The organism is Stenotrophomonas sp. TWI169, assembly GCF_039674705.1.
In the GTDB taxonomy this organism is placed as follows: Bacteria; Pseudomonadota; Gammaproteobacteria; order Xanthomonadales; family Xanthomonadaceae; genus Stenotrophomonas; species Stenotrophomonas maltophilia_P.
In genome coordinates this window covers 115,343-160,696 of sequence record NZ_JBDJOB010000008.1, presented here as the reverse complement: position 1 = coordinate 160,696, position 45,354 = coordinate 115,343, and the positions used below count along the sequence as shown (strand labels likewise).

General features: G+C 68.8%; 34 protein-coding genes (1 of these 34 running past the window's edge). 23 read left to right on the top strand and 11 right to left on the bottom strand.

Features of this window, described 5'->3' with window-relative positions:
* Positions 1–255 precede the first annotated feature (255 nt).
* From ABE543_RS08780 to ABE543_RS08740, 9 genes are read left to right on the top strand one after another with little or no spacing between them, the layout of a single operon-like run.
* On the top strand, positions 256–1,887 hold the full coding sequence (locus tag ABE543_RS08780) for a TldD/PmbA family protein (RefSeq protein WP_277381262.1): 1,632 nt from the start codon (positions 256–258) through the stop codon (positions 1,885–1,887).
* 28 nt (positions 1,888–1,915) lie between these two features.
* Entirely contained in the window at positions 1,916–3,550 is a 1,635-nt protein-coding gene (locus tag ABE543_RS08775) for a TldD/PmbA family protein (RefSeq protein WP_074902370.1), read from the top strand.
* Positions 3,551–3,571: 21 nt separating this feature from the next.
* Positions 3,572–4,906, top strand: coding sequence for a TldD/PmbA family protein (locus tag ABE543_RS08770; RefSeq protein ID WP_346475594.1), 1,335 nt, complete (start codon positions 3,572–3,574; stop codon positions 4,904–4,906).
* A complete protein-coding gene (locus ABE543_RS08765; RefSeq protein WP_065174125.1) occupies positions 4,906–5,613 on the top strand; it encodes a DUF4159 domain-containing protein in 708 nt (235 codons plus the stop codon). Before ABE543_RS08770 ends, ABE543_RS08765 begins: the two co-directional genes overlap by 1 nt.
* A 12-nt stretch (positions 5,614–5,625) precedes the next feature.
* Positions 5,626–6,609 carry a MoxR family ATPase gene (locus ABE543_RS08760; RefSeq protein ID WP_053515950.1) on the top strand — a complete coding sequence of 328 codons (984 nt, stop codon included), beginning with the start codon at positions 5,626–5,628 and terminating at the stop codon, positions 6,607–6,609.
* A gap of 7 nt (positions 6,610–6,616) precedes the next feature.
* The gene (locus ABE543_RS08755) at positions 6,617–7,510 is read left to right on the top strand and encodes a DUF58 domain-containing protein (RefSeq protein WP_065174124.1); all 894 of its coding nucleotides are present in this window, start codon (positions 6,617–6,619) and stop codon (positions 7,508–7,510) included.
* Positions 7,507–8,634, top strand: a complete 1,128-nt coding sequence (locus tag ABE543_RS08750) for a BatA domain-containing protein (RefSeq protein WP_111187055.1) — start codon at positions 7,507–7,509, stop codon at positions 8,632–8,634. The genes ABE543_RS08755 and ABE543_RS08750 overlap by 4 nt, the downstream gene beginning before the upstream one ends.
* Positions 8,631–10,811, top strand: a complete 2,181-nt coding sequence (locus ABE543_RS08745; RefSeq protein ID WP_346475593.1) for a hypothetical protein — start codon at positions 8,631–8,633, stop codon at positions 10,809–10,811. The genes ABE543_RS08750 and ABE543_RS08745 overlap by 4 nt, the downstream gene beginning before the upstream one ends.
* Positions 10,808–12,637 carry a hypothetical protein gene (locus ABE543_RS08740; protein ID WP_346475592.1) on the top strand — a complete coding sequence of 610 codons (1,830 nt, stop codon included), beginning with the start codon at positions 10,808–10,810 and terminating at the stop codon, positions 12,635–12,637. The genes ABE543_RS08745 and ABE543_RS08740 overlap by 4 nt, the downstream gene beginning before the upstream one ends.
* An 18-nt stretch (positions 12,638–12,655) precedes the next feature.
* Here the strand turns inward: ABE543_RS08740 and ABE543_RS08735 are convergent, their stop codons facing one another.
* Positions 12,656–13,198, bottom strand: coding sequence for a hypothetical protein (locus ABE543_RS08735; RefSeq protein ID WP_263176719.1), 543 nt, complete (start codon positions 13,196–13,198; stop codon positions 12,656–12,658).
* A 280-nt stretch (positions 13,199–13,478) separates the two neighbouring features.
* Here ABE543_RS08735 and ABE543_RS08730 point away from each other — a divergent pair, with 280 nt between their 5' ends.
* The 4 genes from ABE543_RS08730 to ABE543_RS08715 all read left to right on the top strand — a co-directional run bounded on the left by ABE543_RS08730 (position 13,479) and on the right by ABE543_RS08715 (position 19,620).
* A complete protein-coding gene (locus tag ABE543_RS08730) occupies positions 13,479–15,968 on the top strand; it encodes a DEAD/DEAH box helicase (RefSeq protein ID WP_065174119.1) in 2,490 nt (829 codons plus the stop codon).
* Positions 15,965–17,005 (top strand): ribonuclease H-like domain-containing protein, encoded by a 1,041-nt coding sequence (locus ABE543_RS08725; RefSeq protein ID WP_065174118.1) that lies wholly within the window; start codon positions 15,965–15,967, stop codon positions 17,003–17,005. The genes ABE543_RS08730 and ABE543_RS08725 overlap by 4 nt, the downstream gene beginning before the upstream one ends.
* Before the next feature lie 132 nt (positions 17,006–17,137).
* A complete protein-coding gene (locus ABE543_RS08720) occupies positions 17,138–19,267 on the top strand; it encodes a DUF4132 domain-containing protein (RefSeq protein WP_346475591.1) in 2,130 nt (709 codons plus the stop codon).
* A 17-nt stretch (positions 19,268–19,284) separates the two neighbouring features.
* Positions 19,285–19,620, top strand: a complete 336-nt coding sequence (locus ABE543_RS08715) for an I78 family peptidase inhibitor (RefSeq protein WP_312555394.1) — start codon at positions 19,285–19,287, stop codon at positions 19,618–19,620.
* A gap of 86 nt (positions 19,621–19,706) precedes the next feature.
* Here ABE543_RS08715 and ABE543_RS08710 read toward each other — a convergent pair whose 3' ends face one another.
* Together ABE543_RS08710 and ABE543_RS08705 are read right to left on the bottom strand one after the other, a co-directional pair.
* Positions 19,707–21,680 carry a M56 family metallopeptidase gene (locus tag ABE543_RS08710; protein WP_346475590.1) on the bottom strand — a complete coding sequence of 658 codons (1,974 nt, stop codon included), beginning with the start codon at positions 21,678–21,680 and terminating at the stop codon, positions 19,707–19,709.
* 3 nt (positions 21,681–21,683) lie between these two features.
* A complete protein-coding gene (locus ABE543_RS08705) occupies positions 21,684–22,070 on the bottom strand; it encodes a BlaI/MecI/CopY family transcriptional regulator (RefSeq protein WP_053515971.1) in 387 nt (128 codons plus the stop codon).
* Positions 22,071–22,312: 242 nt separating this feature from the next.
* Between ABE543_RS08705 and ABE543_RS08700 the strand changes: the two genes are divergently transcribed.
* Positions 22,313–22,744: a Rap1a/Tai family immunity protein gene (locus ABE543_RS08700; protein ID WP_181452147.1), complete on the top strand. Its 432-nt coding sequence runs from the start codon at positions 22,313–22,315 to the stop codon at positions 22,742–22,744.
* Between the two features lie 14 nt (positions 22,745–22,758).
* Positions 22,759–23,199, top strand: a complete 441-nt coding sequence (locus ABE543_RS08695) for a hypothetical protein (protein WP_346475589.1) — start codon at positions 22,759–22,761, stop codon at positions 23,197–23,199.
* 9 nt (positions 23,200–23,208) lie between these two features.
* On the opposite strand, the gene ABE543_RS08690 is transcribed toward ABE543_RS08695, so the two are convergent.
* Positions 23,209–23,835, bottom strand: coding sequence for a hypothetical protein (locus ABE543_RS08690; RefSeq protein ID WP_346475588.1), 627 nt, complete (start codon positions 23,833–23,835; stop codon positions 23,209–23,211).
* 256 nt (positions 23,836–24,091) lie between these two features.
* Between ABE543_RS08690 and ABE543_RS08685 the strand changes: the two genes are divergently transcribed.
* Entirely contained in the window at positions 24,092–25,189 is a 1,098-nt protein-coding gene (locus ABE543_RS08685; RefSeq protein WP_346475595.1) for a serine hydrolase domain-containing protein, read from the top strand.
* On the opposite strand, the gene ABE543_RS08680 is transcribed toward ABE543_RS08685, so the two are convergent.
* On the bottom strand, positions 25,146–26,261 hold the full coding sequence (locus ABE543_RS08680) for an SDR family oxidoreductase (RefSeq protein ID WP_065174111.1): 1,116 nt from the start codon (positions 26,259–26,261) through the stop codon (positions 25,146–25,148). The genes ABE543_RS08685 and ABE543_RS08680 overlap by 44 nt on opposite strands.
* A gap of 34 nt (positions 26,262–26,295) precedes the next feature.
* Positions 26,296–26,529 carry a hypothetical protein gene (locus ABE543_RS08675; protein ID WP_053516095.1) on the bottom strand — a complete coding sequence of 78 codons (234 nt, stop codon included), beginning with the start codon at positions 26,527–26,529 and terminating at the stop codon, positions 26,296–26,298.
* Between the two features lie 151 nt (positions 26,530–26,680).
* Here ABE543_RS08675 and ABE543_RS08670 point away from each other — a divergent pair, with 151 nt between their 5' ends.
* Positions 26,681–26,989 carry a hypothetical protein gene (locus tag ABE543_RS08670; protein WP_128987665.1) on the top strand — a complete coding sequence of 103 codons (309 nt, stop codon included), beginning with the start codon at positions 26,681–26,683 and terminating at the stop codon, positions 26,987–26,989.
* On the opposite strand, the gene ABE543_RS08665 is transcribed toward ABE543_RS08670, so the two are convergent.
* Complete coding sequence (locus ABE543_RS08665; protein WP_128987664.1) at positions 26,967–28,022, bottom strand: DNA topoisomerase IB; 1,056 nt, start codon at positions 28,020–28,022, stop codon at positions 26,967–26,969. The genes ABE543_RS08670 and ABE543_RS08665 overlap by 23 nt on opposite strands.
* A 111-nt stretch (positions 28,023–28,133) precedes the next feature.
* On the opposite strand from ABE543_RS08665, the gene ABE543_RS08660 reads away from it, so the two are divergent.
* From ABE543_RS08660 to ABE543_RS08650, 3 genes are all read left to right on the top strand, one after another.
* Positions 28,134–28,523: an I78 family peptidase inhibitor gene (locus ABE543_RS08660; RefSeq protein WP_053515984.1), complete on the top strand. Its 390-nt coding sequence runs from the start codon at positions 28,134–28,136 to the stop codon at positions 28,521–28,523.
* Positions 28,524–28,697: 174 nt separating this feature from the next.
* Positions 28,698–33,152 (top strand): glutamate synthase large subunit, encoded by a 4,455-nt coding sequence (gltB, locus tag ABE543_RS08655; RefSeq protein ID WP_346475587.1) that lies wholly within the window; start codon positions 28,698–28,700, stop codon positions 33,150–33,152.
* A gap of 95 nt (positions 33,153–33,247) precedes the next feature.
* Positions 33,248–34,693: an FAD-dependent oxidoreductase gene (locus tag ABE543_RS08650; protein WP_065182099.1), complete on the top strand. Its 1,446-nt coding sequence runs from the start codon at positions 33,248–33,250 to the stop codon at positions 34,691–34,693.
* Here the strand turns inward: ABE543_RS08650 and ABE543_RS08645 are convergent.
* Entirely contained in the window at positions 34,679–37,012 is a 2,334-nt protein-coding gene (locus tag ABE543_RS08645; protein ID WP_346475586.1) for an ATP-binding protein, read from the bottom strand. The genes ABE543_RS08650 and ABE543_RS08645 overlap by 15 nt on opposite strands.
* 287 nt (positions 37,013–37,299) lie before the next feature.
* Here ABE543_RS08645 and ABE543_RS08640 point away from each other — a divergent pair, with 287 nt between their 5' ends.
* Positions 37,300–38,175: a methylglyoxal synthase gene (locus ABE543_RS08640; RefSeq protein WP_065182100.1), complete on the top strand. Its 876-nt coding sequence runs from the start codon at positions 37,300–37,302 to the stop codon at positions 38,173–38,175.
* A 92-nt stretch (positions 38,176–38,267) separates the two neighbouring features.
* Here the strand turns inward: ABE543_RS08640 and adhP are convergent, their stop codons facing one another.
* The 3 genes from adhP to ABE543_RS08625 form a co-directional block, all read right to left on the bottom strand.
* The gene (gene adhP, locus ABE543_RS08635; protein WP_053515992.1) at positions 38,268–39,296 is read right to left on the bottom strand and encodes an alcohol dehydrogenase AdhP; all 1,029 of its coding nucleotides are present in this window, start codon (positions 39,294–39,296) and stop codon (positions 38,268–38,270) included.
* A gap of 94 nt (positions 39,297–39,390) precedes the next feature.
* Positions 39,391–40,029: a bifunctional 4-hydroxy-2-oxoglutarate aldolase/2-dehydro-3-deoxy-phosphogluconate aldolase gene (eda, locus tag ABE543_RS08630; RefSeq protein WP_065174105.1), complete on the bottom strand. Its 639-nt coding sequence runs from the start codon at positions 40,027–40,029 to the stop codon at positions 39,391–39,393.
* The gene (locus tag ABE543_RS08625; RefSeq protein WP_231108641.1) at positions 40,016–41,041 is read right to left on the bottom strand and encodes a sugar kinase; all 1,026 of its coding nucleotides are present in this window, start codon (positions 41,039–41,041) and stop codon (positions 40,016–40,018) included. The genes eda and ABE543_RS08625 overlap by 14 nt, the downstream gene beginning before the upstream one ends.
* Before the next feature lie 279 nt (positions 41,042–41,320).
* Between ABE543_RS08625 and ABE543_RS08620 the strand changes: the two genes are divergently transcribed.
* A complete protein-coding gene (locus ABE543_RS08620) occupies positions 41,321–44,086 on the top strand; it encodes a TonB-dependent receptor (RefSeq protein ID WP_065182101.1) in 2,766 nt (921 codons plus the stop codon).
* A 137-nt stretch (positions 44,087–44,223) separates the two neighbouring features.
* Positions 44,224–45,354 carry the beginning of a LamG-like jellyroll fold domain-containing protein gene (locus ABE543_RS08615; protein WP_346475585.1) on the top strand. The gene runs 2,670 nt beyond the window's last position, so the window shows 1,131 of its 3,801 coding nt (coding positions 1–1,131); the start codon lies at positions 44,224–44,226; its stop codon lies beyond the right edge, outside the window.

Sequence of the window (45,354 nt, the reverse complement as noted above, 5' to 3'; positions counted from 1 at the left end):
GCGCCATGGATGGCGCGACCGAGGCTACAGGGACGTATTCACGCCGTCCCCCGCAACCGGACCCACCCCGCCATCCCACGGAATGCCCGCGTTTGACGTTGACGGTGATTCCAGCAGGTGCAGGGCGGCAAGCCCTGCCGCGCCCCACCCATGACTGCAGTCACTTGTGCTGATTGCCCTCCGCTGGCGAAAGTCGAGCAGTTGACGTGATCGGCTTGGCCCGTTGCCGGCCGCACGCGAGTGAGAGAGAGCGCTGTGCAACGACGTGAGTTCCTGGCTTTATCCGGTCTGGGCATGGCCGGCCTGCTGCTGCCGCACGCGCGGCTGATCGCCGCCGAGCAGCTGCTCGAACCGGGCGACGTGGCCCGCAGGAAGGTGCTGGCCGAGGCCGCGCTGGCCGCTGCCAAGCGGGCCGGGGCGACCTACTGTGACGTGCGCATCGGCCGCTACCTCAACCAGGCCGTGATCACCCGCGAGGCGCGGGTGCAGAACGTCACCAACAGCGAGTCGTCCGGCATCGGCATCCGGGTCATCGTCAACGGTGCATGGGGCTTCGCCGCCACCCGCGAGCAGACCCCCGCCGCGGTCCTGGCCGCCGTCGGGCAGGCCGCCGCCATCGCACGCGCCAACGCCCCCCTGCAGAGCCGGCCGGTGCAGCTGGCACCGGTCACCGGCGTCGGCGATGTGAGCTGGAAGACCCCGATCCGCAAGAACGCGATGGCGGTGCCGATCCAGGACAAGGTCGACCTGCTGCTGAGCCTGAATGCGGCGGCGATGAACGCCGGTGCCGACTACATCAATTCCACCCTGTTCCTGGTCAACGAACAGAAGTACTTCGCCTCCAGCGACGGCTCGTTCATCGATCAGGACATCCATCGCATCTGGCTGCCCTTCACGGCCACCGCCATCGACAAGGCCACCGGCAAGTTCCGTACCCGCGCCGGTCTGTCCTCGCCGATGGGCATGGGCTACGAGTTCCTCGATGGCGACGCGCGCGGCAAGGTGCAGCTGCCCGGCGGCATCACCGCCTACCGCGACTCCTACGATCCGGTTGAAGATGCGATCGCAGCGGCGCGGCATGCGCGCGAGAAGCTGAAGGCGCCGTCGGTGAAGCCCGGCAAGTACGATCTGGTACTGGATCCCTCCAACCTGTTCCTGACCATCCACGAGAACGTCGGCCATCCGTTGGAGCTGGACCGCGTGCTGGGCTACGAGGCCAACTACGCCGGCACCAGCTTCGCCACCCTGGACAAGCGCGATGCTGGCTTCCGCTGGGGCAGCGACATCGTCAACTTCTTTGCCGACAAGACCCAACCGGGCAGCCTCGGTGCCGTCGGCTATGACGACGAGGGCGTCAAGACGCTGCGCTGGGACCTGGTCCGCGACGGCATCCTGGTCGATTACCAGGCCACGCGCGATGAGGCACACATCCTCGGCCGCGATGCGTCGCATGGCTGCAGCTACGCCGATTCCTGGTCCAGCGTGCAGTTCCAGCGCATGGCCAATGTCTCACTGGCGCCAGGCAAGCAGTCACTGAGCGTGGAGGACATGATCAAGGACGTGGAGAACGGCATCTACATCCACGGCCGTGGTTCCTATTCCATCGACCAGCAGCGCTACAACGCGCAGTTCGGCGGCCAGCTGTACTACCAGATCAAGGACGGAAAGATCGCCGGCATGGTCGAGGACGCGGCCTACCAGATCCGCACGCCGGAGTTCTGGAACGCCTGTACGGCCATCTGCGACGAACGCGACTTCCGCCTTGGCGGCTCGTTCTTCGACGGCAAGGGCCAGCCGGGCCAGGTCTCGGCGGTGTCGCACGGTTCGTCCACCACCCGCTTCAACGGCATCAACATCATCAACACCGCGCGCAGTCTCGGCGCTTGAGCCACCCCATCGTTCATGGAGAGCAGCCTTGCACAGACGTGACTTCCTGGCCCTGACCGGGCTTACCGCGGGCGGCCTGATCGTGCCGTCCTTCTTCGGCAAAGTGATCGCCGCCGAGCAGCTGCAGTCCAGCCTTGACCCCGCGCTGAAGAAGCGCCTGGCCGATGCTGCCCTGCAGGCCGCCCGCAGTGCCGGCGCCACCTACTGCGACGTGCGCATCGGCCGCTATCTGCGGCAGTTCGTGATCACCCGCGAAGACAAGGTGCAGAACGTGGTGAACACCGAGTCCACCGGTGTGGGCATCCGCGTGATCGTCAACGGTGCCTGGGGCTTCGCCGCCACCAACGCATTGGGTACTGCCGACGTGGCCAGGGCCGCCCAGCAGGCTGCGGCCATCGCCAAGGCCAACGCAGGCGTGCAGAGCGCGCCGGTGCAGCTGGCCAGCACGCCCGGCGTGGGCGAGGTCAGCTGGCGCACGCCGATCCGCAAGAATGCGATGGAGGTGCCGATCAAGGAGAAGGTCGACCTGCTGCTGGACGTCAATGCCGCAGCGATCGGCGCCGGTGCCAGCTTCGTCAATTCGATGCTGTTCCTGGTCAATGAACAGAAGTACTTCGCATCCACCGATGGCTCCTACATCGACCAGGACGTGCACCGCATCTGGGCACCGATGACCGTCACCGCCATCGACAAGACCAGTGGCAAGTTCCGCACCCGCGAAGGCCTGTCTGCGCCGATGGGCCTGGGTTACGAGTATCTGGACGGCGCCGCCGCCGGCAAGGTCGTCAGCCCCAACGGCGTGGTCAACTACAGCTCCTCCTACGACATGAAGGAGGACGCCATCGCGGCCGCCAAGCAGGCGCAGGAGAAACTGAAGGCGCCGTCGGTGAAGCCGGGCAAGTACGACCTGGTACTGGACCCGTCGCACACCTGGCTGACCATCCACGAGTCGATCGGCCATCCGCTGGAGCTGGACCGCGTGCTCGGCTACGAGGCCAACTACGCCGGCACCAGCTTCGCCACCCTGGACAAGCGCGAGCAGCGCTTCCAGTACGGCAGCGAGCTGGTGAACGTGTTCGCCGACAAGACCCAGCCGGGCAGCCTCGGCGCGGTCGCGTACGACGATGAAGGCGTGAAGTGCAAGCGCTGGGACCTGATCAGCAACGGCAAGCTGGTCGACTACCAGACCATCCGCGACCAGGCCCACATCCTCGGCAAGACCGAGTCCGATGGCTGCTGCTATGCCGACTCGTGGTCCAGCGTGCAGTTCCAGCGCATGGCCAACGTGTCGATGGCACCGGGAAAGACGCCGCTGAGCGTGCCGGACCTGATCAAGGACGTGGAGAACGGCATCTACATCATCGGCGACGGCTCGTTCTCGATCGACCAGCAGCGCTACAACGCCCAGTTCGGCGGCCAGCTGTTCTACGAGATCAAGAACGGCCAGATCACCCGCATGCTGGAGGACGTGGCCTACCAGATCCGCACGCCGGAGTTCTGGAACGCCTGCACCGCCGTGGCCGACGAACGCGATTACCGCCTGGGCGGCTCGTTCTTCGACGGCAAGGGCCAGCCGGGCCAGGTCTCGGCGGTTTCGCACGGCTCGTCGACCGCACGCTTCAACGGCATCAATGTCATCAACACCGCACGCAGCCTCGGCTGACCGGTCAGGAGCCCTTACACCATGAGTATCTTCACCGAAGCCCAGGCCAAGGCCATCCTCGACAAGGTCATCGCCCTGTCCAAGGCCGATGAATGCACCGCCGTGCTGGCGGGATCGATCGCCGGCAACATCCGTTTCGCCCTGAACAACGTTTCCACCAGCGGCATCGTGGACAACACCGAGCTTGCCGTTACCGTGGCCTTCGGCAAGCGAGTGGGCACCGCCTCGATCAACGAGTTCGACGACGCCGCACTGGAACGCGTGGTGCGCCGCGCCGAGGATCTGGCCCGCCTGGCACCGGAGAACCCGGAGTTCATGCCCGCCATCGGCAAGCAGACCTACCGGCCGAGCCCGACCTTCAGCGAGTCCACCGCCGCCATCGATCCGGCATTCCGCGCCAAGGTGGCCGCCGATTCGATCGCGCCCTGCCGTGGCAACGGACTGATTGCCGCAGGCTTCCTTGAAGATGGCCAGGGCTTCTACGCCACTGCCAACAGCAACGGCAACTTCGGTTACCAGCGCACCACCAACTTCGACTACACCTGCACCGTGCGTACCGAGGACGGCCGCGGATCGGGCTGGGTCGGCCGCAACCTGAAGGACGCGGCGGACTTCAAGGCCGACCAGGATGTCCGCATCGCCATGCGCAAGGCCACCGAATCGGCCGAAGCCAAGGCGCTGGAGCCGGGCAAGTACACAGTCATCCTGGAGCCGGCCGCGGCCGCAGGCCTGATCAGCTTCATGATGAATTTCTTCAGTGCGCGCTCGGCCGACGAAGGCCGCAGCTTCCTGTCGAAGAAGGGCGGCGGCAACAAGCTCGGTGAGCAGGTCTACGACCCACGCGTGAACATGTATGCCGATCCGTGGCACCCGGAAGCGCCGGTGCTGCCGTGGGACAACGAGGGCATGCCGCGCGAGCGCCTGGCCATCATCCAGAACGGCAAGGTGGCCAGCCTGGACTACTCGCGCTTCTGGGCGCAGAAGCAGGGCAAGACCGCCAAGGCCACGCCGGGCAACCTGCTGATGAGCGGCGGCGAGAAGAGCACCGCCGAGCTGGTGCGTGGCACCCAGAAGGGCATCCTGGTCACCCGCACCTGGTACATCCGCATGGTCGATCCGCAGACCGTGCTGCTGACCGGCCTGACCCGTGACGGCACCTTCTACATCGAGAACGGCCAGATCAAGCACCCGGTGAAGAACTTCCGCTTCAACGAATCGCCGGTGATCATGCTCAACAACATCGAAGAGCTGGGCAAGCCGGTGCGCGTGGCCGGCGACGAGTCGAGCTTCGTGATGATGATCCCGCCGATGAAGCTGCGCGATTTCACCTTCACCTCGTTGTCCGACGCCGTCTGATGGATCGCCGGGCCTGCCTGCGCTGGTTGGCTGCTGCCGCTTCGGCGGCCGCGCTTCCGGCCTGGGCACAGGCAGGCCCGCGCAGTTCGCGCTACGACTTCTGGTTCACCCGCCTGCAGTACGACTCGGGCGACTGGGACGTGGACGCGCGCATGCCGTCCAACCTGATCACTTCGCTGATCGACTACACCTCGCTGCGCGTGGACCCGCAGGAACACGTGGTGGCACTGGCCGACCCACGCATGCTGGAAGCCCCCTTCTGCTACCTGGCCGGGCACACGCTGGTGGAATTCAACGCCGCCGAGCGGCAGAACTTCGTGCGCTACGTGCGCAACGGGGGCTTCGTCTTCGTCGATGACTGCAACCATGACATCGATGGCCTGTTCGCAACCTCCTTCGAGGCGCAGATGGGCCGCCTGTTCGGGCCCAGGGCGCTGCAGAAGCTGCCCAACAGCCACGCGCTGTACCGCAGCTTCTTCCGCTTCCCCGATGGACCACCGGCCACCAGCTTCGAGCTGAACGGCTGGGGCGACGATCTGGTGCACGACTATCTGAAGGGCATCGAGGTCGATGGCCGCCTGGGCGTGCTGTACAGCAACAAGGATTATGGCTGCGAGTGGGATTACGACTGGCGCAACAAGCGCTTCCTGGCCGAGGACAACACGCGCTTCGGCGTCAACATCGTGATGTACGCATTGAACAATTGAGTGAGAGCCCCCATGACCCGCCCTGATCTCGATTCCCTGCTGCCGCGCCTGCACGATCTGCGCGCCGCCCTGGCCCGTGCCGTGGTCGGCCAGCACACGGTGGTCGAGCAGCTGCTGATCGGACTGCTGGCCGGCGGCCACTGCCTGCTGGAAGGCGCGCCCGGCCTGGGCAAGACCCTGCTGGTGCGTTCGCTGGGGCAGGCGCTGGAGCTGCAGTTCCGACGCGTGCAGTTCACGCCGGACCTGATGCCCAGCGACATTCTGGGTACCGAGCTGCTGGAGGAAGACCACGGCACCGGCCATCGTCACTTCCGCTTCCAGCAGGGGCCGGTCTTCACCAATCTGCTGCTGGCGGATGAGCTCAACCGCACGCCGCCCAAGACCCAGGCCGCGCTGCTGGAAGCCATGCAGGAACGCACCGTCAGCTATGCCGGCACCACCTATGCGCTGCCCGCGCCGTTCTTCGTGCTGGCCACGCAGAATCCGATCGAACAGGCCGGTACCTATCCGCTGCCGGAGGCCCAGCTGGACCGCTTCCTGCTGCACGTCCTGGTCGATTACCCCAGCGAGGCCGAGGAGCGCCAGATCCTGGAACAGACCACCGGCGGTGCCGGCGAGGCGGTGCCGAAGGTGATGGACGCCGCTGCGGTCATCGCCCTGCAGGCGGCAGTGCGCCAGGTGCACGTCAGCCCCGATGTGCTGGCCTGGATCACGCGGCTGGTGCGTGCCAGCCGACCCGGGCCGGAAGCGCCCGCGGCGATCAACCAGTGGGTTAAGTGGGGTGCGGGACCACGCGCCGGGCAATCGCTGGTGCTCGCGGCCAAGGCGCGCGCGTTGCTGCAGGGCCGCTTCGCCGCCACCCGCGAGGACGTGCAGGCCCTGGCTGCACCGGTGATGCGCCACCGCCTGCTGCTGTCGTTCGCCGCCGAAGCCGAACAGAAGCGCGCCGACGACGTGGTCGCCGCTCTGCTGCACGCCGTGCCGTTCCCCGGGTGATCCACGCGTGAGTGCTGGCACGCTGGTCCTGCCTCCCGAACTGCGAGCGCGCCTGCGCGCGCTGCGGTTGCGGCCACGTCTGGCCAGCGGCGCGAGCGGCATCGGCCAGCACGCGAGCCGCAGTCGTGGCGCCGGCCTGGAATTCGCCCAGTACCGCGCCTACGAACCTGGCGATGAACTGCGCCAGATCGACTGGAAACTGTACGCGCGCTCGGACCGCTTCTTCGTGCGCGAGTCGGAGCGCGAAAGCCCGATCACGGTGTGGCTGCTGCTCGATGCGACCGCATCGGCCGGCCAGTCCGACCGTGGCGCGCCGGCACGCAGCCGCCTGGATCACATGCGCATGCTGGCCGCCTGTGTCTGCGAGCTGGCACTGCAGCAGGGCGATCATTTCGGCCTGCTGACCGTCACCGGCGACGGCCTGCAGCTGGTACCCGCAGCGCAGGGCGCACGCCAGCGCGACCGCGTGCACCTGCAACTGCATGCCCTGCAGCCACGAGGCGGCTGGCCCGCCCGTGACACGCTGCGCCCGCTGTGGGAGCGCGTTCGCCCGGGCGACCTGCTGCTGGCCATCGGCGATGGTTTTGATGACGCCGGCATCGTGCTGCTGGAGCAGCTGGCCAGTGCACGCCGCGAGGTACTGCTGCTGCAGGTGCTGACCGCCGACGAGCGCGACTTCCCATTCGATGCCGGCCATCGGTTCCGCGACCCTGAAACCGGCGAGGAACTGCTCGGCGATGGCGCGGCGATCCGCGCCGACTACCTGCAGCGTTTCACCGCTGCACACACGGCACTGCACCTGCGGCTGCAGGCCAGTGGCATCGCCAGTGCCACCGGCTGGCTCGATCAACCGGTGGACCAGCCGCTGCAGGCGCTGTTCGGCCGCGGGGGCGGCGCGTGAGCCTGCTGTTTCCGCTCGGGCTGGCCGCACTGGCGGCGTGGCTGCTGCCGCTGCTGATCCATCTCGCGCGTCGCCATCCCTACACGCCGTTGGACTTCGCCGCGCTGCGCTGGCTGCGTGCACGGATCCGCCCGCGCCAGCGCGTCCGCTTCGATGACTGGCCGCTGCTGCTGGTGCGGTTGCTGCTGCTTGCCGCGCTGGCCGTGCTGCTGGCGCGGCCGGCATTGACCGGACCGGCGCCGGCTACCGGCGCATGGACGGTCGTCGCACCCGGTCTGGATGCGACCGCGCTGCATGCCGGCGCTCCTGCCGACGACGACAACTGGCGCTGGCTTGCGCCCGGATTCCCCACCATCGACCAGCCACCACCGGCCACGGATGTGGCCCTGCCCAGCCTGCTGCGCGAACTGGATGCGCAGCTGCCGACCGGCACCGCGCTGACCGTGCACGTGCCCGATCCGCTGCCCGGCCTCGACGGCATGCGCCTGCAGCTCTCGCGGGCGGTGCAATGGCAGACACATCCCCGTGCGACCGCCGCAACGGCCGCGCCCACCCCGCTGCCGCAACTGCGCATGCACGCTGATGCCCCGGCCGCGGCACAGCGCTGGCTGGCTGCGCTGCAGCGCGCATGGGGCACCCGATCACCCGCGCCCGCCTTGCCTGCGGATGCGCTGCCCGCTTCGGGTGAAGTCGGTGTCTGGAGCCGCGCCGATGCGCTGCCCGCTCACTGGCAGGCATGGCTGCAGGACGGTGGCAGCGTGCTGACCGCCGCCCGGCCGGCAGCGGATGCACGCCCGCTGCTGCGCGACGCCGAAGGCGCCACGCTGCTGTGGCAGCAGCGCGTTGGCCACGGCCGCCTGCTGTTCCTGCCCGGCGAATGGAACGCCGCAGGCAATGCCGCGTTGCGCGATGCCCGCCTGCCGCACACCCTGCTGCAGGCGTTGCAACCCGCGCCACCGCCGCGCTCAGGCGATGCGCAGGATCACGCACCGCGCCAGGTCGCCCTGCCGGCTGCCACGCCTGCCGTGCGTGAGCCCACCGCCTGGCTGCTGCTGGCCATCGTGCTGTTGTTTGCACTGGAGCGCTGGATGGCCAGCAACGCGCGGCGGAGGCTACCGGCATGACGATGCTGCAACGCGCCTGGCAGCGCGCACGGCGCCGCAGCGGCGCCATCACTCTGCTGCTGGGACTGCCGTGGGCGCTGGCCGCGACCACGCTTGCACTGCGCCTGGGCGGTTTCGATATCGCCTGCATCGTTGCGACGGCCACTCTGCTCGCCTGCACGGTGCTGGCCACGGTCCGTGCCCGCCGCTTGGATCGCCGCTGGGTGCAGCGCCGGCTTGACGGCAGCGGGGCCAGCGAAGACAGCGCCGACCTGCTGTTCGCCGATCCTGCCGCACTCAATCCGCTGCAGCAGCGCCAGCGCGCACACGTGCAGGCCGCGCTCGAACGCGCCATGCCGGAACTGCGTCCGCGCTGGCCGCGCGGCGCGTTGCTGCTGTGCTGGGTCGGAGGGATCGCCGTCGCACTGCTTGCGTTGGGCTGGCCACGGTCCGGTCCGTCCATGCCGGGCGTGTCCTCGTCGCGCCCCGCTGCCCCGGCAGTTGCGGGCCCGTTGCAGCTGCAGTCCACCCGCCTGCGCATCGAGGCTCCGGCCTATACGGGTCAACCACCCCGTAACCAGAACGCACTCGATGCCAAGGTCGCCGCCGACAGCCGCTTGTCCTGGTCGCTGCGCTTTGATCGTGCGCCTCGCAGCGCATGGCTGCAGTTCCACGATGGCCGGCGCGTGCCGCTGAGCGAGCGCGACGGCCACTGGCAGGCGCAGGATGTGGCCCGTGCACCGGTGCTGTACCGCCTGGTCAGCGAACCGGCACTGGCCACGACACGCCTGTACCGCCTGGACGTGGTGGCGGACCGTGCCCCGACCGTACGCGTGCTGGAGCCCGCTGCCAGCCTGGTACTGGGCACGCCCGGGCAGCGCCAGTGGGCACTGCGCTTCGAGGCCAGCGACGATCACGGCGTGGCCACGCAGGCCCGCCTGTCGATCACCCTCACCCAGGGCAGCGGCGAGAACATCACCTTCGTCCAGCGCAGCGTGACGCTCACCGGCAGTGGCGAAGCAACGGCGCGACGGTTCGCTCACACGCTGGATCTGGGCGCACTGGGAGCGCAGCCCGGCAACGATGTGATCGCCCAGCTGGAAGTGCGCGACAACCATGCCCCGACACCCCAGACCGGCCGCAGCAGCAGCGTGATCCTGCGCCTGCCCAGCAGCGAGGCGGTGCTGGGCGCCGAGCTGGAAGGCCGCATCAAGAAGACCCTGCCGGCCTACTTCCGCAGCCAACGGCAGATCATCCTCGATGCGGAGGCGTTGATCCGCCAGCGGCGCAGCCTGGCCGCCGATGACTTCGTCAAGCGCAGCGACGCCATCGGCGTCGACCAGCGCATCCTGCGCCTGCGCTACGGCCAGTTCCTTGGCGAAGAGAGCGAAGGCGCACCGAAGCCGCCGCCAACCAGCGACCTGCCGACCAGTGACACCCCTCCCGCAGACGATCATGACGACGATCACGACCATGATCACGACCACGCGGCGCAGCCGCAGGCCGGCGACCACGACGCGCATGGCCACGACCACGGCGGCAACGCAGGCAACGCCGAGACGCCACCGGTGTTCGGCAGCGCCACGGACGTGCTGACCGAGTATGGCCACACGCACGACCACGCCGAGGCGGCGACCCTGCTCGATCCGCAGACCCGCGCGACGTTGAAAGCGGCACTCGACCAGATGTGGGCCTCCGAAGGCGAGCTGCGCCAGGGACGCCCGGAGCAGGCGCTGCCGTACGCCTACAAGGCACTGGGATTCATCAAGCAGGTCCAGCAGGCCGAACGCATCTACCTGGCCCGCGTCGGCCCGGAACTGCCGCCCATCGATGAGGGCCGGCGCCTGGGCGGTGACCGCGCCGGGCTGGCCAGCCGACAGCTACCACTGACGGCACGCACGGCACCGGACCCGGCCATCGTCGAGGCCTGGCAGCGACTGGGCGACGGCGACGGCACGCCGGATCTGGACGCGCTGGCGGGCTGGCAGCAGCGCAATGCGATCTACCTGCCCGACGCGCTCGACCTGGCGGCCGCCATCGAACAGTTGCGCATCGAGCCAGGCTGTGCCGACTGCCGGCAGCGCCTGCGGTCACAGCTGTGGAGGGCGCTGCAGCGCCCCGTGCCGCAGGCCACACGCCGCAGCGCGGCCGATGCGATGGGGCAGCGATACCTGGATGCACTGGAGGCGCAGCCATGAATCTGTCGGCACCGGCTCTGTGGGTCGCGCTCGTCCTGGTGCTGATCGTACTCGTCGCCAGCGCGCGCCAGCTGCGCGCACCGGTGCGACCGCGTGGCCCGCTGTTAGCCGTGCTCGGCCTGCAGGTCATCGCCGCTGCACTGCTGTACGCATGCCTGCTGCCGCCCGCACGGCAGCAGCCCGCTGCGGGCCTGGTGGTGCTGGGTGCCGATGCCGGAAGGGCCAGCGCGCAGCCGGCAAGCGAGGGACCGCTCCTCCTGTTGCCCGAAGCCGCCCAGGTGCCGGGTGCGAAGCGTGTGCCGGACCTGGCGACGGCGCTGCGCCAGCATCCCTCGACGCGGCTGACCCTGGTCGGCGCCGGCCTGGAGGCACGCGACCGCGACGCCACGCTGCCCGCGCAGGTCCATTGGCAGGCACCGCCCGTCCCTCGCGGCTGGACCGCGCTGCAGCTGCCCGCGGATGTCGCCCCTGGCGCGCGCTTCGACGTGCAGGCGCAGGCCCGCGGCGTCCCCCGTGCGCAGGCTGAGCTGCTGGACCCGGCTGACACGGTGATCGATCGTGCCCCGCTGGGCGAGGACGGACGGGTGCGACTGAGTGGCGTGGCCCGTGCCGAAGGCCGCAGCGTGTTCCGCCTGCGCCTGCTGGATGGCGAAGGCCATGTCGTCGATACCGTTCCGGTACCCCAGCAGACCCTGCCGGCCACACGGGTCCGCCTGCAGATCCGCGCCGGCACGCCGGGACCCGAACTGAAATACCTGCGACGCTGGGCCACCGATGCCGGCATCGACGTGCAGATGCAGGCCGACACCGGCGCCGGCCTCAGCATCAGCGCAGGTCAGGTCGGTCTGGACGCGGCATCGTTGGCGCGCACCGACCTGCTGCTGCTGGACGAGCGCAGCCTGGCCACGCTGGGGAGTGGCCAGCTCGCAGCGGTGCGCCAGGCCATGCACGAGGGCCTGGGTGTGCTGGTCCGCAGTGCTGGCGTGCCATCGGCCGGAGCGCGGCAACGCCTGCGCGAGCTCGGCCTGCCCATGCAGGGCGATGGCGCCAGCCGCAGCGTCACGCTGCCCGGCGATGGTGACAGCGCGATGCTGGCAGCCCGACGCGGTCCGCTGGCGTCCGGCACGCTGCCTACTCGCGATGGCGAAGAGGCTGATCGTGATTCGCATGCCGCCGCGCTGCCCACCTTGGAACAGCTTGCGCTGCAGGTGCCTGCCACCACCGCACTGCTGCACGACCGCAGCGGCGCTGCCATCGGAGGCTGGCGCGATGCCGGCAAGGGTCGCATCGGCCTGCTGCCGCTGACCGACACGTGGCGCTGGGTGCTGGCCGGCCGCGACGATCGCCATGGCGAGCTGTGGAGCGACGTGGTCGGCACCCTGGCGCGCGCGCAGGGCGGCAGCACGGCGCCGTGGTCGCCGCAGCCGATTGCGTGGGCCGGGGAACGACAGGCCCTGTGCGATGTGCAGGCGCCGTTGCAGGTGTTCGATGCACGGGGCGCGTCGGTGGCGCTGATCGTGGACGGCGGCACCGGCAGCGCACGCTGCGCCGGCTGGTGGCCACGCGAGGCCGGTTGGCACCGGCTGCAGCAGGGCGAACGCTCCTACTGGCGCTATGTGTTCGACAGGACGGATGCAGCGGCGCTGCACCGGCAGGGAATGATCGATGCGACGGCGCAGGCCCTGGCCACCTCCGCACCGGTCAAGGCACAGGCGACACAGCCCGTGCCGGGATCACGCTGGCCATGGTGGCTGGCCTTCGTGCTGTGTGCGTCGCTGCTGTGGTGGCTGGAACGGCGGCCGCCTGGCGTTGCCCGTACGGCATAGCTTCCCCCCATCCTTCGCTCACTTCAGCGGCGGTGCACCACCGCAACCCTCCTGCTGCGCACAGAACTGCAGCGCGCGACGCTGCTGTTCCGCGCTCAGTTCCGGCGGTGGCCGTGCGATGGCGGACTGGATCTGATCCGGCCCCCCGGTGATCTTGTTCAAGCCCTTGCCCGCCGCCAGCAAGCCCTTGACCACGCCCATCATCACGTAGCCGCCGGCCATGCTTACCTGCTCGGGCGTCGGCGGTTCACTCCAGTTGCGGCTGAAGCGGTTGTTCTCGATCTTCACCGGGTTCCTGAAGCGGTACAGATCCAGTGGCTGATCGTCTTCAGGCTTCAGCGCGCGCACTTCGCCGAGGGTGGTGACGTTGCCCTGCGCGGGCGTGCCTTCGGGGGTCACGACAGACTCCGGCGGTGCGGCGACGGTCTGCCCGGGTTCGGGCACCACCGATACGGGTGATGGCGCCTGCTGCGCCTGCGCGGTACCGGCCAGCACCAGGCCGGCCAGAAGTGCTCCCTGCGTTGCTCGTCGTGCCACCCCTACCGCCCCTGTTGGTTGCATCCTTCGCCTGAGGATACGGATGGCGGCTTCAGATTTCGTTGGAACGGCGCGCGCTGTTCAGCCCGCGCTGAAGTGGATTGCACGTTCGCGCCCGCGAGGTGCACCTGTCATTTGTTCGAGGCGGGCCAGCCCGTTGTTCCGGCGCACGCGGCAGGCGTTTCACTGGATTCGACGTCCGGCTGCCGCCCGCGCACTGAACGGTTCACTCCGTCCCGCTGCGGGGTCTCACATCCTGAGACCCATCTGTGGTGCCATGTGCCCCCCTGGAATCCGTGCACCCATGGCCTACGAACTCGCCAAGCGCACCGCCGACGCGGAGCAGCAACTCGCGACCCGCGACGGTCTGCCCGCCCGCGACGGTGCCCTGCTCAGCGCGCGCCTGCAGCGCCGCTACCACGACCGCATCACCGGCAGCTTTGCCATCCCCGGCCGCGAGGGCCGATATGCGCCCATTCCGGAATCGGTACCGCCGGCCCTTGCCGCCGCATTGAAGGCACGTGGCATCGAACAGCTGTACAGCCACCAGGCCGAGGCCTGGGAGGCCAGCCAGCGCGGCGAGCATGTGGCCATCGTCACCCCGACCGCCAGCGGCAAGTCGCTGTGCTACACCCTGCCGGTGGTCAGTGCGGCCATGCAGGACAACGCCAAGGCGCTGTACCTGTTCCCCACCAAGGCGCTGGCGCAGGACCAGGTGGCCGAACTGCTGGAGCTCAACCGCGCCGGCGATCTCGGGGTGAAGGCGTTCACCTTCGATGGCGACACGCCCGGGGACGCACGGCAGGCGATCCGCCTGCATGGCGACATCGTGGTATCCAATCCCGACATGCTGCACCAGGCGATCCTGCCGCATCACACCAAGTGGGCGCAGTTCTTCGAGAACCTGCGCTACATCGTCATCGACGAAGTGCATACCTACCGCGGCGTGTTCGGCAGCCATGTCACCAACGTACTGCGCCGGCTCAAGCGCATCTGTGCGTTCTATGGCGTGCAACCCCAGTTCATCCTGTGCTCGGCCACCATCGGCAATCCGCAGGCACATGCCGAGGCCCTGATCGAAGCTCCGGTCACCGCCATCACCGAATCCGGTGCGCCCAGCGGACCGAAGCAGGTGCTGCTGTGGAACCCGCCGGTCGTCAACCCGGACCTGGGCCTGCGTGCATCGGCGCGTTCGCAGAGCAACCGCATCGCCCGCATCGCGATCAAGTCCGGCCTCAAGACCCTGGTGTTCGCGCAGACGCGGCTGATGGTCGAAGTGCTCACCAAGTACCTGAAGGACATCTTCGACCACGATCCGCGCAAGCCACCGCGCATCCGCGCCTATCGCGGCGGTTACCTGCCCACCGAGCGTCGCGAGACCGAACGCGCCATGCGCGCGGGCAGCATCGATGGCATCGTCAGCACCTCGGCGCTGGAGCTGGGCGTGGATATCGGCAGCCTGGACGTGGTGATCCTCAACGGCTATCCGGGCAGCGTGGCCGCCACCTGGCAGCGTTTCGGCCGCGCTGGACGCCGCCAGCAGCCCGCGCTGGGCGTGATGGTGGCCAGTTCGCAGCCACTGGACCAGTACGTGGTACGCCATCCGGACTTCTTCGCCGAAGCCTCGCCCGAACATGCGCGCATCGCCCCGGACCAGCCACTGATCCTGTTCGACCACATCCGCTGCGCGGCCTTCGAGCTGCCGTTCCGGGTCGGCGATGGCTTCGGCCCGATCGATCCGGAAGTGTTCCTGGAAGCCCTGGCCGAGACCGACGTGGTCCATCGCGAAGGCGAGCGCTGGGAGTGGATCGCCGACAGCTATCCGGCCAACGCGGTGAGCCTGCGCGCGGTGGCCGACGGCAACTTCGTGGTGGTCGACCGCAGCGACGGCCGCCAGCAGATCATCGCCGAGGTCGATTACTCCGCCGCCGCGCTGACCCTGTACGAGGGCGCCATCCACATGGTGCAGTCCACGCCGTACCAGGTGGAGACGCTGGACTGGGAGGGGCGCAAGGCCTACGTCACCCGCACCCACGTGGACTACTACACCGACAGCATCGACTTCACCAAGCTCAAGGTGCTGGATCGTTTCGACGGCGGCGTGGCCGGGCGCGGCGATTCGCACCACGGCGAGGTGCACGTGGTGCGCCGCGTGGCCGGCTACAAGAAGATCCGGTACTACACCCACGAGAACATCGGCTACGGCCCGGTCAACCTGCCCGACCAGGAACTGCACACCACCGCAGTGTGGTGGCAGCTCCCGCAGGCGCTGCTGCTGCGTGCGTTCGCCAGCCGGCAGGACGCGCTGGATGGCTTCCTGGGTGCCGCCTACGCGCTGCACATCGTCGCTACGGTGGCGGTGATGGCCGACGCACGCGATCTGCAGAAGTCGGTCGGCAATGGCGACGGTGCATGGTTCGCGGTCGCCGACCAGAGCGGCCGCGGCCAGCTGCGCGGCAGCGATGGCGATCCGGGCGCGGTCGAGCTGCTGCAGGTGTTCGTGCCGACCGTGTACCTGTACGACAACTTCCCGGGCGGCGTCGGCCTGAGCGAACCCCTGTGGCAGCGCCAGGCGGAGCTGGTGCAGCGCGCGCGCGAACTCGTGCAGCGCTGCGACTGCACGGCGGGCTGTCCGGCCTGCGTCGGCCCGGTACTGGCGGCGCAGGAGGAGGACGAGACCTCGCCGCGCGCACTGGCATTGCGCGTGCTGGACCTGTTCGATGCCGACGCCTGCCAGCACGTGCCCGATGCGGTGCCCGCCACCCGTGGCGCCGTGGAGCTGCTGGCACCGTGAGCCTGAGCCTGGACAAGCTGCGTCTGCTGCGGAAGCAGGCGGGCGACCCGAAGGCCGGGCCGCCGGCTGTCACGGCGGCGGCGCCCGCAGCGGTCGTCCCGGCAGCGGCCAATGATGCACGGCAGCCACCGGCCGAACGCTCGGTATTCGCCTGGGTTGAACAGGAGATCCGCCACAAGCCGACCGGCCCGGCCGTCATGACACCCGCCCCCACCACGCCACCGTTGCGGCAGCCCCACGTCGGCAGCCTGCATCGCCTGCTGGGATTGCGCACACGCGGCAGCGCAGCGCCCCTGCACGCGACCGCACAGGACCGGCGGCTGCCCGGCGAGGAGATCGCGCCAGGCCTGTTCCTGATCGAATCCCTGCAGCCGCAGCCGGTTCCGAAGGTTCCCCTGTCGCTGGCGTTCGCCCGGCGCGAGAACGAGCACGTGGCCGCGCACGACCTGCTGTTCTTCGATACCGAGACCACCGGGCTGGCCGGCGGCACCGGTACCCGCGCCTTCATGATCGGTGCTGCCGACTGGTACACCTGCCCGCAGCGCGGCGAAGGCCTGCGCATCCGCCAGCTGCTGATATCGACGATGGCTGCCGAAGAGGCGATGCTGGCCACCTTCGCCGGCTGGCTGCAGCCCTCCACGGTGTTCTGCAGCTACAACGGCCGCAGCTACGATGCGCCCCTGCTGAAGGCGCGCTACCGGCTGGCGCGCCAGCGCGACCCGATCAGTGCCCTGGACCATGTCGACCTGCTGTATCCGACCCGCCGCCGCTATCGTGGCACCTGGGAGAACTGCAGGCTGTCCACCATCGAGCGCCAGCTGCTGCGCGTGATCCGCGAAGACGATCTGCCGGGATCGGAGGCACCGGGCGCGTGGCTGCGGTTCCTGCGCGGCGGTGACGCGGTGAACCTGCGCCGGGTGGCCGATCACAATCACCAGGACGTGGTGACCCTGGCCCTGCTGCTGCAGCGGCTGGTCCGCGAGGAAGCACAGGAGCGCGAACTGCTCGCCCTGCAGGCGCCGCCCGGCATGGCCTGAGCCGGGTCCTGCGCGTTCGCGGGCGGTGTCACTTTATGACTGAATGCGATGGGGTTGGCAGAATGATGCCCTGCCGCTGGACCCCCAGGCGGCCCCGCCGGAGACTGGCGCGGCTCACGACACGGAGGTTCCATGAGCACCCAGGTCCCGGGCCCCCAGCTGCGCTCCCTTGCTGCCCTGCTGGCCGGCACGGAGGCGTCCAGCACGCTGGCCGGATTCCATGGCGAGGACCAGGCGGCGCTGCTGGCCCGGCTGGATGACGGGCAACTGGCCAGCCTGCTGCCGATGGCCCTGGGGTGCGACGGGCTGCCGCTCACGGATAGCGCGCGCCAGTGGGCGCACCGCATTCTCGACGCCGACGCGCAGCGGCAGCCCCGTCTTACCGTTGCGATCTGCGCCGCTGCACTGCTGCGCTTGTCCCGGCGCAGCACCGGTACACGGTCGGGCGCGCTTCGTCCGGTCGATGGCGTGGCCCTGCTTGCGCGCTGCACCGAGCCCGGCCACGAGCGGCTGCAGGCGCCCGCGCTGGCATTGCTGCAGCACTGCGGGCTGCACGCCGGGGCAAGCGTCGAAGCCGGCAGCGATGCACTGGCGCTGCTGGCATTGGCGCGCTGTGCCGGTGCCGATGGCAGCGGAACGCTGGCCTCGCTGCTGGACGGCTGCAGCGCGCACCCGCTGCTGCGTGATGAACTGCGCCTGGTGGCGCACTGGCCGTTGCAGGACCTGTTGCGCCATGCCCGCATCGCCGAGCTGTACCCCACCGAGGCCGACATCGATCCGGCACCCGCCGATCTGCAGCCACTGAGCGAACACGACACCTACCTGCAGTTCGCCGAGCACGCATTGCAGCAGGCAGCGCAGCGCCTGCAGGCGATCCACAGTGGCCAGGCGCCCTACATCGCTGACCGTGCCTTCAGCATCGCCGAAGCCGGTGTGCTCTGGCGTGCCACGCGCGCGGCACTGGAATGCGATGCGCCCTGGCTGCGGCCCTTGCTGGCGCAGGTGCTGCCACCGGTGTGCGTTGCCCCGACCGCCGCCCGGACCCTGCCCTCGCAATCGGTGGCTGTGGCGCTGGCCAAGGCGGTCAATGCGATGCCCACCCCCGAGGCCATCGCCGCGCTGGCGCTGGCGCGGTCGCAGGTGCGCCATGCCGGTATCGCGCGGAAGCTGGACCGCCATCTGGCCGCCGCCGAACGCCGCCTCGCACAGCGCCCGCAACTGCTGCTGCGCCTGCCGGTCATTGCCGCCGGCAGGCGCTCACTGGCCAGCCTGGCCCGTGCCCTGGAGGCCACGTTCGTGCTGGGCGGCGAGTGGGCACTGCAGGACTGGCGCGACGCGTGCCGGCAACCGGCATTGGCCACCCTGCTGCAGGGCCTGGTCTGGCAGCTCGCCGATGCGCGCGGGCACTGGATCGATGCGATGCCGGTGGACGGCGCAGAGACGTTCGCCGATGCGCATGGCATCGTGGTCGCGTTGCAGGGCCGCAACCGTCTGCGCCTGTGGCATCCCGCCCGCAGCCAACCCCATCTGCGCGCCGCCTGGCGCGCGCGGCTGATCGAGCAGCGCTGCCGGCAACCGCTTCGCCAGGTGTTCCGCGAACACTATCTGGACGCCCGCGGCGAACCCGCCGATACCGCTGCATTCAATGGGCTGACGCTGTCGGTGGCGACCTTGGCCGGGCTGGCCCGTCGGCAAGGCTGGCACGGCGATGACAGCGGCCAGCTGATGTTGGCCAAAGGCCCGTGGCGGATCGGCTGGCAGCTGTCAGCACCGCTGTCGCATGGCCTTGCCGGCGAGATCCGCAGCGGCCGCGTCCAGTTCCAGCGGCAGCATCGCGACGCGTGGCAACCGGTACAGGCGCGCGAGCTGCCCGCAGTGGTGGCGTCCGAACTGCTGCGCGAACTCGACCTGCTGGCCAGTACCTGCGCATGCGGTGGCGAGGGCATGCCACTGCCGCCGGCCCGCATGGTCCGCTTGCGCGGGCGCACCCTGGAGCATCTGCTGGCCGCTCATCCGCAGCGTGACCTGATGACCTTCCAGCGCCGCCATGTGCAGGTCGGCCACTACAGGCTGCACCTGGCCACCGCCCGCGCCAGCCTTGCCGGGCAGACGCTGGCCCTGCCGGACCTGCCGGCGCGGCCACGCCGCTGGCTGCCCTACGACGATGCCGTGCTGGCGCAGCTGCTGGGCCGCATCGAACAGCTCGCCGAACGGGTATTGACGCCCCCTGAAGCCCCGATCGATGAGACTGTCGGCTCCTGATGCGTGGAGGATCCGCGATGCGTTCCAGTCTCTGGTTGATGCTCGGTTGTACCCTGCCGCTGGCCGCCTGCAGCCATGCGGGCGGCAGTGCAGGCAGTGGCAGCAGCAGCGATTCTGCCGCCCCGCCTCCGCATGTCGCAGGAAGCCCGCAGCGATGCAACCCGGAAAAGCTGGAGGGGCTGGCAGGCAGGACCGCCGACGAGGCCACGGTGAAGCAGGTGGTTGAAGCCAGTGGTGCACGCACGGCGCGGGTGGTGAAGCCCGGCATGGCGGTGACCATGGATTTCCGCGAGGACCGGGTCACCATCGAGGTCGACGCGCAGAACCGGATCGTGCGCGCCAACTGCGGTTGAGCCGCTAACACCGGGCATGGCCCGGCGGTTTCCATCCGCATGCACGGCGCTGGGCACGCCGGGCATGGCCCGGCGCTACCGCCGCTTCACAGCTGCTGGGCCTTGCCATTGGCCAGCGCACGGGCGATCACCTGCTGCGCCTGTCGCGAGGCCTGCTCGTGCAGGCGTGCCTGGCGTTCGCCGAGCGCGGCCTGCTGGCTGCCCAGCGCCGCCTGGCGGCTGGCCAGCGCGGCCTGCTCTCCGGCCAGCCGACCCATCTCGCTGCTCCGCCCCGACTGGCGTTCGTCATCACGAGCAGCCTGAAGGGCGCGCCGCGCTTCAGCGGCGGCCTGCCGCGCGAGCGCTGCATCGTCGACCGAGTCACGCGCGGCCCTGGCCGCTTCGGCCGCCGCTTCACGATTGATGTCATGGGCAGCCATCGCACTGCGCGCAGTGCGCATCGCATCCTGCGCGATCTGGCGTGCATGTTCGCTCTGCAACCGGCCCAGTTCGCCCTGCCGGCGGCCGAACTCGCCCTGCTGGCGACCCAGCACGCTCTGCTGGCGTCCCAGTTCGCCCTGCTGACGGCCCAGTTCCGCCGCGCCGGCATAGGCACGTTGCAGTGACTGCACCAGCATCGGATCACGCACCACGTAGCGCTTGTCACCCTGGCGGAACCACAGTGCCGGTCCCTTGCCGAGCTGCCTGCGGGCCTGCGCCACGTCATCGATGCCGCCATTGGCGAAGGTCGAATCCCCATCCACCAGCACATAGGCCTGGCGCGGCGACTCGCCCAGATCCAACGTCCCGTAGGTGGTGATGGAGGTGCCGGTAGAGGTCATGCCGTCATGGTCCTCGTCCACGTCGGTCGCATCGTCGAAGGCCCCCACATCGGCATCATCGGGTCCGGTCACATCGTCCGGCCCGGTCACGTCAGCCGGCGGCGCGGGGGGAACCGGCACGGCCGGCAGGCGCGCCGACGCTGCCGGCGCCGGCGGTGCCTTCGGAGCCGGCGGCGGCGACAGGGGCTTCGGCGCCGCCGGCGGTGCGGGAGGCGCCGGCGGCACCGGCGCTGCGACCAGTCGCATGGGTGCCACACCCACCACCAGCACCACGGCCGTCAGGGCAACCGCGAGCACGCGCGGGCAGGCCTTGCGCGGCTGCAGCGAAAGCAGCCGGCGCTTGAGGCTGGTCGTGTCCGGCGCGGCACTGGCCACGCCCAGGTGCGGCTGCGGTGCAACGCCCAGCTGCAGCAGCAGACGCCCGTACGCGTGGCGACTGGCCCCATGCTGGCCCACCACCGCCTCATCCACCGCTTCTTCCCGGGCCTGGGCGTACTCACGCACCGACAGCCGCAGCAGCGGGTGGAAGAAGAACAGGTGCTGCGCCAGTGCCGGCAACAATCCCCACTGCAGGTCACGGCGCTGCAGGTGCTGCAGTTCATGGGTCAATGCCAGGTCCAGCGCGTCGCCCTGCAGTGCAGTGGCGCCGGCCGGCAGCAGCAGCACCGGGCGCAGCGGCCCGACCAGCTGCGGCGCATCGATCTGTGCGCTCATCCACAGGCGCGGCGGGCGGCGAAGTCCATGCGCGTCGGCGGCCAGGTGCAGCGCCTGCACCAGCGCCGCGTCCTCGCAGGGATACGCGGCGGCCAGCAGCGCGCGGCAACGCCGCCACTCCGCCAGGGTGCGCCAGGCCATCAGCAGCACACCGGAGGCCCACAGCGCGGCCAGTGCAAGCGCCCACCACGCTGTTGCGGGCGTCGCCACGACCTCCACCGGCATCGTGGCCAGCAGCTGCGCGGAGCCTTCCGCAGACAGCGGATAGACCACATCGGCGGCGATATCGGTAGCGGTCATCGCCACCGACGGCGACGCGGGCAACCAGGGCAGCTGCACCGGCTGGCTCCACACCAGGCCGAGCACGGCCTGCAACGAAACCAGCCACCACAACCGACAACGCGTGGCGGCCGACAGCGACGGCATCAGCCGGCACACGGCATACACCAGCGCCACCAGCAGCACGGTCTGCAGGCTGGTCCAGCCCAGCCGTTCCAGCATCGGGATCAGCATCGTGGTGTCCATGACTCAGCCCTCGTGGCGACGCGATTGGAGTTGGGCGACCAGCGCTTCCAGCTCGGCCAGCTCGTTGTCGCTGACCTGCTGGCGCTGCGAAAGATAGGCCACGAACGGCGACACCGAGCCCTGCAGCGTGTTGTCGACGAACTGGGCCACCGCACCCTGCAGCACGCTGTCAGGGCCACGGGTGGCCTGGTAGCGGTACAGGCCTTCGTGCTGCCGTCGCTGCAGGTACCCCTTGGTGCGCAGCCGCTCCATCATCGTCAGCACGGTGGAACGGGCCAGCCCGCGCGCCTCGCCATAGCCGCTGGCGACCTCGCCGACACTGGCCGGCGCATGTTCATCGATGTACTGCAGCAGGGCCAGCTCCTGGTCTCCGATGGTTTTGCCGCGCATGACAGGCTCCCTTGACTACACGTGTCGTCACTGTCGGCGTGACGACACCTGTAGTCAACCCCCCGGAAGTCATGGGCCGACGAACGGTAGGGGGCAAGCGCAGCATCCCCGTCTCCTCTCCGTGCACGGCGTTTCCTGGCGCCCCCTTCCGCCGGGCGCGTGCATCCCGGTCGGGCAGGCCGATCCGATAGAGTTGGCCCTGGCGACGAGCCTTCTCTTCTCCATCTTCAGGAATCGCATGCATGCGTACTCCGGTTGGCCGCTGGCTGCGGCGGCCTTCAACAGCCTCCTTCCTTGCGGCGTGCCTGTCCGCCGCTCTGCCCGCGCATGCTGCAGACGCAGGCAATGCACTTTCCAGTGGCCGCGCACTGCTGGAGCGAATCACAGGCAACGAGGAGGGGCGTGAGTGCAGCGACGCACTGTGCCGCGCTCGCGCGGTGTCCTGGGCCCAGGGTTACATCGCGGCAGTCGCCGACGGCAGCGCCGGGCAATGGTGTGGACGAGCCACGGTCCTGCCCCATGAGCTTGTGGATCGCGTGTACAGCCACCTGAAGGCGCTTCCGCGCGCCCGCCTCGAGGAAGACGCATCGACGCTGACACGGGAAGCGCTGGTTCACTCTTTCCCGTGTTCCCATGCGGCTCCATCGAGCAACAGCAGACCTGCCCAGGAGTGATGATGCCCCGATCCTTGATCAGTGCGTTCGCATTGCTTGTGCTGCACATTCCCGCCTCACATGCGTGGGAGTGCGAGACGGACCCTGCGAAGTTCAGGTTCACATCGGACTCGCCTTCCACGTTCAACCTGGGTGAGCGGGAGGAAGTGGACAGGGCCTACGCCGCCCTGGCCAAGCACCTGCAACCGCTGCAGGGCTATCGGGCACCGCGGATCTTCTATTCAAAGGGCTTCAGCGCGATCCGGGAACATGACTGCAAGGCCGGAAAGTGCACCGCCATGGAGCTGCTGGAAGGCCTCCAGGAATGCGGCGCAGGCGGAATGAGCAGGCAGGATGCCTGTTACCCGTTGGCAGTCGTGCATGAAGGCAGGCTCTATTGCCTTCTGTACCCTGGCCAGAAGGACTTCGATCCTTCCAGGCCGTTTACACCCTATGTGCCCTTCAACAATAGCTGATGCGCGGGATCAGTCCCGCAGATCCTGCAGCTGATCGCGCGGGAAGAAGTCCGGATCGTCCTGTCCATCCAGCATCGCCTCGACCCGTTCGTCGAACTCGCGGGCGGCGGCAGCGGAGGCGTCGGGCCCCAGGAATGCGGAGTATCCGTTTCCAGCGAGGCCAAGCGCGGCGACCGTTCTCCGTCCGCCGTCCTCGCCCCACAGATAGTCGTGGACAACGACCAGGCCGGCGTCGTCCGTGGTCAGGAACTCGGCTGCACTGCGCCCCATAGCCAGAAAGAACAGGATGTCGTAGAGACTCTCCGAATAGGTCAACGACCCGGCAACGAAGTCTCTTCCGTTGCGGTCATAGGCCGCAATCCTGATGTTCTCCGCCTCTGCCGATCCCAGCACGAACTCCAGTGCCGCGCGGTTGTCCCGATGGCGCGCCAACATCGCGTTGCAGTCTGAAATGAGCGTCTGCAGACCCGGCGCATCCGGGTCGGAAAGATCCCCGCCTCCGGGAAGACTCCACTGCCCGCCGATGGAGCGCCAGTCCGACCAGCGGGACACGTCCGGCGGTGCTGCCGCAAGCCACCGCGCAAGATCTGCGCGTGACATGCTCAATCTGAGAAAAGCCGAGTACGGTTCGGACATCGCCGCCCTTCCTCCTGGGCATGGGTCTGCGTTGCGTGCAGCGGACAGACTGTAGCAAGTCCGGCAGCAGGCATCCTCCGTTCGCTGTCAGTATCGGCATCAACGCAGTCAGGGTGGACTGCCGGCTCCGCTGGAATGTCCTCCCTCCCGGAAAGTCGCAACGGCAGCATCTAAACCCTCCTGCTGCCTGCTGCATCCCATCCGCACATCCCGCCGGGAATAACCCATGTTCCGCCCATCGCTCCGCCTTCTGCTCCTGCTGCTTGCTGCTCTGCCCCTCTCGCCGGCGTCAGCCAGCCCGGAGCCGGCGAACGAACAGGCTCGCCGCCTGATCCGCCAGACATTGCAGGACGAGCGCATTCCAGGCCTGCAGATCGCAGTGGTCAAGGACGGCCAGGTCGTGCTGTCCGAAGCGTTCGGCCTGGCCAACGTGGAAAACGGCGCGCCCGCCACACGCAGCACGCGATTCCCGTTGAACTCCGCCACCAAGGCCTTTACCGGCGTCGCCGCCGCACAGCTGGCACAGCAGGGCCGGCTGGATCTGGATGCACCGCTGTCGCGCTATCTGGATGCACTTCCGGCCGCCTGGCAGACCGTGCGCGTACGTCAGCTGCTGGCCCACACCTCCGGCCTGCCGGACATCCTTGACGCGCGCGGGCTGCTGGGCGGAGGCACCGAGGCACAGGCCTGGCAGGCCGTGACCGCACAGCCGATGGATGCAGCACCTGGCCAACGTTTCGCCTACAACCAGACCAACTATCTGCTCCTGGCGCGGATCATCGCGCGGCAGTCGGGCATGCCCTACGACCGCTTCCTGGCCAGCCGGCAGTTCGGCGCCGCTGGCATGGAACGCACCACCTTCGGCGACAGTTACGACCTGATCCCCGACGCCGCCACGATGTACAGCCTGGCCCCGCGCGCGACCGAAGCCGCCGATACGCCGCCCCGGCTGTCGCACTGGTTCTACGACGTGCCGCCCAGCCTGTGGTCCGGCGGCGGCATCCTTACCACCGCCGATGACACCGCGCGCTGGCTGGTCGCACTGCTGGACGGGCGACTGCTGCACGAGGACGGGCGCACACGGATGTGGGCCGCCGAGCCGCTGGCCGATGGCAGGGCGGGCCCGTGGTCTGCCGGCTGGCCGGTACTGCAGGGCGCGCCGGACCGGCAGGTGGCCGGCATCGGTGGCGCGCGCTCGGCCTTCGTCGTCTACCCTGACCGCGGCATCGCCGTGGTGGTGCTCACCAACCTGGTCGGCGCCAACCCGCAGCGCTTCATTCCGCGCATCGCCGATCTGTATGCGCCCCCGGTCAGCCCCGCGGGCCGCCCATCACCGGCAGGATCACCCCGCTGATGTAGCTGGCGCAGGCCGGTGACGCCAGGAACACATAGGCCGGAGACAGCTCCTCCGGCTGTGCCGGGCGCCCCATGTCACTGTCCTTGCCGAACTCGGCCACGTCGGGGGCCTGCTTGTCCGCAGGATTGAGCGGCGTCCACACCGGGCCGGGGGCCACGCAGTTGACCCGGATGCCACGCGGCAGCAGCTGGCTGGCCAAGGCTTTGGTGAAAGCGTGGATCGCTCCCTTGGTCGCCGAATAGTCGATCAGCGCCTTGCTGCCGAAGAGGCCGGTTTCCGAACCCGTGTTGATGATGCTGGCGCCCTCGCCCAGGTGTGGCAGCACGGCCCGTGCCATCTGCACGTAGCCGCCGATATTGGTCTGCAGCGTCTCCTGCAGATGCTCGTCCTCCAGGTCCTCCAGGCGCTCGCAGTGCAGCTGGAACGCGGCGTTGTTGACCAGGATGTCGACGCCCCCGAAGGCCTTGGCGACCTGCTTCACCGCCTTGTTGCAGAAACGCGGATCGCGCACGTCGCCCGCAATCACCACGCAGCGTCCGCCCTCGCTCTCCACATGCTGGCGGGTGATCTCGGCATCCTCGGCCTCATCAAGGTGCAGCACCGCCACGTCCGCCCCCTCGCGCGCGAACAGCACGGCAACGGCGCGTCCGATCCCGGAATCGCCGCCGGTGACGATCGCGCGCATGCCCTGCAGCTTGCCGCTGCCGACGTAGTCCGGTGCCAGGAAGCGCGGGGCCAGGTCCAGTTCGTGCTCATGTCCCGGCTTGGCCAGGTGCTGGGCGGGCAGGGTCTCCGGCTGGCGTCGCGTGCCCGCCTGGGTTGCCTTCTTCCTGGTCGCCTTCTTCGCCGCACGCGCATCCTTGGCCTTTTCCTGGTCCTGCAGGCGTCGCTGCCGGGCCGCAACCCGGGCGGCACGTGGATCGCCGGCGGCGGCCTTGCGGGTCGCCGTCTTCACCACGCGGGGGCGTTCGGCCGCTGCTGCAGTGCTGCCCTCGGCAGCTGCCTTCGTACCCTTGCGCACTTTGGGCGACGCCTTGCGGCGGGCGGGAACCTTCTTGCTCGTAGCCATGCGGTCTCCTTCAGGTGTGGGGAATCGGGTGGGCTCAGGCGCGATCGGCCACGCCCTGCACGCCGGCATGGCCGGCGCAGTGCGCACAGCAGAAGATCTGCCCGTTGCCTTCGACGCCGTGGCCGATCACGGTGCAGTTGCAGTGCGCACAGCGTGGCGCGAAGGCGTGGATCGCGCATTCGAACGAATCGAACGTGCCGCTGCGCCCACCCTGCTGCAGGGTGAAACTCTTGTCGTAGTCGTTGCCGCATACATCACAGGTGGCCATGTCATACCTCCGTGGCGTGCCAGTACATGCAGTGTGGCCATCGCCGCTGTCGGCGACGGTGAATGCACCGTGTCCCGCATGTGCACGCCGTTCATGCCGCCACCACGCCGCGCGCGGCACGCTGGCGTCCTCATCACCATGGAGCAGGATCATGATCCGCGCATTCAGCGTAGCCGCACTGACCTTTGCCGTCGCCGCATGCAGCAGCACGCCAATCGCACAGGTTCAACCGATCGACGGCGTGATTTCCGGCCAGTGCCACAGCGACATGGTGCGCGGCGCCGTCGGTCTGGCAGCGTCGGCGGCCACCGTTGAACGTGCACGCGTGGACAGCGACAGCCTGCACGTGCAGGTGCTCCGCCACGACGGTCCGCGTGTTCCGCCCGCCAGCGAAGGCGGTGATCGCCTGACCATCGAGAAGGGACGCACCAACAACATCACCGCGATCTACTGCGGCTGAGCCGGCGCGCCCGCCGCAGTACACGCAACGTGGCCTGTTCCCACTGCCGCGGGCCGCGCAGGCCCGCCAGCGCGGTGAGTTCGCCACGCTCCCAGCCGGCGAACACACAGGGATCGATATATGCCCTGCGGCACACCGCAGGGGTGTTGCCCAGACGCGCGGCAACCTGGCAGACCACCTCGCGCTGTGCTGCGGCCAGTGCGCGCTGGCTGGCAGGCTCGGGCAGCGCGGTGGCAGCCAGTGCCTGCACCGCCGCCACCGTGCCGCCCCAGGTACGGAAATCCTTGGCGGTGAAGTCCTCACCCATCACGTCGCGCAGGTACTCGTTCACTGCGCCGGAATCGACCGGCTGCACCTGGCCATCATCGTCGCGGTACTGGAACAACGACTGCCCCGGCAGCTGCTGCAACCGTCGCACCATCTGGCCCAGGCGGCGGTCGCCCACCGTCACCTCCTGCAGTTGGCCGGACTTGCCCCGGAACCGCATGCGTACCCGCCCGCCGCGAAGCAGCTCGAGGTGGCGGTTGCGCAGGGTGGTCAGCCCGAACGAGCGGTTCTCGCGGGCATAGGTCTCATTGCCGATCCGTACCAGCGTATCGGCCAGCAGCGCCACCACCACGGCCAGCACCTTGGTCCGCGGAAATCCGGACTGCCGCAGGTCGCGTGCCAGCCGCCGCCGCAGCGTGGGCAGTGCCTCGCCGAACGCAATGATCCGATCGAACTTGCCGGCATCGCGCACCTTCGCCCAGTCGGCGTGATACCGGTACTGCTTGCGGCCACGCGCGTCGCGGCCGGTCGCCTGCAGGTGGCCGTTGGCATGCGCACAGATCCATACCGCGGTGTAAGCCGGGGGAATGGCCAATGCGCGGATACGCTGCAGCGTGGCCGCATCGCGCACTGCGTGGCCGTCAGCATCACGGTAACGGAAGCCTTTGCCTGCACGCAGCCGGGTGAAGCCCGGTTGGGTGTCATCAACGTAGCGCAGGCCGGCCGCGCGCGCCGCCGCGCGCTCGGGTGTGGGGGACGTGGGCATGCCAGCAGTGTGGCGATCGACATGACGCGGCCGCGTCAATAACGCAAGACAAACACGTGAGGATGGGTTCGCGGCTATGCTCCGGCTTTCACAGTCCCTTCCGGAGTCATGATGTCGTTCCCGATTCGCGCCCGTTCGCTCTCCGCCCTGCTGCTGCCGGCCGTGCTGGCCTTGTCCGCCTGCCAGGCGCCGGCGCTGGATGAACAGGATTCGGCCACGGCCCACGCCCAGCAGGCCGCCGAAGCCGCCAAGGCACCGGCCGATGAAGCCGGCAAGGCCACCGAGGCACCGCCGGTGGGCACCTGCGACGCCAGCCAGGTACAGAGCCTGGTCGGCCAGGCCTACACCGATGCGCTGGGCAAGCAGGCCCAGGAAGATGCCGGTGCTCAGCAGGTGCGCGTGCTGCACCCCAATGACGCGACCACGATGGAGTTCCTGGGCGACCGCCTGAACATCGAAGTGGACGCCAAGGACGTGGTCAGCGGCGTCCGCTGCGGCTGATCCCGGCCCGCGCCGGCGGATCACCGCCGGCGCTTTCCGTTGCACCTGCAACCGTGTATTGCGGCGTTGCAGCAACCTGTGCTTTATTCGAGGCATCCGGTGGCCTCACGATGCGCTCCAGGGATTGGGCGGGCTTGAGTGTCCCCGCTCATTTCATTCCGCATCGAGGTAGAGATGGCCCCCCGCAACCGCCAAGGGCTTTACGACCCGCGCTCCGAGCGCGATGCCTGTGGATTCGGCATGGTCGCGCAGCTCGACGACCAGCCGTCGCGCCTGCTGGTGGATACCGCCATCGCCGCGCTTTCGCGGATGACCCATCGTGGTGGCGTCGCCGCTGACGGGCTCACCGGTGATGGCTGCGGGCTGCTGCTGCGTCGCCCCGATGCATTCCTGAAACTGCTGGCCGGCGAAGCGGGCATCACCGTGGCCACCCGCTTCGCGGCGGGCCTGGTGTTCCTTCCGCACGACGCCGACGCCGCGCAGGCCTGCCGGACGCAGCTGCAGGTGCAGCTTGAAGCGGTGGGCTGCCGCGTGGCGGGCTGGCGCGAGGTTCCCATCGACGACAGTGTCTGCGGCCAGCTCGCGCGCGATACGCTGCCGCGCATCGAGCAGGTGTTCGTCGATGCCGGTGTCGGCCAGGACGGCACCGGCTTCGCCCTGGCGCTGTACCTCGCACGCCGTCGCAGCGAACAGCAGCTGCGCGACCATGGCGATTTCTACGTCACCACGCTCACCCCGGATGCGATCAGCTACAAGGGCATGGTCCTGCCGGACAAGCTCAGCCGCTTCTATCCGGACCTGCAGCGGCGCGAGCTGGCCTCCAGCGCGATCGTGTTCCACCAGCGCTTCTCCACCAACACGCTGCCGCGCTGGCCGCTGGCGCATCCGTTCCGCCTGCTCGCGCACAACGGCGAGATCAACACCATCGAGGGCAACCGTCGCTGGGCGCAGGCGCGCAGCAAGGTGTGGAAGACACCGCGCTTCGACATCGCCGAGTTCGATCCGGTGATCTCCATGCATGGTTCGGACTCGCAGAGCCTGGACAACATGCTGGAACTGATGGTCGCCGGCGGCATGGAATTGATCCAGGCGCTGCGCATCCTGGTGCCACCGGCGACGCAGTCGCTGGAGTTCAAGGATCCGGATCTGGCCGCGTTCTACGAGTTCCATGGCCTCAACAGCGAGCCCTGGGACGGCCCGGCCGGCATCGTCGCCTGCGACAGCCGCTATGCGGTGTGTACGCTGGACCGCAACGGCCTGCGCCCGGCGCGCTGGATGCTGACCGCCGACCGCCACTTCCTGGTCGCCTCCGAAGCGGGCGTGTGGGAAGTGCCGACCGAGCGCGTGGTACGCAAGGGCAAGCTCGGCCCCGGTGAAATGGTGGCCATCGATCTCAAGCGCGGCGACCTGCTCGATTCGGACGCGGTGGACCGCATCAACCGCGGCCGCGCACCGTACAAGCAGTGGCTGCAGCAGGGCGTGACCTACCTGCAGACCGAACTGATCGATCCTTCGCTGGTGGAGGAGCCCTTCGACGAGGGCACCCTGCGCAGTTACCACAAGCTGTACCAGCTCAGCAGCGAGGAGGTGGAGCAGGTGCTGCGGCCGCTGGCCGAGACCGAGCAGGAAGCCACCGGCTCGATGGGCGATGACACGCCGATGGCGGTACTGAGCCAGCGCAGCCGGCCGCTGTACGACTACTTCCGGCAGGCATTCGCGCAGGTCACCAATCCGCCGATCGATCCGCTGCGCGAAGACTGCGCCATGTCCCTGTCCACCCAGCTCGGCAAGGAGACCAACATCTTCCATGCCGGCCCGGAGACGGTGAACCACGTCATCCTCAACTCGCCGGTACTCAGCCAACGCAAGCTGCGCCAGCTGCTGAAGATGGACCAGTACCTGCAGGCCAACCGCCTGCTCGACCTGTCCTACAGCGAGGAAGAAGGGCTGCGCAACGGCATCGAGCGCATCTGTGCGGAGGCCGAACGCGCCGCACGCGAAGGCATGGTGATGCTGCTGCTGTCCGACCGCTATCCGGTGGCCGGGCGACCGATGGTGCACGCCCTGCTGGCCACCAGTGCGGTGCATCATCACCTCTCGCGGCTGGGGCTGCGCTGCGACGTCAACCTGATCGTCGAGACCGGCACTGCGCGCGACCCGCACCATATGGCCTGCCTGCTCGGCTTCGGGGCCACCGCGGTGTACCCGTATCTTGCCTACCAGACCCTGTTCGACCTCGGCCGGCGCGGCATCCTCAAGCTCAGCAAGGGCGGTGAGCAGTCGCAGATCGGCCGCCGCTACCGCAAGGGTGTCTACAAGGGCCTGTCGAAGATCATCTCGAAGATGGGCATCTGTACCGTGGCCAGCTACCGCGGCGCGCAGCTGTTCGAGATCATCGGCCTGGAGCCGGAAGTGGTTGCGCTGTGCTTCCCCGACACCGCCTCGCGCATCGGCGGCGCCGGTTTCGCGCGGCTGGATGCCGATGCGCGCGAACTGTGCGCGCAGGCTTGGGATGCACAGCAGGATGTCGATGTCGGCGGCCTGCTGAAGTACGTGCACGGCGGCGAGTACCACATGTACAACCCGGACGTGGTCACCACCCTGCAGCGCGCGGCGCGCAGTGGTGATGCCCGCGCCTGGCAGCAGTACTGCGATGCCGTGCATGCCCGGCCGCCATCGGCGTTGCGCGACCTGCTGCAGCTGGTGCCGGCGGCGACCCCCACGCCGCTGGACGAGGTGGCGCCGGCCAGCGAACTGTTCCCGCGCTTTGACACCGCCGCGATCAGCCTCGGCGCGCTGTCGCCGGAAGCGCATGAGGCACTGGCCATCGCGATGAACCGCCTCGGCGGCCGCAGCAATTCCGGCGAAGGTGGCGAAGATCCGGCCCGCTACGGCACCCCACGGCGCAGCAAGATCAAGCAGGTGGCGTCGGGTCGCTTCGGTGTCACCGCCGAGTATCTGGTCAATGCCGAGGTGCTGCAGATCAAGGTCGCGCAGGGCGCCAAGCCCGGCGAAGGCGGCCAGCTGCCGGGGCACAAGGTCAACGAGCTGATCGCCCGCCTGCGCTACGCGCGGCCGGGCATCGGCCTGATCTCGCCGCCACCGCACCACGACATCTACTCCATCGAGGACCTGGCGCAGCTGATCTACGATCTCAAGCAGGTCAACCCGACCGCGCTGGTATCGGTGAAGCTGGTCAGCCATGCCGGCGTCGGCACCATCGCCGCCGGCGTGGTCAAGGCCGGCGCGGACCTGATCACCATCTCCGGCCACGACGGCGGCACCGGTGCCTCGCCGGTCAGCTCGATCCGCTACGCCGGTGTGCCGTGGGAACTGGGCGTGGCCGAAGCGCACCAGGCGCTGCTGGCCAACGACCTGCGCGGGCGCACCCTGCTGCAGACCGATGGTGGCCTGAAGACCGGCCTGGACGTGGTCAAGGCCGCGCTGCTGGGTGCGGACAGCTTCGGCTTCGGCACCGCGCCGATGATCGTGCTGGGCTGCAAGTACCTGCGCATCTGCCACCTCAACAACTGCGCCACCGGCGTGGCCACCCAGGACGAACGCCTGCGCGAGAACCACTTCACCGGCCAGCCCGAGCGCGTGGAGAATTTCTTCCGCCTGCTGGCCGAGGAAGTGCGTGGCTGGCTGTCGTACCTGGGCGCGCGTTCGCTGGAGGAGATCGTCGGCCGCACCGACCTGCTGCGGCAGATCGAGGCCGCACCGCGCGACGGCGTGCGCGTGGACCTGTCGCGCCTGCTGGCAGATGCGCGCTACGAAGGCAGCCATTGCGCGGCGCAGCGGCTGTACGAATCGCCGGACAGCCTGGCCACGCAGATGGATGGCCTGCTGGCGGACGCGATCAAACAGCGCAGGGGGGGCGAACATCGCTTCCTGATCCACAACACCGACCGCAGCATCGGCACCCGCCTGGCCGGCGCGGTGGCGCGCGCGCACGGCAACCAGGGCATGGCCGACGCCCCCCTGGAGCTTCGCTTCCGTGGCAGCGCCGGACAGAGCTTCGGCGCCTTCAATGTCGGCGGCCTGCATCTGGAAGTGGAGGGCGAAGCCAACGACTACGTCGGCAAAGGCATGGCCGGCGGCCGCCTGGTGGTACGTCCGCCGCGCGGCGCGCGGTTCGAGGCGCGCAGCACTGCGATCATCGGCAACACCTGCCTGTATGGCGCCACCGGTGGCGAGCTTTTCGCCGCCGGACGTGCCGGCGAGCGCTTCGCGGTCCGCAATTCCGGTGCGCTCGCGGTCGTGGAAGGCGCCGGCGATCATTGCTGCGAGTACATGACCGACGGCGTGGTGCTGGTGCTGGGCAAGGTCGGCCTGAACTTCGGTGCCGGCTTCACCGGGGGGCTGGCCTACGTGCTGGATGTGGACCGCGACTTCGTGGACCGTTACAACCACGAGCTGATCGACATCCATCGCGTATCCGCCGAAGGCTTCGAGAACTACCGCCAGCACCTGCACCGCCTGATCGGCCGCCATCGCGAACTGACCGGCAGCATCTGGGCGCAGCAGATCCTGGACGAGTTCCGCGATTACATCGGCAAGTTCTGGCTGGTCAAACCGAAGGCCGCCAGCATCGAATCGCTGACCGAGACCCTTCGACGCGCGGCGTAAGCGCCTCCGGCGCGCCGCCCGCAACCGGCGCGCGCCTGCTCCCTCACCGCAGTAGTGCCGGCCTCTGGCCGGCCATCGAAATCACAGAGCCCGCCATGAGCCGCAAGCACGCCTTCCAGTTCCTCGATCTGCCCCGCACCATGCCGCAGCGCATTCCGGTTGAACTGCGCACCTCCGGCGACTGGGGCGAGCTGTACGGAAAGTTCGGCAAGGAGGATGCGCAGTACCAGGCCGGGCGCTGCCTGGACTGCGGCAACCCTTACTGCAGCTGGAAATGCCCGGTACACAACGCCATTCCACAGTGGCTGCAGCTGGTGCAGGAGAACCGCATCCACGAGGCCGCCACGCTGTGCCACAGCACCAACCCGCTGCCGGAAGTGTGCGGCCGGGTCTGCCCGCAGGATCGCCTGTGCGAAGGCAGCTGCACCCTGGAGGAATTCGGTGCGGTGACCATCGGTGCGGTGGAGAAGTACATCGTCGATACCGCACTCGCCAGTGGCTGGCGTCCGGACCTGGGTGCCGTGCAGCCCACCGGCCACAGCGTGGCGGTGATCGGTGCCGGTCCGGCGGGTCTGGCCTGTGCCGATCGCCTGGCCCGGGCCGGCATCACCGCCGTGGTGTACGACCGCTACGAGCAGATCGGCGGCCTGCTGCAGTTCGGCATCCCCAGCTTCAAGCTGGACAAGGACGTCATCCATCGTCGCCGCGAGGTGCTCGAAGGGATGGGCGTGCAGTTCCGCCTGGGCGTGGAGATCGGCCGCGACATCAGCGTGCAGCAGCTGCTGGACAGCCACGACGCGGTGTTCGTCGGCACCGGGGCCTACCGCTACACCGACGGCGGCCTGCCGGGCCAGGACCTGAAGGGGGTGCTGCCGGCCCTGCCGTTCCTGGTGCAGAACAGCCGCATCGTCGGCGGCGATGACCCGCAGGGTCGACCGATCGCCGGCTGGGAGGACCAGATCGCCCTGCCCGACCTCAACGGCAAGCGCGTGGTCGTGCTCGGCGGCGGCGACACCGGCATGGACTGCGTGCGCAGCGCGGTGCGGCTCGGCGCGGCCAAGGTCACCTGCGCGTACCGTCGCGACGAGGCCAACATGCCCGGCAGCGCGCGTGAAGTCGCCAATGCGCGCGAGGAAGGCGTGCGCTTCCTGTTCAACCGGCAGCCGCTGTCGATCGAGGCCGGCGCCGACGACGAAGCGATCGGCGTGACCGTGGTTGAAACCCGGTTGGGTGAGGCCGACGCCCAGGGACGCCGCAACGCGGTGCCGATCGAGGGCAGCGAGTCGCTGCTGGAGGCGGACGTGGTCATCATCGCCTTCGGTTTCGCGCCGAGCGTTCCGGCCTGGCTGGCCGAACACGGTGTGCAGGGCCAGGCGAACGGTCGCATCGTTGCCGGCGGCAAGGACCGGCTGCCCTTCCAGACCGCGCATCCGCGCCTGTTCGCCGGCGGTGATGCGGTACGCGGCGCCGACCTGGTGGTAACCGCTGTGGCTGAAGGCCGCGACGCCGCTGCCAGCATCGTCCGTCTACTGTCCAACTGAGCCGGGTTCCATTGCCGGCAGTACGTCGGCCAGCGTCGCGCGCAACCCCTGGGTGTCGACCGGCTTGGCCAGGAACCGGTCGATGCCGGCGGCACGACAGGCCTCGCGCGTGCTCTCCAGCACGCTGGCCGTCAGCGCGATGATCGGCACCCGTGCACGCGAAGGGCAGGGGTCTTCGCGGATCGCACGCGCCAGCGCGAACCCGTCCATGCCGGGCATGTGGCAATCGGTAACGACAACATCGAAGCCCTGCGCCCGCCATGCCGCCAGCGCCTGCAGGCCATCGGCAGTGGCGTGCACCCGCAGGCCCAGCTCGCGCAGCCGCTGCACCAGCAGTTGCAGGTTGGTCGGGTGGTCCTCGGCCACCAGCACCCGTGCCGCAGGCAGTCGCGCGACCACCTCGGCCATGGCCGGCACCGCCTCCAGTGGCGCCAGGCAGCTGGCGAACTCCAGGTCGAACCAGATGCGCGTGCCCTTGCCCGGCGAGCTTTGCAGCTGCAGCTCGCCGCCCATCGAGGCCACCAGGTCCCGGCAGATGGCCAGGCCCAGGCCGCTGCCGCCGAACCGGCGCCCCGTCGACGGCTCGGCCTGGATGTAATCGGCGAACACGGCCTGCTGCCGCTCGGGACTGATGCCTACGCCACTGTCGCTCACCTGCAGGCGCAGGCATTGTCCTGCCGCCTGCGTCCGCAGCACCCGCAGCCGCAGTTCCACACCTCCGTGCAGGGTGAACTTCAGTGCGTTGCCCACCAGGTTGAACAGGACCTGGCGCACGCGCAGGCCATCGGCCAGCAGCCACCGCTGCAGCGCAGGATCAAGCACGCACCGCAGGTGCAACGCACGGCTGGCCGCCATCGGTGCCAGCAGCTGCTGCACGGCCGTGGCCAGCGCACCCATGTCGGTGGCACGCAGCTGCAACGGCAGCGCCTGCAACCGATGACTGTCGAGCACATCATCGAGAATCTGCCGCAGCATCTGCGCGGCCACATCGACGGTGGACAGGACCTGCCGCTGGCACGGGTCCAGGGGGCTGTCCGCCAGGCATTCGAGCATGCCCAGCAGCGTGCTCATCGGTGTGCGGATCTGGTGGCTCATGGTGGCCAGGAAGTGCGTCTTCGCCGCTGCAGTCTCTTCGGCCTGATGGCGTGCCCCGGCCAGGGCACGGGTGCGTGCCTGCGCCTGGCTGACGTCCATCCAGTAGCCACTCCACTCGATGTCGTCGCTCTCGCCCGGCAACGGCCTGCCATGCGAACGGATCCAGCGCCAGCCATGGGGACCCAGCGTGCGGAAGGTGATGTCGATCGGCGCACGGGCCCGCGCTGCGGCTTCCAGATGATCCAGCACCGGCTTGCGATCGTCGACATGCACCGCCGCCATGAGCCGGCGATGGTCCAGCCGCACACTGTCCAGACTCATGCCGAACAGCGACTGCACGTCGCCGGCGACCAGCGGCAGGCTGTAGTCGCCCTCGCCGCTGCGGCGCGCCCGGTAGACCACCGCAGGCAGGTTGGCGGTCACTTCCTGCAGTCGCTGTTCCAGCGCGCGGCGCTGGCTGCTTTCGCGATGCAGCCTCCAGTAGCCGAAGGCATACACCAGGATCAGCGCCAGCGCGACCAGCAGCACCGGCACCAGCCAGCGCAACGGCGACCGTGCGGGCGGCGCGCGCGCTCCGCTGGGCGCCCACGTCGCACGGAGCGCGTCGCGCTGCGCGTCGTCCAGTTCCTGCAGCACGGTGTCGAAGGCGGCGACGGTGGCCGCACAGGTCGGCGCAGCCGCCAGCACCCAGGCATCATCGAAGCCGGCCGGCGCGGCGATCACCAGGGCATCGCTGCCGGGCCTGCGCAATGCGGCTTCCACTTCGGCCAACGTGGCAACTACCGCGTCGACCTGGCCGATGGCCAGCAGCTGCAGCGCATGATCGAGCGCGTCGACCTGCAGCAGCCATGCGCCCGGCGCCTGCTCACGCAGGTGGGCCGCCAGTGGCACCGTGTCGAGGCTGGCGACGCGGCGGCCGCGCAGACCGCCCAGTCCCTGCAGTGGCGTGTCGTTGCGACGGCGCACGATCACCTGTGACAGCTGCAGGTAGGGCCTGCTCACGACCCAGCCGTCGGGCACCTGCTCGCGCGGCCATCCCAGCACGGCCTGGGTACCGGCCGGCAGCGCCCCGACCGCGCCGGCCGCGGCGGGAAGCGGATGTGGACGCAGCGCGATCTGCTCGCCCAGCCGCCGCAGGTAGTCGGCAACCAGGCCGCCGGGCTGGCCCTGCGCGCTGAAGGACAGTGGCGGGCGGTCACTGGGCCAGGCCACGACCAGGGGCATGTCGCACCCGTCGGCCCGCGTGATCATGGGCCACAGCAACAGGGCAGGCAGCACGATGCGGGATCGCAGCCACGGGCGGGAGCGTGCAATGGATGCGGCCGCAGGGCCGGCAGCATTCACGATGGGCATCCTCGAATCGCAGGCGGAGACGACGGCCGCGCAGCGGTACCGCTCTGCCTGCCACGCTAGCGACGCACGGCACAGCAACAATGAGGAAAGTTGCAAAGCGCGCAGAATTGGCCATTCGCGACATAAACTGCCGCTTCTACCAGCCCACGGAGCGTTCGATGCGTATCGGCCTGGCCGCCAACCGGCTCCACCACCAGGATGCGCGCGCCGCCCTGTTCCGCTGGCTGCGTGCCTGCGAACCGGGCCTGCGCGAACTGGGCATCACGCTGCACGCTGTCGGCCGCACCCATGATGCGATCGGGCGCCACGGCTTCCTCGACGGCTATGCCGGCCTCCATCGCTATCCCTACGGCCGCGAGGGCGGGCTGATGAAGCTGGTCGCGGAGGTGGTCGGCATGGGCCCGCAGCGCACGCTCGACGGTGCCATCTATCTGATCGATCCGGTCGATCCGTCCTCGGTGTTTCCCGAAGCGACCGCGCTCAAGCGGCAGTGCGTGATCCACGGCAAACCTTTCATTTCCACGGTAGCCACCGCACGCGACTGGATCGAGGTGGAGCGCGTGCACGCCGGCCTGCAGGCCGACGCCGGTGCCGACGATCTGCACGCCTTCGGTACCCAGACCCTGGCACTGATCGCGCATGATGCGATGAAGGCGGCGATGCTCGCCTTCGCCGACGAGCACTTCGACGTGCTGGCACGCTTCGGCGAGCGGGTGGCGACCGGGACCACCGGTCAGCGCCTCAACGAGCTGGCATGGAGCCGCGGCTGGCCCAGCGACACGCCCTGGGTGACGCGCTACCAGAGCGGACCGATGGGCGGCGATGCGCAGATCGCCGACCGCGTGCTGGAGGGCCGTTGCCAGCGCGCCATCTTCTTCGAGGACCCGCACGTGGCACGCCAGCACGAGGCAGACATCCAGCTGCTGGAACGCGCGGTGACCACGGTGACCGACCAGGCGGTGTGCATCACGGCTCCGGTGGTGGCGGCGCGCTGGGCGACGGCTGCCGCCCGGCGCGCTGGGTCACAGCGCTGACCACCTGCGCAGCTACGCCGGGCGCGCATCGATCGGCATGACCGCCGCACCCGTGGGAGAGGGTGCCGGGCCGCGGCGGCCATGCACGGGTGTCAGGCGGCCATGTCCAGTACCACGCGCCCGTCGATGGTGCCCGCGCGCATGCGGGCGAACACCTCGTTGATGTTTTCCAGGCGGTCGGTGCTGACCGTGGCCGCGACCTTGCCCTCGGCGGCGAACTGCAGCGACTCCTGCAGATCCAGCCGCGTGCCGACGATCGAACCGCGCACCGTCACGCCATTGAGGACCATGCCGAAGATGTCCAGTGGGAAGTTGCCCGGTGGCAGTCCGTTGAGCGAGACCGTGCCGCCCCGCCGGACCATGCCCAGCGCCTGCTCGAAGGCCTTGGGCGATACCGCGGTGACCAGCGCGCCGTGTGCGCCACCGATCTCCTTCTTCAGGAATGCTGCCGGATCGGTCGTGCGCGCGTTGACCGTGACCTGCGCGCCCAGCCGCCGCGCGAGTGCCAGCTTGCTGTCCTCCACGTCGATGGCAGCCACGTTCAGGCCCATCGCACGCGCGTACTGCACCGCCATGTGGCCCAGGCCACCGATGCCGGAGATCGCCACCCAGTCACCGGGCTTCGTGTCCGTCACCTTCAGGCCCTTGTAGACCGTCACGCCGGCGCACAGCACCGGCGCGATCTCGACGAAGCCCACCTCCTTCGGAAGCAGGCCGACATAGTTGGCATCGGCCAGTGCGAACTCGGCGAAGCCGCCGTTGACCGAGTAGCCGGTGTTGCGCTGCGTCTCGCACAGCGTTTCCCAGCCGCCCAGGCAGTGTTCGCAATGGCCACACGCCGAGTACAACCAGGGGATGCCGACCCTGTCGCCTTCCTTGACATGCCCGACCCCGCCGCCCACGGCCACGATGTGCCCCACGCCCTCGTGGCCGGGGATGAACGGCGGGTCCGGTTTCACCGGCCAGTCGCCCTCGGCGGCGTGCAGGTCGGTGTGGCAGACACCGCAGGCTTCGATCCTGACCAGCACCTCGCCCGCCCCCGGGCGTGGTACCGGAACTTCCTCGATGACCAGTGGGCTGCCGAACTCGCGAACGACAGCGGCCTTCATGGTTCTGTTCATGGGTTTTCCTCCGTCGTGCGCTTGCAGACAGAGTGACGCCGGCACGAGGCCGGCGCTTTGATCCCGATCAAATCCTGGAAGATTGCCTGCCGGTTCAGCCCGCCAGCACGGACGCCTCGCGTGCCAGGCGTTCGATCGCGCCCCAGTCGCGGGTCTGCAGCAAGGCCGCCGTGGTCAGCCATGAACCGCCCACGCACAGCACGTTCGGCAGGTGCAGGAACTGCGCCGCGGTCTGGGCACTGATGCCACCGGTCGGGCAGAAGCGCACGTCGGCGAAGGGGCCGTGCCAGGCCGCCAGCAGTGCCGCGCCGCCGGCCTGCACCGCGGGGAAGAACTTGAAGGTATCCAGGCCATGCTCGAGGCCAAGGATCAGCTCGGACCCCGTGGCCACGCCCGGCAGATACGGCAGGTCGGCATCGCGCGCGGCCGCGTACAGCGTCGGCGTTGCGCCCGGCGACACCGCGAAGCGCGCACCTGCGGCCCTGGCCGCCTCCATCTGCGCGGGCGTCAGCACCGTTCCGGCCCCCACCACCGCGTCGGGTACGGCCTCGACCATTGCCCGGATGGCATCCATCGCACGGGGTGTGCGCAGGGTGACCTCGATCACCGGCAGACCGCCCCGGAACAGCGCCTGCGCCACCTGCACGGCATCGTCGACATCATCGGGGGTGAACACCGGAATCACCGGTGCCAGTTTCAGTACCGCGCGAACGCGCGGATCAGCGCCGGACATCGAATCGCTCCTCGCCCATCTGGGCCAGCACGTCAGCTTCGCTGACAGGATTGAAATCGCCGGGGATGGAATGCTTCAGTCCGCCGGCAGCCAGGCCGAAACGCACGGTGGCGTCGGCATCGAAGCCTGACAGGATGCCATGCAGGATGCCTGCCGCGAAGGCATCGCCGCCGCCGATGCGATCGATGATGCCGGTCAGCTGCCGCACGGGCGCCTGCGCACGCACGCCCTCGCGGCCCAGCAGCAGGGCGCCCAGCACATGATGGTCCACGCTCAGCGCCTGCCGTTGCGTGCATGCCAGCCATTGCAGCCGCGGGAACGCGGCGAATGCCGCCGCTGCGGCAGCGTCCACGCGCTCCACGGCGCCGGCCTGGGTAAAGCGCTGGCCCAGGATCACTTCGATATCGCGGTAGTCGGCGAACACGATGTCAGCCTGGTCGAACAGGGCATGCAGGATCGCCTGCGCGTCGCCGCCCCAGCGCTGCCACAGCGTGGGCCGGAAATTGCCGTCGAAGGAAACGCGCACGCCACTGGCACGCGCGGCGCATGCCGCCGCCAGCGTCGCCTCGGCCACCTGCGGCCCCAGCGCAGGGCTGACGCCGGACAGGTGCAGCCAGTCCGCGCCCTGCAGCAGCGCCGGCCAGTCATGATCGGCTGCAGTGCTGCGCGCGAAGGCCGAATCGGCCCGGTCGTACACCACCTCGCTGGCACGTTGCACCGCTCCGGTGGTGAGGAAGTACAGGCCCATGCGACCGTCCGCCACCTCGCGCACCGCCCGCGTATCGACGCCATGGCGGCGCAGTTCACCCAGTGCGTGCGCCCCCAGGGCATTGCCGGGCACCGTGCTGACCATGGCCACGTCATGTCCGAATCGGGACAGCGAGACACCCACGTTTGCTTCCGCCCCGCCCACGTGCACCTGCAGCTGCGGCGACTGCAGCAGCAGCTCGCGACCGGGCGCGCCGAGCCGCAGCAGCAGTTCCCCGAAACATACGATACGCCCCATCTCCACTCCTCCCCGCTTGCCGCCAGCATGTGAAACTGCACGGCGTGAATGTGTACCACGCGTCGGCGCGGCGTTTGGCCATCGGTGTCATTCTAGCCTTCCGATGCGCCCCACGCACCCGTAGGAACTGACGGAAGCATTGTCCTGCAAGCCTCTTGGAGACATTTCAGATCTGTTGCGGTGCAAGATGCCGGATCCGGGACGTGCTGCTAACGTCCGCCCTGACCAGCGGTGTCATCACGCTGAAACAGCCGCAGCACCAGACCTTTGGGAGAGGGGAAAGGCATGCAGTCTCGGAACCACCAAAAAAAGACACCGGTTACCTTGCTCGCTATGGCCGTCGGACTGGCCCTGGCGGCCAATGCGACCGCCCAGCAGCAGAGCAGCGCCGCCGGCGCCACGGACCTGGATACGGTAACCGTCACCGGCTACCGCGCCAGCGTGGAGAAGGCGCTGGACATCAAGCGTGGCGAGGCCGGCGTGGTCGACGCCATCGTCGCCGAGGACATCGGCAAGTTCCCGGATCTGAACCTGGCCGAGTCGTTGCAGCGCATCCCGGGTGTGGTCATCACCCGCGAGGCCGGCGAGGGCCGCAACATCTCGGTGCGCGGCCTCGGCCCGGATTTCACCCGCGTGCGCATCAACGGCATGGAGGCGCTGACCACCGTCGGCGCCGGTGATCAGAGCGGTGGTACCAACCGCGGCCGTGGCTTCGACTTCAATGTCTTCGCCTCCGACCTGTTCTCGCAGCTGGTGGTGCGCAAGACCGCTTCGGCCGATGTCGAAGAAGGTTCGCTGGGCGCCACCGTCGATCTGCGCACGGCGAGGCCGTTCGACTATGACGGCTTCACCTTCGCCGCCAGCGGCCAGGCCGGCTACAACGCGATGGCGGAGAAGGCCGACCCGCGCATGGCCGCGCTGGTGTCGAACATCTTCGCCGACGGTACGTTCGGCGCCCTGCTGTCGGTGGCCTACTCCGAGCGCCAGGCGCTGGAGGAGGGCTCCAACACGGGCCGCTGGGCCAACGGCCCGAGCAACGGCAACTTCAGTGCCTCGTCCCCGTTCACCGCCGCGCGCAGTGCCGACGTCTACCACCCGCGCTTCCCGCGCTACGTGCAGATGGAACATGAGCAGAAGCGCCTGGGCGTGACCGGTACGCTGCAGTGGAAGCCCAGCGACGCGACCGAGATCTCGCTGGACGCGCTGTACTCGAAAATCGATGCCACCCGCGACGAGCACTACATCGAGGCGATTTCCTTCAGCCGCGGTGCCAACACCAGCCAGCCACGCCTGGCCGGCAAGCCGTCGATGATCGTCAGGAACGGCGTCATCGAGAACAACGCGCTGGTCTACGGCGAGTTCGACAACGTCGACATCCGCAGCGAGAACCGCCACGACGAGTGGAGCACCGAGTTCAAGCAGATCAGCCTCAACGGCCAGCACCGCTTCAGCGACGACTTCACCCTGTCCGGCAAGCTGGGGGTCTCGCGGTCCCGGCATGAGAACCCGGTGCAGACCACCATCATCATGGACAAGTACGACGTCGACGGCTACAGCTACGACTACCGGGGCAACAACCGCTCGCCGATCCTCAACTACGGCATCGATCCCACCGATCCCAACGGCTGGGAACTGGCGGAGATCCGCCTGCGACCGCAGTACGTGGACAATGATTTCGATACCGGCCAGATCGACTTCAACTGGAACATCAGCCCCGGCTTCCGCCTCAAGGGTGGCGTGCTGGCCAAGGATTACACGTTCAAGACCACCGAACTGCGCCGTGGCAGCGAGCTGGCCGTGCCCACCTTCGCCGATGGCAGCAGGATCGTTCCGGTGGACATGACCACGCAGGCCGGCCTGAAGGGCATCAGCGGCAATCCCTCGAACTGGGTGGTGCCGGATCTGGACGCCGTCGCCGATCAGTTCGACATCTACAGCAACAGCGGCATCTACGCCGTCGCACCGCGCGCCAACAACGTGCGCAGCGTGGAAGAGAAGGATCGCGGTGCCTACCTGATGGGTGAGTTCTCCACCGAGATCGGCTCGCTGCCGCTGTCCGGCAACGTCGGCGTACGCTATGTGCGCACCAAGCAGTCCTCCACCGGGCTGTCGACGCTGGCCAGTGGCACCACGTCCACCACCGCCACCCGCACCTACGACGACACCCTGCCCTCGTTCAACCTGGTTGCCGAAGTCACCCCCGATTTCCTGATCCGCCTGGGTGCGGCCAAGGTGATGACCCGACCCGGCCTGGGCAGCCTGACGCCGGGTGCCACTGTGGCCGTGGCCGGTGGCGCACGCACCATCTCCAGCGGCAACCCCAACCTGGATCCGACCCGCGCGACCAATGTCGATCTGAGTTTCGAGTGGTACTTCGCCGAAGGCGCCATGGCCGGCCTTGGCCTGTTCTACAAGGACATCGAAACCTCCGTACAGACGCTGCGCGAGAATCGGCCGTACACCGACAGCGGCCTGCCTGCCGAACTGCTGATCGGCACCGGCGCATCGCCGACCGATGAGTTCACCTTCACCCGTCCGGTCAACACCCCGGGTGGCGAGCTGTTCGGCGCAGAAGCGAACTACACCCAGCCCTTCACCTTCCTGCCGGGCAAGTGGGCCAACCTCGGTCTGCAGCTGAACTACACCTGGGTGGATTCGAAGATCCAGTACATCAACTCGGCCGGTCAGCCGGTGATGAAGAACGATCTGCTGGGCCTGTCCAACACCTCGTGGAACGCGACCCTGTTCTACGAAGGCACCACCTTCTCCGGGCGCATCTCGGCCACCAACCGCGACGACTACCTGACTCAGGTGCCGGGCCAGGAAACCGGCTTCAATCTGGACGGTTACCACGGCATGACCGGTACCACGGTCATCGATGCGTCGATCCGTTACCGGATCAGTGACCAGCTGGAACTGAGCCTGGAAGGCGTGAACCTGACCAACGAAGCGTCCGATGAGTGGGTGTATTCGCCCGCGACCGGCCGCCTGCCGTTGCAGTACACCGAGACCGGCCGCCAGTTCCTGCTCGGCGTGCGCTACAAGTTCTGAGCAGCGCCGGCGATGCGCCGACCGGTGCATCGCCGTTCGCCACGACCGCTGCTGCGCCGCAAGGTGCCGTGGCGGCGTGGCCTTGCTACGGTCCGGCGGCCCTACGCCGGCTGTCGCCCGTTGAAAGGAAACATCTGATGCCGCATCGCTCGACCCTGTCCCGCTGCCTGCTGCTGGCAGTGGCCCTGGCTGCTGGCCCTGCGACAGCTGCCGATGGCCCAACCCTGCTGTTCCACGTCGACGCCAACCAGGGCCTGCAGGCTGCCGTGGCGCACGGCGAGGCGATACCGAACTTCCGCGACAGGGTGGCGGTGGTCGATGACGGTGTACGCGGCAAGGCCATCCAATGGCAGGACGATGGCGTCCTGGCGTGGGATGCGCCGGGCAACATCCTGGCCCAGCGCGGCACCCTGGCCTTCGATTGGCGGGCGCGGTACGCGGTGGGCGAAGCCCCGTTCGTGATCTTCCGCGTCGGCTATGCCGATCACAGCAGCTGGGACATGGCGTGGCTGCGCATCGACTGGAACGGCCACGGTTTCGATGCGTTCGTCACCGATGCCAATCTTGCCCGCACCCGCGTCTCGTTCCGCATGGACACGCCGCCACGCGCGGACCAGTGGCTGCACCTGGCCTTCGCCTGGGACGAGGACCAGGGTGTACGCCTGTTCATCGACGGACGCGAAGTGGACCGCGCGCAGACCACCGGCGACTACGATGCCGCGCTGGACCAGCTCGGCCTGGCCGGTCGGGTGATGGCACCGTACCAGGTACAGAGCCGTTACAACTTCCTGCGCGGCAGCGATTTCCAGCACATCCGCATCTATGACCGCATGCTGGATGCACCGGCCGTGGCGGCGCTGGCCCGTGGGGTCACGCCCACCACCGCCGAGGTTCCCGAGGCAGGCCTGCGTGCCTGGCGCCATCGCTTCGGCTGGGACGGCACCGCACCACCGGCGCTGACCGCGCCGACCACCCGCATCCGCAAGGTCGAATTCGCCGACACCCGCGACCTGAAGGCGTGGATGTGGAAGGCCACCGACGGCATCGCCGAGACCACATGGCCCGGCGTCTACAACCGCTCGCGGCTGCCCGGACGCAACGACTACTTCCAGCTGCCGGACTGGAACACCTACGTGGAGGGTGGAAAGCACCTGGACCTGACGCTGCCGGACGGCGAGACGGTCAACCGCATCGAGATCCGCGGCGCGGCCTTCGGCACGCTGGCACATGGCAGCGACGCCGCGCACGCCACCCGCACCCTGTTCACC

What these genes read in the sequence shown, in the direction of transcription:
- ABE543_RS08690 (WP_346475588.1), bottom strand. Translation starts at nt 23,835, where the DNA reads ATGTCCGAACCGTACTCGGCTTTTCTCAGATTGAGCATGTCACGCGCA.
- ABE543_RS08760 (WP_053515950.1), top strand. Translation starts at nt 5,626, where the DNA reads ATGACCCGCCCTGATCTCGATTCCCTGCTGCCGCGCCTGCACGATCTG.
- ABE543_RS08680 (WP_065174111.1), bottom strand. Translation starts at nt 26,261, where the DNA reads ATGGCTACGAGCAAGAAGGTTCCCGCCCGCCGCAAGGCGTCGCCCAAA.
- ABE543_RS08735 (WP_263176719.1), bottom strand. Translation starts at nt 13,198, where the DNA reads ATGCAACCAACAGGGGCGGTAGGGGTGGCACGACGAGCAACGCAGGGA.
- ABE543_RS08670 (WP_128987665.1), top strand. Translation starts at nt 26,681, where the DNA reads ATGATCCGCGCATTCAGCGTAGCCGCACTGACCTTTGCCGTCGCCGCA.
- ABE543_RS08745 (WP_346475593.1), top strand. Translation starts at nt 8,631, where the DNA reads ATGACGATGCTGCAACGCGCCTGGCAGCGCGCACGGCGCCGCAGCGGC.
- ABE543_RS08660 (WP_053515984.1), top strand. Translation starts at nt 28,134, where the DNA reads ATGTCGTTCCCGATTCGCGCCCGTTCGCTCTCCGCCCTGCTGCTGCCG.
- gltB (WP_346475587.1), top strand. Translation starts at nt 28,698, where the DNA reads ATGGCCCCCCGCAACCGCCAAGGGCTTTACGACCCGCGCTCCGAGCGC.
- ABE543_RS08740 (WP_346475592.1), top strand. Translation starts at nt 10,808, where the DNA reads ATGAATCTGTCGGCACCGGCTCTGTGGGTCGCGCTCGTCCTGGTGCTG.
- ABE543_RS08705 (WP_053515971.1), bottom strand. Translation starts at nt 22,070, where the DNA reads ATGCGCGGCAAAACCATCGGAGACCAGGAGCTGGCCCTGCTGCAGTAC.
- ABE543_RS08715 (WP_312555394.1), top strand. Translation starts at nt 19,285, where the DNA reads ATGCGTTCCAGTCTCTGGTTGATGCTCGGTTGTACCCTGCCGCTGGCC.
- ABE543_RS08675 (WP_053516095.1), bottom strand. Translation starts at nt 26,529, where the DNA reads ATGGCCACCTGTGATGTATGCGGCAACGACTACGACAAGAGTTTCACC.
- ABE543_RS08645 (WP_346475586.1), bottom strand. Translation starts at nt 37,012, where the DNA reads ATGCCCCTGGTCGTGGCCTGGCCCAGTGACCGCCCGCCACTGTCCTTC.
- ABE543_RS08665 (WP_128987664.1), bottom strand. Translation starts at nt 28,022, where the DNA reads ATGCCCACGTCCCCCACACCCGAGCGCGCGGCGGCGCGCGCGGCCGGC.
- ABE543_RS08640 (WP_065182100.1), top strand. Translation starts at nt 37,300, where the DNA reads ATGCGTATCGGCCTGGCCGCCAACCGGCTCCACCACCAGGATGCGCGC.
- ABE543_RS08765 (WP_065174125.1), top strand. Translation starts at nt 4,906, where the DNA reads ATGGATCGCCGGGCCTGCCTGCGCTGGTTGGCTGCTGCCGCTTCGGCG.
- ABE543_RS08770 (WP_346475594.1), top strand. Translation starts at nt 3,572, where the DNA reads ATGAGTATCTTCACCGAAGCCCAGGCCAAGGCCATCCTCGACAAGGTC.
- adhP (WP_053515992.1), bottom strand. Translation starts at nt 39,296, where the DNA reads ATGAACAGAACCATGAAGGCCGCTGTCGTTCGCGAGTTCGGCAGCCCA.
- ABE543_RS08730 (WP_065174119.1), top strand. Translation starts at nt 13,479, where the DNA reads ATGGCCTACGAACTCGCCAAGCGCACCGCCGACGCGGAGCAGCAACTC.
- ABE543_RS08720 (WP_346475591.1), top strand. Translation starts at nt 17,138, where the DNA reads ATGAGCACCCAGGTCCCGGGCCCCCAGCTGCGCTCCCTTGCTGCCCTG.
- ABE543_RS08710 (WP_346475590.1), bottom strand. Translation starts at nt 21,680, where the DNA reads ATGGACACCACGATGCTGATCCCGATGCTGGAACGGCTGGGCTGGACC.
- ABE543_RS08700 (WP_181452147.1), top strand. Translation starts at nt 22,313, where the DNA reads ATGCGTACTCCGGTTGGCCGCTGGCTGCGGCGGCCTTCAACAGCCTCC.
- eda (WP_065174105.1), bottom strand. Translation starts at nt 40,029, where the DNA reads ATGTCCGGCGCTGATCCGCGCGTTCGCGCGGTACTGAAACTGGCACCG.
- ABE543_RS08620 (WP_065182101.1), top strand. Translation starts at nt 41,321, where the DNA reads ATGCAGTCTCGGAACCACCAAAAAAAGACACCGGTTACCTTGCTCGCT.
- ABE543_RS08650 (WP_065182099.1), top strand. Translation starts at nt 33,248, where the DNA reads ATGAGCCGCAAGCACGCCTTCCAGTTCCTCGATCTGCCCCGCACCATG.